General features: G+C 60.0%; 44 protein-coding genes and 1 pseudogene. 26 read left to right on the top strand and 19 right to left on the bottom strand.

Features of this window, described 5'->3' with window-relative positions; all coding sequences use genetic code 11:
• Positions 1-105: 105 nt before the first annotated feature.
• Together oadA and ACPZMI_RS10710 are read right to left on the bottom strand one after the other, a co-directional pair.
• Positions 106-1,914 (bottom strand): sodium-extruding oxaloacetate decarboxylase subunit alpha, encoded by a 1,809-nt coding sequence (oadA, locus tag ACPZMI_RS10715; protein WP_186670126.1) that lies wholly within the window; start codon positions 1,912-1,914, stop codon positions 106-108.
• Positions 1,915-1,925: 11 nt separating this feature from the next.
• On the bottom strand, positions 1,926-3,341 hold the full coding sequence (locus tag ACPZMI_RS10710; RefSeq protein ID WP_054892975.1) for an acetyl-CoA carboxylase biotin carboxylase subunit: 1,416 nt from the start codon (positions 3,339-3,341) through the stop codon (positions 1,926-1,928).
• 189 nt (positions 3,342-3,530) lie between these two features.
• On the opposite strand from ACPZMI_RS10710, the gene ACPZMI_RS10705 reads away from it, so the two are divergent.
• The gene (locus ACPZMI_RS10705) at positions 3,531-4,493 is read left to right on the top strand and encodes a LysR family transcriptional regulator (RefSeq protein ID WP_186710112.1); all 963 of its coding nucleotides are present in this window, start codon (positions 3,531-3,533) and stop codon (positions 4,491-4,493) included.
• On the opposite strand, the gene ACPZMI_RS10700 is transcribed toward ACPZMI_RS10705, so the two are convergent.
• The gene (locus tag ACPZMI_RS10700; protein WP_238348354.1) at positions 4,435-4,653 is read right to left on the bottom strand and encodes a PA3496 family putative envelope integrity protein; all 219 of its coding nucleotides are present in this window, start codon (positions 4,651-4,653) and stop codon (positions 4,435-4,437) included. The two genes, ACPZMI_RS10705 and ACPZMI_RS10700, sit on opposite strands and share 59 nt — an antisense overlap.
• A 157-nt stretch (positions 4,654-4,810) precedes the next feature.
• Positions 4,811-5,677: a transcriptional regulator HexR gene (gene hexR / locus ACPZMI_RS10695; RefSeq protein ID WP_003253273.1), complete on the bottom strand. Its 867-nt coding sequence runs from the start codon at positions 5,675-5,677 to the stop codon at positions 4,811-4,813.
• A 104-nt stretch (positions 5,678-5,781) separates the two neighbouring features.
• Here hexR and zwf point away from each other — a divergent pair, with 104 nt between their 5' ends.
• Positions 5,782-7,224, top strand: coding sequence for a glucose-6-phosphate dehydrogenase (gene zwf / locus ACPZMI_RS10690; protein ID WP_426352200.1), 1,443 nt, complete (start codon positions 5,782-5,784; stop codon positions 7,222-7,224).
• 37 nt (positions 7,225-7,261) lie between these two features.
• Here the strand turns inward: zwf and ACPZMI_RS10685 are convergent, their stop codons facing one another.
• Entirely contained in the window at positions 7,262-10,126 is a 2,865-nt protein-coding gene (locus tag ACPZMI_RS10685) for a putative bifunctional diguanylate cyclase/phosphodiesterase (protein WP_426352199.1), read from the bottom strand.
• Positions 10,127-10,268: 142 nt separating this feature from the next.
• On the opposite strand from ACPZMI_RS10685, the gene uvrD reads away from it, so the two are divergent.
• From uvrD to ACPZMI_RS10670, 3 genes are all read left to right on the top strand, one after another.
• Positions 10,269-12,452 carry a DNA helicase II gene (gene uvrD / locus ACPZMI_RS10680; protein ID WP_186670132.1) on the top strand — a complete coding sequence of 728 codons (2,184 nt, stop codon included), beginning with the start codon at positions 10,269-10,271 and terminating at the stop codon, positions 12,450-12,452.
• A 165-nt stretch (positions 12,453-12,617) separates the two neighbouring features.
• Positions 12,618-13,469 carry a Tim44 domain-containing protein gene (locus tag ACPZMI_RS10675; RefSeq protein WP_186710115.1) on the top strand — a complete coding sequence of 284 codons (852 nt, stop codon included), beginning with the start codon at positions 12,618-12,620 and terminating at the stop codon, positions 13,467-13,469.
• A gap of 115 nt (positions 13,470-13,584) precedes the next feature.
• A complete protein-coding gene (locus tag ACPZMI_RS10670) occupies positions 13,585-13,992 on the top strand; it encodes an SMI1/KNR4 family protein (RefSeq protein ID WP_186670143.1) in 408 nt (135 codons plus the stop codon).
• Positions 13,993-14,125: 133 nt separating this feature from the next.
• Here ACPZMI_RS10670 and ACPZMI_RS10665 read toward each other — a convergent pair whose 3' ends face one another.
• Complete coding sequence (locus tag ACPZMI_RS10665) at positions 14,126-15,886, bottom strand: cation:proton antiporter (RefSeq protein ID WP_426352198.1); 1,761 nt, start codon at positions 15,884-15,886, stop codon at positions 14,126-14,128.
• Positions 15,887-16,211: 325 nt separating this feature from the next.
• Here ACPZMI_RS10665 and ACPZMI_RS10660 point away from each other — a divergent pair, with 325 nt between their 5' ends.
• Positions 16,212-16,691, top strand: a complete 480-nt coding sequence (locus ACPZMI_RS10660; RefSeq protein WP_054892983.1) for an acyl-CoA thioesterase — start codon at positions 16,212-16,214, stop codon at positions 16,689-16,691.
• Here ACPZMI_RS10660 and pdxY read toward each other — a convergent pair.
• A complete protein-coding gene (gene pdxY / locus ACPZMI_RS10655; protein WP_186721154.1) occupies positions 16,670-17,557 on the bottom strand; it encodes a pyridoxal kinase PdxY in 888 nt (295 codons plus the stop codon). The two genes, ACPZMI_RS10660 and pdxY, sit on opposite strands and share 22 nt — an antisense overlap.
• 120 nt (positions 17,558-17,677) lie before the next feature.
• Between pdxY and ACPZMI_RS10650 the strand changes: the two genes are divergently transcribed.
• A complete protein-coding gene (locus tag ACPZMI_RS10650) occupies positions 17,678-18,070 on the top strand; it encodes a DUF3301 domain-containing protein (RefSeq protein WP_054892985.1) in 393 nt (130 codons plus the stop codon).
• Here ACPZMI_RS10650 and ACPZMI_RS10645 read toward each other — a convergent pair whose 3' ends face one another.
• The 3 genes from ACPZMI_RS10645 to zigA all read right to left on the bottom strand — a co-directional run bounded on the left by ACPZMI_RS10645 (position 18,071) and on the right by zigA (position 20,967).
• A complete protein-coding gene (locus ACPZMI_RS10645; protein ID WP_426352197.1) occupies positions 18,071-19,045 on the bottom strand; it encodes a CobW family GTP-binding protein in 975 nt (324 codons plus the stop codon). It abuts the gene before it with no gap.
• 84 nt (positions 19,046-19,129) lie between these two features.
• Entirely contained in the window at positions 19,130-19,762 is a 633-nt protein-coding gene (locus tag ACPZMI_RS10640; protein WP_426352196.1) for a DUF1826 domain-containing protein, read from the bottom strand.
• On the bottom strand, positions 19,759-20,967 hold the full coding sequence (zigA, locus tag ACPZMI_RS10635) for a zinc metallochaperone GTPase ZigA (protein WP_426352195.1): 1,209 nt from the start codon (positions 20,965-20,967) through the stop codon (positions 19,759-19,761). Before zigA ends, ACPZMI_RS10640 begins: the two co-directional genes overlap by 4 nt.
• A 113-nt stretch (positions 20,968-21,080) precedes the next feature.
• Here zigA and ACPZMI_RS10630 point away from each other — a divergent pair, with 113 nt between their 5' ends.
• Complete coding sequence (locus tag ACPZMI_RS10630) at positions 21,081-21,464, top strand: hypothetical protein (RefSeq protein ID WP_063541878.1); 384 nt, start codon at positions 21,081-21,083, stop codon at positions 21,462-21,464.
• 25 nt (positions 21,465-21,489) lie between these two features.
• Positions 21,490-22,377, top strand: a complete 888-nt coding sequence (gene folE2, locus ACPZMI_RS10625; protein WP_186670156.1) for a GTP cyclohydrolase FolE2 — start codon at positions 21,490-21,492, stop codon at positions 22,375-22,377.
• Positions 22,378-22,385: 8 nt separating this feature from the next.
• Here the strand turns inward: folE2 and ACPZMI_RS10620 are convergent, their stop codons facing one another.
• The gene (locus ACPZMI_RS10620; RefSeq protein WP_426352194.1) at positions 22,386-22,916 is read right to left on the bottom strand and encodes a DUF3617 domain-containing protein; all 531 of its coding nucleotides are present in this window, start codon (positions 22,914-22,916) and stop codon (positions 22,386-22,388) included.
• Between the two features lie 130 nt (positions 22,917-23,046).
• On the opposite strand from ACPZMI_RS10620, the gene cls reads away from it, so the two are divergent.
• The gene (cls, locus tag ACPZMI_RS10615) at positions 23,047-24,486 is read left to right on the top strand and encodes a cardiolipin synthase (protein ID WP_186670233.1); all 1,440 of its coding nucleotides are present in this window, start codon (positions 23,047-23,049) and stop codon (positions 24,484-24,486) included.
• 40 nt (positions 24,487-24,526) lie between these two features.
• On the opposite strand, the gene cfaB is transcribed toward cls, so the two are convergent.
• Positions 24,527-25,711, bottom strand: coding sequence for a C17 cyclopropane fatty acid synthase CfaB (cfaB, locus tag ACPZMI_RS10610; RefSeq protein WP_063541884.1), 1,185 nt, complete (start codon positions 25,709-25,711; stop codon positions 24,527-24,529).
• A gap of 204 nt (positions 25,712-25,915) precedes the next feature.
• On the opposite strand from cfaB, the gene lpdA reads away from it, so the two are divergent.
• Positions 25,916-27,316, top strand: a complete 1,401-nt coding sequence (gene lpdA, locus ACPZMI_RS10605) for a dihydrolipoyl dehydrogenase (protein WP_288377704.1) — start codon at positions 25,916-25,918, stop codon at positions 27,314-27,316.
• Positions 27,317-27,372: 56 nt separating this feature from the next.
• On the opposite strand, the gene hcnC is transcribed toward lpdA, so the two are convergent.
• From hcnC to ACPZMI_RS10585, 4 genes are all read right to left on the bottom strand, one after another.
• Positions 27,373-28,623: a cyanide-forming glycine dehydrogenase subunit HcnC gene (hcnC, locus tag ACPZMI_RS10600; RefSeq protein ID WP_426352193.1), complete on the bottom strand. Its 1,251-nt coding sequence runs from the start codon at positions 28,621-28,623 to the stop codon at positions 27,373-27,375.
• A 2-nt stretch (positions 28,624-28,625) separates the two neighbouring features.
• Positions 28,626-30,020 carry a cyanide-forming glycine dehydrogenase subunit HcnB gene (hcnB, locus tag ACPZMI_RS10595; RefSeq protein ID WP_186670162.1) on the bottom strand — a complete coding sequence of 465 codons (1,395 nt, stop codon included), beginning with the start codon at positions 30,018-30,020 and terminating at the stop codon, positions 28,626-28,628.
• Positions 30,017-30,331 carry a cyanide-forming glycine dehydrogenase subunit HcnA gene (gene hcnA, locus ACPZMI_RS10590; RefSeq protein ID WP_288377701.1) on the bottom strand — a complete coding sequence of 105 codons (315 nt, stop codon included), beginning with the start codon at positions 30,329-30,331 and terminating at the stop codon, positions 30,017-30,019. The genes hcnB and hcnA overlap by 4 nt, the downstream gene beginning before the upstream one ends.
• Before the next feature lie 91 nt (positions 30,332-30,422).
• A complete protein-coding gene (locus ACPZMI_RS10585) occupies positions 30,423-30,851 on the bottom strand; it encodes a DUF417 family protein (protein WP_426352192.1) in 429 nt (142 codons plus the stop codon).
• 268 nt (positions 30,852-31,119) lie between these two features.
• Between ACPZMI_RS10585 and ACPZMI_RS10580 the strand changes: the two genes are divergently transcribed.
• Entirely contained in the window at positions 31,120-32,496 is a 1,377-nt protein-coding gene (locus ACPZMI_RS10580; protein WP_288377699.1) for an amino acid permease, read from the top strand.
• Positions 32,497-32,610: 114 nt separating this feature from the next.
• On the opposite strand, the gene ACPZMI_RS10575 is transcribed toward ACPZMI_RS10580, so the two are convergent.
• Both ACPZMI_RS10575 and ACPZMI_RS10570 read right to left on the bottom strand, forming a co-directional pair.
• On the bottom strand, positions 32,611-32,850 hold the full coding sequence (locus ACPZMI_RS10575; protein ID WP_426352191.1) for a pyocin S6 family toxin immunity protein: 240 nt from the start codon (positions 32,848-32,850) through the stop codon (positions 32,611-32,613).
• 12 nt (positions 32,851-32,862) lie between these two features.
• Complete coding sequence (locus ACPZMI_RS10570) at positions 32,863-32,994, bottom strand: colicin E3/pyocin S6 family cytotoxin (RefSeq protein WP_288377697.1); 132 nt, start codon at positions 32,992-32,994, stop codon at positions 32,863-32,865.
• On the opposite strand from ACPZMI_RS10570, the gene ACPZMI_RS10565 reads away from it, so the two are divergent.
• The 14 genes and pseudogenes from ACPZMI_RS10565 to ACPZMI_RS10500 all read left to right on the top strand — a co-directional run bounded on the left by ACPZMI_RS10565 (position 32,978) and on the right by ACPZMI_RS10500 (position 45,683).
• Positions 32,978-33,469 (top strand): alpha/beta fold hydrolase, encoded by a 492-nt coding sequence (locus ACPZMI_RS10565; protein WP_288377696.1) that lies wholly within the window; start codon positions 32,978-32,980, stop codon positions 33,467-33,469. The two genes, ACPZMI_RS10570 and ACPZMI_RS10565, sit on opposite strands and share 17 nt — an antisense overlap.
• Positions 33,470-33,946: 477 nt before the next feature.
• Positions 33,947-34,438, top strand: a pseudogene (tnpC, locus tag ACPZMI_RS10560) (IS66 family transposase); the annotation flags it as partial.
• A gap of 694 nt (positions 34,439-35,132) precedes the next feature.
• Positions 35,133-36,023: an acetaldehyde dehydrogenase (acetylating) gene (locus tag ACPZMI_RS10555; RefSeq protein ID WP_426352190.1), complete on the top strand. Its 891-nt coding sequence runs from the start codon at positions 35,133-35,135 to the stop codon at positions 36,021-36,023.
• Complete coding sequence (gene dmpG / locus ACPZMI_RS10550) at positions 36,020-37,021, top strand: 4-hydroxy-2-oxovalerate aldolase (protein ID WP_426352189.1); 1,002 nt, start codon at positions 36,020-36,022, stop codon at positions 37,019-37,021. The genes ACPZMI_RS10555 and dmpG overlap by 4 nt, the downstream gene beginning before the upstream one ends.
• 21 nt (positions 37,022-37,042) lie before the next feature.
• Entirely contained in the window at positions 37,043-38,602 is a 1,560-nt protein-coding gene (locus tag ACPZMI_RS10545) for an amino acid adenylation domain-containing protein (protein WP_426352188.1), read from the top strand.
• Positions 38,603-38,639: 37 nt separating this feature from the next.
• Positions 38,640-39,608 (top strand): chlorinating enzyme, encoded by a 969-nt coding sequence (locus ACPZMI_RS10540; RefSeq protein ID WP_426352187.1) that lies wholly within the window; start codon positions 38,640-38,642, stop codon positions 39,606-39,608.
• Positions 39,608-39,835, top strand: coding sequence for an acyl carrier protein (locus ACPZMI_RS10535; protein WP_426352186.1), 228 nt, complete (start codon positions 39,608-39,610; stop codon positions 39,833-39,835). The genes ACPZMI_RS10540 and ACPZMI_RS10535 overlap by 1 nt, the downstream gene beginning before the upstream one ends.
• A 51-nt stretch (positions 39,836-39,886) precedes the next feature.
• Positions 39,887-41,323: a hypothetical protein gene (locus tag ACPZMI_RS10530; protein ID WP_426352185.1), complete on the top strand. Its 1,437-nt coding sequence runs from the start codon at positions 39,887-39,889 to the stop codon at positions 41,321-41,323.
• A 15-nt stretch (positions 41,324-41,338) separates the two neighbouring features.
• Complete coding sequence (locus ACPZMI_RS10525; protein ID WP_426352184.1) at positions 41,339-41,971, top strand: LysE family translocator; 633 nt, start codon at positions 41,339-41,341, stop codon at positions 41,969-41,971.
• On the top strand, positions 41,961-42,371 hold the full coding sequence (locus tag ACPZMI_RS10520; protein ID WP_426352183.1) for a cupin domain-containing protein: 411 nt from the start codon (positions 41,961-41,963) through the stop codon (positions 42,369-42,371). Before ACPZMI_RS10525 ends, ACPZMI_RS10520 begins: the two co-directional genes overlap by 11 nt.
• Positions 42,368-43,117 carry a thioesterase II family protein gene (locus ACPZMI_RS10515; RefSeq protein ID WP_426352182.1) on the top strand — a complete coding sequence of 250 codons (750 nt, stop codon included), beginning with the start codon at positions 42,368-42,370 and terminating at the stop codon, positions 43,115-43,117. The genes ACPZMI_RS10520 and ACPZMI_RS10515 overlap by 4 nt, the downstream gene beginning before the upstream one ends.
• A 12-nt stretch (positions 43,118-43,129) precedes the next feature.
• Positions 43,130-43,726, top strand: coding sequence for a LysE family translocator (locus tag ACPZMI_RS10510; protein WP_426352181.1), 597 nt, complete (start codon positions 43,130-43,132; stop codon positions 43,724-43,726).
• A gap of 10 nt (positions 43,727-43,736) precedes the next feature.
• Entirely contained in the window at positions 43,737-44,711 is a 975-nt protein-coding gene (locus ACPZMI_RS10505; protein ID WP_426352180.1) for a quinone oxidoreductase family protein, read from the top strand.
• A 153-nt stretch (positions 44,712-44,864) separates the two neighbouring features.
• Positions 44,865-45,683, top strand: a complete 819-nt coding sequence (locus ACPZMI_RS10500) for an AraC family transcriptional regulator (RefSeq protein WP_426352179.1) — start codon at positions 44,865-44,867, stop codon at positions 45,681-45,683.
• An 81-nt stretch (positions 45,684-45,764) separates the two neighbouring features.
• Here the strand turns inward: ACPZMI_RS10500 and ACPZMI_RS10495 are convergent.
• Positions 45,765-46,592, bottom strand: an 828-nt coding sequence (locus ACPZMI_RS10495; RefSeq protein WP_426352178.1) for an IS3 family transposase, incomplete at its 5' end; no start/stop codon positions are given.

The raw sequence follows: 46,592 nt of genomic DNA, 5'->3' as shown, positions 1-46,592 counted from the left end.
TGTGGGAGCGGGCTTGCCCCGCGATTGGGCCCTGAAACCCAACACAAAAAAAGGGGAGCAACCGCTCCCCATGAGGTAAACCGCTTGTCAGTCGAAGGCTGTCGCTCAGCCTTCGATCTCGATCAGGATCTCGCCAGGGGTTACCCGGTCGCCCTTGGCCACATGAATGGCAACGACCTTGCCGGCGATGGCCGCCTGGACTTCGGTCTCCATCTTCATCGCCTCGGTGATCAGCACCGCTTGCCCCGCCTTCACCACATCGCCCTCCTTGACCAGCACATCGACGATGTTGCCCGGCATAGTGGTGCTGACGTGACCTGGCGCACTGGCCTGCTTGCGCTTGCTGCTGCCACCGCCGACGAAATCGTTGAGCGGCTCGAACACCACTTCTTCCGGCATGCCGTCGATGGACAGGTAGAAGTGACGCTTGCCTTCGGCCTTGACGCCCACGCCGGTGATGTCGACGCGGTAGGTCTCGCCGTGCACGTCGATGACGAACTCGGTCGGTACTCCCTCGCCGCCTACGGAGGTTGCAGCGCCGGCTTCCGGGATCGGCAGCAGGGCTTCGGGCTTGAGGGTTCCGGCTTCACGCTCTTCGAGGAACTTGCGCCCGATGTCCGGGAACATGGCGAAGGTCAGCACGTCTTCCTCGCTGTGCGCCAGGCTGCCGATCTCGGCACGCAGCTTGGCCATCTCCGGCTTGAGCAGGTCGGCCGGACGCACATCGATGACTTCTTCGCTGCCGATCGCCTGGCGGCGCAGCTTCTCGTCGACCACACCTGGCGCCTTGCCGTAGCCCCCCTGCAGGTACAGCTTCACCTCGTTGGTGATGGTCTTGTAGCGCTCACCGGCCAGTACGTTGAAGAACGCCTGGGTGCCGACGATCTGCGAAGTCGGGGTCACCAGCGGCGGGAAGCCGAGGTCTTCACGTACCCGCGGGATCTCCGCCAGCACTTCGTTCATGCGGTTGAGGGCGCCCTGCTCCTTGAGCTGGTTGGCCAGGTTGGAAATCATCCCGCCCGGCACCTGGTTGACCTGCACGCGGGTATCCACGGCGGTGAACTCGCTCTCGAACTGATGGTACTTCTTGCGCACGGCGTAGAAGTACAGGCCGATCTCCTGCAGCAGCTCCAGGTCCAGCCCGGTGTCGAACTCGCTGCCCTTGAGCGCGGCGACCATCGACTCGGTGCCCGGGTGGCTGGTGCCCCAGGCGAAGCTGGAGATGGCGGTGTCGATGTGGTCGGCACCGTTTTCCACCGCCTTGAGCTGGCACATGGCGGCCAGGCCTGCGGTGTCGTGGGAGTGGATGAACACCGGCAGCGATTGCTCGGCCTTCAGCGCCTTGACCAGCTCGCCTGTGGCGTATGGCGTCAGCAGGCCGGCCATGTCCTTGATCGCCACCGAGTCGCAACCCATGGCTTCCATCTGCTTGGCCTGGTTCACGAAGGCCTCGATGGTGTGCACGGGGCTGGTGGTGTAGGCAATGGTGCCCTGGGCGTGCTTGCCGGCGGCCTTCACCGCTTCGATGGCCACGCGCAGGTTACGCACATCGTTCATGGCGTCGAAGATGCGGAATACGTCGATACCATTGACCGCAGCCTTGGCCACGAAAGCCTTGACCACATCATCGCTGTAATGGCGGTAGCCCAGCAGGTTCTGGCCGCGCAGCAGCATCTGCAGACGGGTGTTGGGCAGTGCCGCACGCAGTTGGCGCAGGCGCTCCCACGGGTCTTCCTTGAGGAAGCGCACGCAGGCGTCGAAGGTCGCACCGCCCCATACTTCGAGCGACCAGTAGCCGACCTTGTCGAGCTTTTCGCAGATCGGCAGCATGTCTTCGGTGCGCATGCGGGTGGCCAGCAGGGACTGGTGGGCGTCGCGCAGGATCGTGTCGGTTACATGGATTTTCTTGGACATTGTTGAATTCCTCACAGGCCTGCGTGGGCGGCGATGGCGGCGGCGATGGCCAGGGCCAGCTCTTCGGGTTTGCGCTTGATCGAGTAGTTGGTCAGTTCCGGATGGCTTTCCACGAAGCTGGTATTGAACTGGCCGCTACGGAATTCCGGGTTGCGCAGGATTTCCTGGTAGTACGCCGCGGTGGTCTTGACCCCCTGCAGGCGCATGTCATCCAGGGCTCGCAGGCCGCGGTCCATGGCTTCTTCCCAGGTCAGCGCCCAGACCACCAGTTTCAGGCACATGGAGTCGTAGAACGGCGGAATGGTGTAGCCGGTATAGATTGCCGTGTCGGTACGTACGCCCGGACCCCCGGGGGCGTAGTAGCGGGTGATCTTGCCGAAGCTGGGCAGGAAATTGTTCTTCGGGTCTTCGGCGTTGATCCGGAACTGCAACGCGTAGCCGCGATGCTGGATGTCTTCCTGTTTGACCGACAGCGGCAGGCCCGAGGCGATGCGAATCTGCTCACGCACGATATCGATGCCGGTGATTTCCTCGGTGATGGTGTGTTCCACCTGCACCCGGGTGTTCATCTCCATGAAGTACACCTCGCCATCGGCGAGCAGGAACTCCACGGTACCGGCGTTCTCGTAGTTGACCGCCTTGGCGGCGCGTACGGCCAGGTCGCCGATGTAGGCGCGCTGTTCCGGCGTCAGCTGCGGGCTCGGGGCGATTTCGATGAGCTTCTGGTTGCGGCGCTGGATCGAGCAGTCGCGCTCGAACAGATGCACCACGTTGCCGAAGCTGTCACCGAGAATCTGCGCCTCGATGTGTTTGGGGTTGACGATGCATTTCTCGAGAAACACCTCGGCGGAACCGAACGCCTTGGTGGCTTCGGAAATCACCCGGGGGAAGTTCTGTTCCAGCTCCTCGCGGCTGTTGCAGCGGCGAATACCACGCCCACCGCCACCGGAGGTGGCCTTGAGCATCACCGGATAACCGATGCGCTCGCCTTCGCTCAGGGCCTCGTGGATGTCGGCCACGTTGCCTTCGGTTCCTGGGGTCACCGGGACACCGGCCTGGATCATGGTGCGGCGCGCTTCGGTCTTGTCGCCCATGCGGCGAATGACCTCGGCAGCAGGACCGATGAACTTGATGCCACGTTCGGCGCAGATTTCTGCAAGTTCTGCGTTTTCCGACAGGAAACCGTAGCCCGGATGCAGGGCGTCACAGCCGGTTTCCACAGCAAGGTTCACCAGCTTGCGCGGGTTCAGGTAACCGGCCAGAGGCTCGGCACCAATGCTGTAGGCCTCGTCGGCGCGCTTGACGTGCAAGGCGTGACGGTCGGCGTCGGAAAAGATCGCGACAGAGCGAATGCCCATTTCGGCGCAGGCACGCACGATCCGAACTGCGATTTCACCCCGGTTGGCGATCAGGATTTTTTTTATCACTGGAGTCTTCCCAAAGCCGTAGGAACAGACGATCCGGTTACACCGGTCGGCGCGTGACCAGACGTCGCTGGCCAGTCGCACATTCAAACTAGCGCTACCGGTTGATAAACAAAAATCAATATTTGTTAGGGGCTGTATTAGCAAAAGCTTATAGTGAGGTAACAAGGTTTTGCCGGAGCCTGGGGATAAATGCGTAAGTCCTTGATGCGTATGACTTTGCGTCAATTGCAGATCTTTAACGAAGTGTGTGATTTGCGCTCGTACAGCCGCGCAGCGGAAGAGATGGCGCTTACGCAACCCGCAGTAAGTCTACAGATCCGCCAGCTCGAAGAGCTGGTCGGCCAGCCGCTGTTCGAGTACGTCGGCAAAAAGCTCTACCTGACCGAAGCGGCCGAGGCACTGCAACGTGCCAGCCGCGACATCTTCGGGCGCCTGGAAAACCTCGACATGCAGCTGTCGGACATGCAGGGCTCACTGCAGGGGCAATTGAAGCTGGCGATCGAATCCAGTGCGAAGTACTTCGTGCCACACCTGTTCGCCGCCTTCAAGCAACGACACCCGGAGGTCAACCTCACCCTCACGGTGGTCAATCGCGCCCAGGCGATTCGACGCCTGTCCGACAACCGCGACGACCTGATCATCATGTCGATGGTGCCGCAGGACATGGGGCTGGAGTTCCTGCCATTCCTGAATAACCCGATCATCGCGGTGGCGCCACCGGAACACCCGTTGTGCAAGCTCGAACGCTTGCGCCTGCAGGACCTGGAGCCTCATACCCTGCTCATCCGCGAACAAGGCTCGGGCACGCGCAAAGCCTGCGAGGAGTACTTCAAGGACAAGCGCGTGCACTTCACCCAGACCCTGGAAGTGGCCTCGGCCGACGCCCAGCGCGAGTGCGTGATCGCAGGCTTGGGCATCGCCCTGCTGACTCGCCATGCAGTGAACATGGAACTGGCCACCGGGATGCTCAGGGAGTTGCCTGTCGAGGAGCTGCCGCTGTACCGCAGCTGGTGCGTGGTGCAGTCCAAGGCCAAGCGGCAATCGCCGGTGGCCTTGGCGTTTCTGGCATTCATTCGCAGCGAACGTGCGAAGATCAGCGGGCTTGTGGAGCGATTTTCTGGGAAGCTGCCGACGCCACCTGCCACACCGTGATGTCTTGCAGCTCCGGGTAGTCGGCGAGATCGCGCAAGAGTTGGCGCTGGTCGCAGTAGCTTTCGATCGCGCGACGATATTCCATGCGTCGCTGATCCTTTTCAGCCTGCTTGCGAGCTTTGGCGCTGGGTTGGTACGAACCGAAGTGATCGTTTGCCATTGCCTGTCTCCCAGATCGAGTGCGGGAGTTTCAGGGTGGCTTCGGGGTTTTACGGTTTGGCTGAGAAATGGTGACAGAATCGTGAATTTTCATTGCCCGTACCGGCCCTTTCGCGGGTAAACCCGCTCCCAAAGAGGCCGGTGCGGTAGCAGTGCAATCAGTCGTCGGTAGCCTTGATCGACTTGGGCGACAAACGCAGGCTGCGCAAGCTGCGCTTGACGCTCTTGAGGTGGTTGACCAGGCTCGGCCCACGCGCCATGGCCACACCCATGGCCAGCACGTCGATCACCACCAGGTGGGCGATCCGCGAGGTCAGCGGGGTGTAGATCTCGGTGTCCTCGTGCACGTCGATCGCCAGGTTGACGGTCGACAGCTCCGCCAGCGGCGTCTGGCTCGGGCACAGGGTGATGAGGTTGGCGCCGCTTTCACGCACCAGGTTGGCGGTGATCAGCAAATCTTTCGAGCGCCCCGACTGCGAGATGCACACGGCGACATCACCCGGCTTGAGGGTCACCGCCGACATCGCCTGCATGTGCGGGTCGGAATAGGCCGCGGCACTGAGCAGCAGGCGGAAGAACTTGTGCTGGGCATCGGCGGCGACCGCGCCGGAAGCCCCGAAGCCGTAGAATTCCACGCGCTGCGCCTGGGCCATGGCACTCACCGCCTGCTGCAGCGCCTGCGGGTCGAGGTGCTCGCGCACTTCCATCAGCGTGTGCAAGGTGGTGTCGAAAATCTTCAGGCTGTAGTCGGCGACCGAATCGTCTTCATGGATGGCGAACTGGCCGAAGCTGGCGCCCGCCGCCAGGCTTTGCGCCAGCTTGAGCTTGAGGTCCTGGAAGCCCGAACAACCGATGGCGCGGCAGAAACGCACGATGGTCGGCTCGCTGATACCAACACTGTGGGCAAGATCGGCCATCGAGCTGTGCATGACGGCAGCCGGATCGAGCAGCACGTGGTCGGCCACTTTCAGTTCCGATTTGCGCAGCAGGTGGCGCGATTGAGCGATATGTTGCAACAGATTCACAGGCTGGACTCGGTTATGATCGGCTGGCCGGGATGTAGCTATCTTGTAGTTATACTACATGACCGGCTGACCGCCCAGCTAAACGAACATGGGAGAGTGGTGGCTTGAGTATCCCTTGCGACATTCTGGTTTTCGGCGGCACGGGCGACCTGGCCCTGCACAAGCTGCTGCCCGCGCTCTATCAGCTCTACCGCGAGGGTCGCCTGCACAACGCCGTGCGGATCATCGCCCTGGCCCGCCGCCCCCTGCCGCGCAACGACTACCTCAAGCTCACCGAGCGTCATTGCCGGGCGCAGATTGCCCGCAACGACTTCGACGAGGAGGTCTGGCAGCGCTTCTCGGCACGCCTGGACTACTTCGCCATGGACGCCTCCCAGGGCGCGGATTTCGGGCGCCTGGCCCGCTACCTTGGCGAGCCCGGTGGCCTGACCCGGATCTTCTACCTCGCCACCGCCCCCAACCTGTTCGTGTCCATCGCCAACAACCTGCGCCTGGCCGGCCTTGCCGACAGCGAAGCGCGCATCGTGCTGGAGAAACCCATCGGCCATTCGCTGGAGTCGGCCACGGCGATCAACGAAGCCATCGGCGCGGTATTCGACGAGTCCCAGGTCTTTCGCATCGATCACTACCTGGGCAAGGAGACAGTGCAGAACCTCATGGCCCTGCGCTTCGCCAATGCCTTGCTGGAGCCTGTATGGCGCAACAGCCAGGTCGATCATGTGCAGATCAGCGTCTGCGAAACCCTCGGGGTCGAGAACCGCGGCGCCTACTACGAGCGCGCCGGCGCTACCCGCGACATGCTGCAGAACCATCTGCTGCAACTGCTCTGCCTGGTGGCGATGGAGCCGCCGGCGCAGTTCGAGGCCGAGGCGGTCCGCGACGAGAAGGTGAAGATCCTTCGTGCGCTGCGCCCGATCACCGGCCAGGACGTGCAGGACAAGACCGTGCGCGGCCAGTACAGCGCCGGCAAGATCGGCGGCCAGGAAGTGCCGGCCTACTACTTCGAGAAAGATGTCGACAACGACAGCGACACCGAAACCTTCGTCGCCGTGCAGGCCCATATCGAGAACTGGCGCTGGGCCGGCGTGCCGTTCTACCTGCGCACCGGCAAGCGCATGGCACGGCGCTCGTCGCAGATCGTCATCCAGTTCAAACCGGTGCCCCACGAGTTGTTCGCGGGCGGCCAGGTCAACCAGTTGCTGATCCAGTTGCAGCCCGACGAGCACATCAGCCTGCGCATGATGACCAAGAGCCCCGGCCGCGGCATGCGCCTGGCGCCAGTCGAACTGGACCTGAACCTGGCCCAGGCCTTCGCCCAAACCCGCCGCTGGGAAGCCTACGAGCGCCTGCTGCTGGATGTACTGGATGGTGACTCGACACTGTTCATGCGCCGCGACGAAGTGGAGGCCGCGTGGGCCTGGATCGACCCTATCCTCAAGGGCTGGGAAGAACATTTCCAGGCACCGCGGACCTATCCGGCAGGCAGCAATGGGCCAGAGCAGGCCAACAGCCTCCTGGCGCATCAGGGCCGACACTGGCACCTCTGACCATCCCCTGCCCCGGCACTTGCCGCCGGGGCGCAGGTCATCCCCGCGAGCGCTCCAGCAACGCCTTGAACGCTGCGGCATCGATCGGTCGACTGATCAGGTAACCCTGAGCCTCGTCGCACCCCTGTTCACGCAGGAATGCCAGCTGCTCCTGGGTTTCCACGCCCTCTGCCACCACCTCCAGCCCCAGGCTCTTGGCCATGGCGATGATCGCCCGGATGATCGCGGCATCCTGGCTGCCCTCCTGCAGACCCCGAATGAACGCCTGGTCGATCTTCACGTAGTCCACCGGAAAGCGCTTGAGGTAACTCAGCGATGAGTAGCCGGTCCCGAAATCATCGATCGCCAGCTTCACGCCCAATGCGTGCAGTTGCTGGAAGGTGGCGATGATGTGCTCGACATTGTCGAGCAACTGGCTCTCGGTCAGTTCCAGCTCCAGCAGGTGCGGTGCCAGCCCGGTCTCCTGCAGCATCTGGCGCACCAGGCTGACCACCTTGCCCTGGCGCAACTGGTAGACCGACAGGTTGACCGAAACACGGATCTCTCTGCCCTGGCGCAGCCATTCGCAGGCCTGCCAGCACGCCTGACGCAGGACGAACTCACCCATCGGCGCGATCAACCCGGTTTCTTCGGCCAGCCCGATGAACTCGCCCGGCGGCACCATGCCCCATTGCGGATGCTGCCAGCGCACCAGCGCCTCGGCGGCATGCAGACGGCCGGAACGCAGGCACAGCTTGGGCTGGTAATAGACCCGCAACTGGTTCTCGTCGAGAGCCTTGCGCAGATCGTTCTCCAGTTGCAGGCGCTCCAGGGTGCTGGCACGCAGGCTTTCGGTATAGAACTGGAAACTGTCGCCCCCCAGGTGCTTGGCATGCTGCTTGGCCATGTCGGCCTGGCTGACCAGGGCGTTGAGGTCGAAAGTGGCCTCCGACAACACACTGATGCCCACCGATGCACTGATCACCACCTCATGACCGCCCACCCGCTGCGGCACCCGCAGCTTGTCGAGCAGCCGTGTGGTGACCCGCACCAGGCTGGAAAGATTGCTGTAGCCATCGAACAGCACGGCGAACTCGTCGCCGGAGATTCGCGCCACGGTGTCGGCCTCCGGCACCGCATTGGCCAGGCGCTGGGCCATTTTCTTCAGTAACTGGTCGGCCAGCTCATGCCCCAGGCTTTCATTGAGCAGCTTGAAACGGTCCAGGTCGACATGCAGCAGCGCCAGGCTACGGCCGTTCAGGCGCACACGCTGCACCGCCTCGTGCAGGCGCAGGCGGAACAGTGCGCGGTTGGCAAGGCCTGTGAGGTCATCGTAGTGGGCCAGGTAGCGCAGGCGCTCCTCCGACTCGCGGCGCGCCGACAGGTCAGTGAAGAACGCCACGATATTGCTGATATTGCCCCGCCCATCGCGCACGCCATTGAGCTGCAGCCATTGCGGGTAAAGCTCGCCATTGCTGCGCGCCTCGACCAGCTCGCCCTGCCAGCGCCCCTGCTGCTCAAGGGCCTGGAGAATCGACTGGCTGTGCCGGCGGGCGTCGCGGCTGCACGGCAGCTCCAGCAGGTCACGCAGGATCAGGTCTTCGCGCCCGTAACCGGTGAGATCGCAGAACCGCTGGTTGACCGCCAGCAACTGGTAGTGCGCATCGAGGATGGCGATGCCTTCACTCGCCGCTTCGAACACGGTGGCAGCCAGCCGTTGCTGCTCTTCCTGCTCCTTCTGTGCGGTGATGTCGCGGCGGGTGCCCAGCATGCGCAGGACCTTGCCGTCGGCATCACGCTCGACCGCCCGCCCCCGATCCTCGATCCAGCACCAGCGGCCTTGCGTGTGGCGTACCCGGTATTCGACGCGATAGTCGCCGCTGCGGCCCTTGAGGTGCTCGACCAGTGTGCGCCGCAGTAGCGGCAGATCGTCGGGATGCAGGCGCGGCTTGAGGTCGGCAAGCACCGAGCGCACTTGTCCAGGCTCCAGGCCGAACAAGGCATGCAACTGAGTGTGATGGACTTCGTCGGTTTGCAGGTCCCAGTCCCACAGCCCCAGCTCGCTGGCCTCCAGCGCCAGGGCCAGGCGCTGCTCGCTGGCGCCCAGGGCCTGGGTGGCAAGCGCCAGCTCACGGCTTCGCTCGTTCACCCGCAGCTCAAGGCCGGCCTGAGCCTGGCGCAATTGCTCTTCGGCATGACGACGGTGGCGGATCTCTGCACTCAGGGCCTGGTTCAGTTGCTCGCCATGGCGTTGCGCACCCTGCAGATGCTCGATCAGTGCCTGGTTCTGGAAGCGTCGGAGCAGACCGCGCTCGATCAGACGATTGACCTGCCAGGCCACTACCATCAGGGCGCCGAGCAGGATCAGGCCAAGCCAGCCCCAGCCGCGCTGCAATCCGTCCTGATAGAAGAACAGAAATCCGATCGGCGGCAACAGGCCGGGTAACACGAAGCTGAGAAAGGCCGGCAGGCTGACCGCATAGGCGACGCTCGCCGACAGCGCCGCTGCGCCCAGCAGGCCGAATACCCAGGCCTGCTGGACGAAACTGTCCACCGGCACCAGCGCGAGTGCAGCACAGGCAAGCGTCAGGCCACTGAAGGCCGACCCACCCAGGAACATCCGCCACCAGGTCGGCTTGGCCTGGCGCGCCGGCGTGGCCGCATCGAAAGCCGCCACCTGGATCACCCGCAAGGCCACCAGCGCCAGCAACCAGACCATCCACACGCCGACCAGCAGGTAGCGGGCAGGACTCCACAGCAGCCAGGCGCAAAGCAGGCCGTTGAGCAACATGAACAGGGTGGGCAGCAACGAGCCCTGGTAAAGCAGGCGGGTCCGCTCGATGGAGAGCTGGGTTGCGAATTGCCTGCGAACGCTCCTTGTCGATTCGGGTGATGCGTCGATCACCATGCAATTCTGGGTCATATGGCAGTGTTCTTATAATGGTCAGCCGCGAACGTGCACGGAGCATACACAAGCGCAAGGCCAGGCCAAACTGCTGTATGTCATGATTTCACAAATGCCCGAGCATTTGCCCGCAGCCCCCGCGCCAACCTAGAATGGCCGAATGCACACTGATGACCTCTCCCTACTGCTCAACTCCCTCAACGATGCCCAACGCCAGGCCGTAGCAGCCCCGCGTGGGCGTCAACTGGTGCTCGCTGGCGCCGGCTCCGGCAAGACCCGCGTGCTGGTGCACCGCATCGCCTGGCTGATCCAGGTCGAGCAGGCCTCGCCGCATTCGATTCTGTCGGTGACCTTCACCAACAAGGCCGCCGCGGAGATGCGTCACCGTATCGAACAGTTGCTGGGCATCAACCCGGCTGGCATGTGGGTCGGCACCTTCCACGGCCTGGCCCACCGCCTGCTGCGCGCCCACTGGCAGGAAGCGCGCCTGGCGCAGAATTTCCAGATCCTCGACGGCGACGATCAGCAGCGGCTGATCAAGCGTGTCATCCGCGAGATGGGGCTGGATGAGCAGCGCTGGCCGGCACGCCAGGCCCAGTGGTTCATCAACGGGCAAAAAGACGAAGGCCTGCGCCCGCAGCACATCCAGGCCAGCGGCGACCTGTTCCTGGCCACCATGCGCGGCATCTACGAAGCCTACGAACAGGCCTGCGAGCGCGCCGGGGTCATCGACTTCTCCGAACTGCTGCTGCGCGCCCTCGACCTGTGGCGCGACCACCCCGGCCTGCTCGAGCACTATCAGCGCCGCTTCCGCCACCTGTTGGTGGACGAATTCCAGGACACCAACGCCGTGCAGTACGCCTGGCTGCGCCTGCTGGCCGGCGGTGGCGAAAGCCTGATGGCGGTGGGCGACGACGACCAGTCGATCTATGGCTGGCGCGGCGCGAAGATCGAGAACATCCATCAATACACCGCCGACTTCCCCGACGCCGAGCTGATCCGCCTGGAGCAGAACTACCGCTCCACCAGTGGCATCCTCAAGGCTGCCAACGCCCTGATCGCCAATAACAGCGGGCGCCTGGGCAAGGAGCTGTGGACCGACCTGGGCGAAGGCGAACCCCTCACCCTGTACGCGGCATACAACGAGCACGACGAAGCACGCTACGTGGTCGAAAGCATCGAGCGCATCATCAAGGACGGCAATTCGCGCAGCGACATCGCCATCCTTTATCGCTCCAACGCCCAGTCGCGAGTGCTCGAAGAAGCCCTGCTGCGTGAGCGCATCCCCTACCGCATCTATGGTGGCCAGCGCTTCTTCGAACGCGCCGAAATCAAGAACGCCATGGCCTACCTGCGTCTGCTCGAAGGCCGCGGCAACGATGCTGCACTCGAGCGGGTGATCAACGTGCCGCCGCGCGGCATCGGCGAGAAGACGGTCGAAGCCATCCGCGAACATGCCCGCCACAGCCAGCTGTCGATGTGGGATGCGATGTGCCAGCTGCTCGCCGCCAAAGCGCTCAAAGGCCGTGCTGCCAGCGCCCTGGGCGGCTTCATCGAGTTGATGGAGAACCTTGCGACCAAGGTCACGGAGATGCCGCTGCACACCATGACCCAGACCGTCATCGAGCAGTCCGGGCTGATCATCTACCACCAGGAAGAAAAGGGTGAAAAAGGCCAGGCCCGGGTAGAGAACCTTGAGGAACTGGTCAGCGCTGCGCGCAACTTCGAATCCAGTGAAGAAGACGCCGACCTTTCGCCGCTGTCGGCATTCCTCGGCCACGCCTCGCTGGAAGCCGGCGACGCCCAGGCAGACGAGCACGAAGACAGTGTGCAGCTGATGACCCTGCACAGCGCCAAGGGCCTGGAATTCCCCTACGTGTTCCTGGTCGGCATGGAAGAAGGCCTGTTCCCGCACAAGATGAGCCTGGAAGAGCCTGGTCGTCTTGAAGAGGAGCGCCGCCTGGCCTATGTCGGGATCACCCGCGCGATGCGCCAGCTGATCATGACCTACGCCGAGACCCGGCGCCTCTATGGCAGCGAGACGTACAACAAGGTGTCGCGTTTCGTACGGGAAATCCCGGCAGGCCTGGTTCAGGAAGTGCGCTTGTCCAATTCGGTCAGCCGTCCTTTCGGCGGTGCGCAGACCCAGGCCAGCAGCCTGTTCGCCAACGCCAGCATCCCGCAGACCGCCTTCAGCCTCGGCCAACGCGTGCAGCACTCGGTGTTCGGTGAAGGGGTCATCCTCAACTTTGAAGGATCCGGAGCACAGGCACGCGTGCAGGTGAACTTCGACGAAGGCAGCAAGTGGCTGATGCTGGGGTATGCCAAGCTGGAAGCGCTCTGAGGACGAGTCGCTCGTGACTCGTCCCGCGATGCTCTTTCAGACGCCAGATTCAGACGCTGCCTACACGCTCAGGCAAAAGCTCGAAACATTCTTGCGCTAGCCATGTCTCCTAGATCATGTGCACCATGACGCGCGTGCAATCCACAAAACGGGAAATCCCATCTTATGCAACGTTTTCTTAGCATCGCACTGGCGCTCTGCGTCGGCCTGACGCTGAGCCTCGACGCCAACGCCAAGCGCTTCGGCGGCGGCAAGAGCTCGGGCGCTGCGCCTATGCACCAGACCCGCCAGGCCTCCCCTACCACGCCTGCCGCCGCGCCGACCGCTCCAGGCCGCGCTCCGGCCGCTGCCAGCGGTGCTTCGCGCTGGCTGGGCCCACTGGCCGGCCTCGCCGCCGGTGGCCTGCTCGCCTCCATGTTCATGGGCGATGGCTTCCAGGGCATGCAGATCCTCGACTTCCTGATCATGGGCCTGATCGCCTTCCTGGTCTTCCGTTTCATCGCTGCGCGCCGTCGCCAGCAGCAGCCGCAAGCTGCCGCAGCCGCCGGTCACGCCCCTTACCAGCGTGAAGTGCCGCAACAGCCTGCGCAATCGATCTTCGGTGGTTCGGCCGCACCTGTCGCCGCTGCGCCGGTCATCAACGCCCCGGCCTGGTTCAACGAGCAGAGCTTCCTGGCCGCTGCCCGCAACCACTTCCAGACGCTTCAGCAGCACTGGGATGCGAACGAGATGGACAAGATCGCCGAGTTCGTCACCCCGCAAATGCTCGAGTTCCTCAAGCGTGAGCGTGCCGAGCAAGGTGATGGCTTCCAGTCCACCTACATCGACGACCTCGATGTGCAACTGGAAGGCGTCGACGACCGTGCCGACAAGACCATCGCTACCCTGACCTTCCGTGGCGTATCGAAGAACTCGCGCTTCGATCAGGGCGAGGCCTTCAGCGAAAGCTGGCACATGGAGCGTGCACAGGGCGAGAACCAGCCTTGGATGCTCGCCGGTATCCGCCAGAACGGCTGATTCTGACGCGCTTCACAGAAAAACCCCGGGCCTGTCCCGGGGTTTTTGCTTTTGCCATACTGGGCTACTAGGGTATAACGCGCAGCGTTGTCATCAAGGTAAGAGGAAGTGAACTGTGGAAGAAGTGATCGAACAACTCCGTGAAGCCAATGAGCCAGTACCGGTGCCCCTGGAGCTTCCCGACGAAGACCAACTGGTCGAAATCGAAGAACAGCTGTTCATCAACATTCCGTTCGTTTTCAAAGAATTCCTGCTGACCGTCAGCGACGTGGTCTATGGATCCCTCGAACCGGTCACTGTCACCGACCCGCAGTCGCACACCTACCTGCCTGATGTTGCCGCCAATGCCTGGGATGCCGGCGTACCACGCGACCTGATCCCCCTTTGCCAGGACGGCGACAATTACTACTGCGTCGAGGAAGACGGGACGGTGGTGCTGTGGGATGGCGATGACGAGATCGTTGCCGAGGAAAGCTGGGAGTCGGTGTGGCACTGGGCGCGGGACGTCTGGCTGGAAAGCTGAACCCGAACACGAAAAAATGGCATATAGCCATTAAGTACTCGTAGAATCGCCAGGCTTTCTGCGCCTGGCGACATCGTTACCGCCTGATCCCCTCGGACTACCATGAAGTCTTGCGCAGGGAGCGATCACCTCCTCAATGCGAGTGATCGCGGCTGTTCTCCAACGTTTCCAGCAGGGCGATCTGCATGCGCGTATGCACGCGCACGAACCAACGCCACAACAGCGCAACCACCACGGCCGCGACCACGGCGATGACCAGCAACAGCTCGTTGGTCGGCAGGATGCTCGCCGACAGTGCCGACAGCAGCAGGAAGATCACCAGCAGCGACAACAGCGGAATCACTTCGGCAATCACGCGGCGCACGCGCTGGGTGTGACGCCCGGCCATCTCCGGCTTGACGCCCATCTCCGCCAACAGCATCGACAGCGCCTTGAGCTTGCGATAAGCGGCGATCAGGAACGGCAGAGACAACAGCAATGCCGCGCCCCAGATCACTGCCTTCTGCTGCCCCACATCACCGATCCATTCGCTCAGCCAGGTGCCGATGCGTACCGCGAAGTAACCACCACTGAAGAAGATCGCGATCACCAGTGCCAGGTTCACCCCCACTTGCAGCAGGATGCGCCGGATCATCGCCGCCAGCATCGCACCCTCGCCTTGAGGCTGAATGTTGCGCAACCACTCGCCATACAACGACAGCACCCGCGACAGGCGTTGCGGCACCACCTTGCCCAGGCGAATCGACAGGGGGTCCGCGGCGCGGATCAGGTAAGGCGTGAGCAAGGTGGTGATGGCCGAGACCGCCACTGCGACCGGGTAGAGGAAGTCGCTGGTGACCTGCAAGGTCATGCCCAACGCAGCGATGATGAAGGAGAATTCGCCAATCTGTGAAAGCCCCATCCCCACACGCAGTGAGGTGCGCCCATCGTTACCCGCAATGAAGGCGCCCATGCCGCAGGAGAGCATCTTGCCCAACACTACAGCCAGGGTGATCACCACGATCGGCCAGGCGTAGTCGATCAACACCTGCGGATCGATCATCAGGCCAATGGCGACGAAGAAGATGGCGCTGAACAGGTCGCGAACCGGCTCGATCAGGCGCTCGATCTTCAGCAACTGGCGCGATTCGGCCATGATCGCACCGATCAGGAAGGCGCCCAGCACCATGCTGTACTCGAGCTTCACCACCAGCAGGCAGAAGCCGAAGCACAGCCCCAGCACCGTAATCAGCAACATCTCGTTGCTCTCGAACTTCGCCACGTAGGCCAGCAGCCGCGGCACCAGCAGGATGCCGATGACCAACGCCACGATCATGAACAGCGACAGCTTGCCGACGGTGGAGAACACCTCGCCGGAACTGACCGAACCGCTGACCGCGATGCCTGAAAGCAGCGCAATGATGCCGATGCCAAGGATGTCCTCGACGATCAGCACGCCGAAGATCAGTTGCGCGAACCGCTCGTTCTTCATCTTCAGGTCGTTGAGCGCCTTGACGATGATCGTCGTCGAGGAAATCGCCAGGATGGCGCCGAGGAACAACGAGTCCATGGTGCTCCAGCCGAACCAGCGGCCGATCTCGAAGCCGATCCAGATCATCAGCACGATTTCGAGGAAGGCAGCGATGAAGGCGGTCGCCCCCACCTTGAACAGCTTGCGCAGACTGAACTCCAGGCCCAGGCAGAACATCAGGAAGATCACCCCGAGCTCGGCCAGGGTCTTGATCGTGTCTTCGTCGTGGATAAGGCCGAACGGCGGCGTGTGCGGGCCGATGATGAAACCGGCGACGATGTAGCCCAGCACCACCGGTTGGCGCAGCCTGTGGAAAAGAATGGTTACCACCCCTGCGACCAGCATGATCACGGCCAGATCCTGGATGAAGCTTATGGCATGCATGGCGTGGCACTCCTTTTCTCTACGCACGGGGGGCAGACCGCTCCTCTGCCAGGCATCCCCGATCGAGCAGCTAGTACAGATTGTGTTGAAGGGTGGAACACCCATGTTGCATGGGCGTACTCAGGGTAACATCGCGTCCGCTCGTCAAACGCCGGTGCAATATGTAGAAACAGATCGGCAAAAGCGCGCGGGGTAATGGCATGATCGGCGTGACGACGGACCGTCGAGCGACGTCCGTTTCCAGGATGGGAAACCTCAACAGAGGGGAACAGAAGTGTCTGCAGATACCCGCCCCGTTTCAGCGCAACCTCACCGTGAGCACACTATGGAACCTGGAAACGCCCAGCTGAGCATGACTGTCCTGATGACACCGGACATGGCCAACTTCTCGGGCAACGTACATGGCGGCACCCTGCTCAAGTACCTCGACGAAGTGGCTTATGCCTGCGCCAGCCGCTATGCCGGCACCTACGTCGTGACCCTGTCGGTGGATCAGGTGATCTTCCGCGAGCCGGTGCATGTCGGCGAACTGGTGACCTTCCTCGCCTCGGTCAACTACACCGGCAACACCTCCATGGAAGTGGGCATCAAGGTGGTGACCGAGAACATTCGCGAGCGCTCCGTTCGCCACTCCAACAGCTGCTTCTTCACCATGGTCGCGGTCGACGACAATCGCCGTCCGGTTGCGGTGCCGCCACGTCAGCCACAGAACAGCGAAGAGAAGCGCCGTTTCCTGCAAGGCCAGCAGCGCCGCCAGATCCGCCAGGAGCTGGAGAAGCGCTATCAGGACCTGAAGACCGAGTGATCTAGGCTCTGTGCCTCGAAGCGCACCCGCGGATGGGCGATACGGTCCTGCGCCCGCACCAGCTGCAACTCGTAGCTGGCGCAGGCCTGGGTTTCCAGCAGCACTTCGTGCACCGCCGCCGCGGTGAACTCGAAGGCCCGCAGCCACGAATCCCCCAGCAGTACCCGCGCCAGGAACAGCCCCGAGGTCAGGTCACCGACCCCCACTGGCTGGCGCGGAAACGCCAGCAGCGGACGGCGCAGGTGCCAGTTCTGTTCGCGGGTCACCAACAGCATCTCGAAAGCATCCTCGCCGCGCCCCGGGTACGCCAGGTGCTTGACCAGCACCACCTGCGGCCCGTGCTCCAGCAGGCTGCGCGCCATGACCACGCAATCCTCCAGCGACTGCGCATGCCGACCACAGAAACTGTCGAGCTCAAGCTGGTTGGGGCAGAGGATGTCGGCCACCGACGCCGCCTCCTTGAGCAGGAAGTCGCTGACCTCCTGGGGCACGATGCAGCCCTTCTCGGCATGGCCCATCACCGGGTCGCACAGGTACAACGCTCGCGGGTTGACCGCCTTGATCCGCTCGACGCCGGCCAGGATCGACCGCCCCTGTTCGGCACTGCCCAAGTAGCCCGACAGCACTGCATCGCAGTGGCCCAGCTCGCCGATATTGGAAATGCCTTCCACCAACGCAGGAATTTGCGCCGGAGCAAGCACTTCGCCAGCCCACTGGCCATACTGAGTGTGATTGGAGAACTGCACGGTGTTGAGCGGCCAGACATTGACGCCGATGCGCTGCATGGGAAACACCGCGGCGCTGTTTCCGGCATGGCCAAAGACCACATGGGACTGGATCGCGAGCAAGTGCGGTGTACGTTTCATGCAGGAGATTTCCGAAGCTGTGTGGATAACTGAAAGTCGAGCAGTATGAACCCGAAAGCCACCTGTACGACAGGCCAGGGACGCAGTTAAGCTGAAGCCACCTGTCTGGAGCATATGCAAATGTTGACCCTGGAGAACCTGTTCGTCCTGATGCTGTTGGCGACGGCTGGCGCCTGGCTGTGGCACAACCATGGCTTGCGTGAGAAGGCGCTGGAACGGGTCAAGCAGCATTGCGCGAAACTCGACCTGGAGCTGCTCGACGACGCCGTGGCCCTCAAGCGTATCGCCTTCGTGCGCGATGCCAATGGCCGCAAGCGCCTGGCACGGGTCTATGCCTTCGAGTTCACCGTCACCGGTGAACAGCGTCACCCTGGCACCGTGACCCAGTTCGGTGCCCATACCGTACAGATCGAACTGGCGCCCTACCCGTTCGAGATAAAGACCCCGCCGCGCACCGACAACGTCATCGAAATGCAGCAATGGCGCCAGGAGCACAACCGCTGGCGCAACTGATCAGCCGTTTACGCGGCAGTGCTCGATGGCGGCCTGAAGGGGCTGCAACGGCTGAGGCTGATCGAAGATCAGCTCGATGCGCGAGTCCCTGCGCCATTCGCTCGAACGCCACTCAGGCACACCGCCCTCCAGGCCGTTGAAAGATTGCCAACCCCGAGCGCTGTGGATAACCCCTTTGGCCCGCCGCCACGCCCATTGCGCGAGCACGCCACGCAATGCAGCCTCATCGAAGCGCTGGCTCGGGTGCCAGCGCCAGCCAACACTCCACCCGCCCTCACCTTGCTGCGCCTGGCAGATGGGCTCGCGCGGATCTGTCCACAGGGTAGCCAAGCTGACTGGAGTCTTGTACACAGGCAGGCTGGAAAGACTCGCCGGGGGGAAAACCTCTGTGGGCAGAATGGGCAGCTTGTCCAGGGCGAGAACTGCATGATCCGTCCAGACCGCCCTGCTTCCGCCAAATTGCGCAGTTATCAACAGCCGCTGAGCGTCATCCACAGCCCCTGACTTGTTGAAAATCAACAACCCCGCCTGCGCCACTGCCTGCTGTTGCGCGTCGGGCAGCGGTTCTCCCCGCGCCAGCGCCACAGCATCCAGCACCATCAGCAGTGGCTGTACATCCAGCACACCGATCCAGGGTGCTTGCTTCAACTGCTCCAGCAATTGCACGGGATGACCGAGGCCGGAGGGCTCGATGAACAGCCGGTCGGGCCTGGCCTTGCGCAGAAGACGCCCCAGGCCGACCTGAAACGGCGCCCCGTTGATACAACACAGGCAACCGCCCGCGACTTCACCGATGGCGACGCCGTCCTCGTCTGTGCTGAGCAGGGCAGCGTCGAGGCCGATCTGGCCGAACTCATTGACCAGCACCGCCCAGCGCTGTTTTTCCGGGCGCTGGCCGAGCAGGTGGCGAATCAGGCTGGTCTTGCCTGCGCCCAGTGGGCCGGCGATGACGTAGGTGGGAATGTGCTGCAACATGGTTCGAGGTCTAGGTGGACGTGAAGCCAGTCTATCTTGGATGCAGGTATCTTGCCTTTGCTAGTCTCTTCGCGGGCAAAACCCTCACCCCAACCAATCAAGGCTCAACAACAAACGTTTCTCACCGCGCGGCGTCGGCGGCGAGCGGTGCACCAGGCCCGCGCCCTCATTACCCAGCCACTTCTCCCCCTTGAGCAAGGCCACATCGCCCACCTGCAAGCGCCGGATGTTATCCACAGGTGCTTCCGCCAGTTGCAAGCAATTGCGGTCAATGTCGCGTTCTTCCAGCCACTCACTGCCGGCGCCCACATAGGTGGTCAGCAGCCGCAGCGGGACATGATCCACATGAAAGCGCGGACACATCGCCCCGTCGAGCACCTTCAGCCGCAAGCCGACGCGGCGTGCGCCCAGCAGGCAGGTATAGGCCGCCACCAGCCACGACACGTCAGCCACGAAGCCTTCGTAACCGTGCAGGTCCGCCGCCTCGGGCAGCAAGCGATGCAACACCGGTGCCTCCCGCTCATCCACCTCCATCACACGCTCATCCGACATCGACTGGCCAAGGTTGACCACCAGGGCCGCGAAGTCCTCGACCTGTGCAGGCAAGCGTCGCTGCCACACGGCCAGGTTGACGCCATCCTGAAGGATTTCGGTCATCACCTGCGGCGACTCACCGAACGCCTGGCGGATATCCACAAGCCGCGATGCCACCCTCATGCTGCCGCCTCTTCATACCAGGGGCCGAACGGGTCCTCCAGGCGCAACCAGGCCATCGGCCCTAGTTCCATCTCCTCATCCGTCAGCAAGCACGCTTCAAGCTCTGTGGATAACCGTGCGAAGTCGATGTTCTGACCGATGAACACCAGCTCCTGGCGGCAGTCGCCAGCCTCGACCGTCCACTGCTTGAGGATCGCTTCGAGGTTCTCTTCATCTTGCGGCCACTGCTCACGCGGCACGAAACGCCACCAGCGACCCGCCAAACCATGGCGCATCATGCCGCCTGCCTGCGACCAGCTGCCGGCTTCCTGGTACTTGCTGGCCAACCAGAAAAAGCCTTTCGAACGCAGCAGCCGGCCATTGCTCCAGCTGTTGTGGATAAAGTCGAAAAAGCGCTGTGGATGAAACGGCCTGCGCGCCTGCCAGGTGGTCGAGGCGATTCCGTACTCTTCGGTTTCCGGCACATGCTCGCCGCGCAGTTCCTGCAACCAGCCCGGCGCCTGGGACGCTTGCTCGAAGTCGAACAGCCCGGTATTCAGAATACGCTCCAGCGCCACCTGGCCCATCACCATCGGCACAATCTGGGCGCGAGCGTTGAGGCTGCGCAGGATTGCGCTCAGTTCCTCGCGTTCGTGCTGGCTGATCAGGTCGATCTTGCTCAGCAGCAACACGTCAGCGAACTCGATCTGCTCGATCAGCAAGTCGCTGATCGAGCGTTCGTCCTGCTCCCCCAGTGTTTCGCCACGACTGGCCAGGCTATCTGCCGCCTGGTAATCCCGCAGGAAGTTGAGGCCGTCCACCACAGTGACCATGGTATCCAGGCGCGCCATATCGGAGAGGCTACGGCCCTGTTCGTCACGGAAGGTGAAGGTCTCGGCCACCGGCAACGGTTCGGAAATGCCGGTGGATTCGATCAACAGGTAATCGAAGCGGCCTTCGTCGGCGAGCCGTGCCACTTCCTCGAGCAGGTCTTCGCGCAGGGTGCAGCAGATGCAGCCATTGCTCATCTCGACGAGCTTTTCTTCGGCGCGATTGAGGCTCACATTACGCTGTACCTCGCTGGCATCGATGTTGATTTCACTCATGTCGTTGACGATCACCGCAACCCGCAGGTTTTCACGGTTGCGCAGGACATGGTTGAGCAGCGTGCTCTTGCCGGCCCCGAGGAAGCCGGACAGCACGGTGACGGGAAGGCGGTTGGTCATGGTGAACCTCATCGGGCAAAGCGCATTCGAAACGATGCATTGCACAACGTTATAATATAACAATACAATTTCGCCAAGCCGCGTCTGTCGAACGGCTGCCCGAGAGGATGGACATGAAGCACTCGAACCTCGCCCTATTGCTGCTGGCACTTGCCGTGCCCATCCCGCTCTACGCTGCGATCCCACAGCCCGGCCTGGCGCTGTGCACCCGCAGCGCCACGCTGTTGGCCTGCGAAGACGGCAAAGGCAGTTACTACAGTGTGCGAACCGAAGGCCGAGACTTTCATCTGCGCGGGTATGACAGCAACAGTCGAAGACTCTGGGCGCAGACCAACAGCCGCTATGGACAGATGACCTTTTTCACCGGCCTGGCCAGCGACGGCGAAGCCTGGGTGGGCTACAGCCGGCGCGTCGGCTGGACCACCCTGAACCGCGTATCCAGCTCAAGCGGCCAACGTTTCAACCTGCATTGCAGCTTGATCGGAGGTTGCCGCTGAAGCCCCTTTTTCATGGACTCTATCGATGACCAGCCTGACGCTTCCCGACATCGCCGCGCAAACCAGCCACAAGCTCCAACCCCTGGACTGGGTCGGGATGCGCGGTATCGCCCTGCCTGTGCAATTGAATGGGCATCGCCTCAGCGCCTGGGCTGACGCCGGCGTGAGCCTGGATGATGGCGAATCGCGCGGTATCCATATGTCGCGCCTGTACCTCGCCCTGGAAGCACTGGAGCACACCGAGCTGACCCCCTTGGCACTGCGCCAGCTCCTGGCTCGCTTTCTCGACAGCCACGAAGGGCTTTCGTCCAGCGCCTACCTGCGATTGAAGTTCGACTATCTGCTGAAACGTCCTGCGCTTGTGAGCCCACTGGAAGGCTGGAAACGCTACCCGATCATCCTTGACGCACGCATCGAGAATGAGATGTTCCACGTGGAACAACACGTGGAAGTCCCCTATTCGTCGACCTGCCCATGCTCCGCTGCGCTGGCCCGCCAGCTGATTCAACAGCAATTCCTCAAGGACTTCGCCAACCAGACACTCGACCCACAGGCCATCCTGCAATGGCTTGGCAGCAGCGCAGGTATCGTCGCGACGCCCCACAGTCAGCGTAGTCAGGCCATCGTCAAGGTGCGCCTGCAGCACAACCTGCAGACGCTACCGCTCGACGCGCTGATCGATACCGTGGAAAGCGCATTGGGCACAGCAGTGCAGACGGCCGTGAAAAGAGCCGACGAACAGGCGTTCGCCTTGGCCAATGGTCAGAACCTGATGTTCTGCGAAGATGCTGCACGTCGCCTGCACCGAGCGTTGCGCGAACTGGAATGGGCCACCGGCTTCGACCTGCGCGTGGAACATGCAGAAAGCCTGCATGCCCACGACGCAGTGGCTGCCAGCCAATGGCAATGGTGAGGCGCTAGCTAGCTGCGCGGACGTACGTTTCCGCAGTCATTACCCAGCCACACCGCCCGGGTGTTCATGCTGCCCTGCTGCTGAACACCCGAGGCATTGAAGGTGCCGCTGACCTGGGTGGTGAATTCGCGAGCACTGAGGAAGGTTGCCTGACCGGTGCCTTGGGCCTTGGGGCAACTGAACTGGAACTTCCAGACATTGCCTTGGCGGTCGGTGATCTTCTGCGTGCAACCTGACTGCGGATCCTGCAGCGGAATATCGTTGGTAGCGACCTGCTCTGGTGTCAGGCACGAGCGCACGCCATTGCCACCCACGGTGATGCCTTGCTTGGCCAGGGCGCCCTCCATCATGGCGCGCTGCTCCGGCGGCAGGTTCTTCAGTTGGCCGAGCATGAACGCCATGTCGGGCAGTGGCTTGCCGTCGACCTGCATGTTGCTGGTGGTCAACTCCCACAGACCGGGTTGCAGCATCTGCGCTTGCGCCAGCAGCGGGCTGCCCAGGCCCAATGCCAGGGCAATCAGTGGCAGACGAATCTTCATGGATCAGTGCTCCTCGAAATACCGGCTCCAGGCCGGACAGAGCCTTAGACGTCTTTTTCGCCCGCGGGTTGCAAGCGGCCCCGGGAACATGCTCTGTTAGGCGGCAGTGCTCTTGGAATGCAGGATGCGTATGGATTACCACAGCCCCTACTTCTTCGGTTACCTGCTCGGACTGATTCACTTCCTGGGCATCGTCGCTGCGCTGCATGCGGTGTTCACCGTGCGTACCGCCCAGGGCGCAATCGCCTGGGCAATGTCACTGTTCTTCATTCCCTACCTGACCCTGGTGCCCTATCTGGTCTTTGGCGCCCGCTCCTTCTACGCCTATATCCAGGCGCGGCGCCAGGCCAACCAGGAGATGCACGTGGCGATGGCCGACCTCAACTGGCGCCCCTGGGTGGAGGAAGCTCTGACCGCGCGGGAGTCGGAAAGCTACGCGGCACTGCGTGCCATGCCCAAGCTTGGCCGCATGCCCTGCCTGGCCAACAACCAGGTGAAATTGCTGATCGATGGCACTGCGACCTTCGACGCGATCTTCGCTGCCATCAGCGAGGCGCGGGACACTGTGCTGGTGCAGTTCTTCATCATCCACGACGATGCCATCGGCCAGGAGCTGCAACAACTGCTCCTGCGCAAGGCCGCTGAAGGGGTAAGGGTTTACGTATTGTTCGATCAGGTCGGCAGCCATGCCTTGCCGGCGCGTTACAGCCAGGTGCTGCGCGAGGGTGGCGTACAGATCCAGGCCTTTTCCTCGCGCCGTGGCTGGTTCAACCGCTTCCAGGTCAACTTCCGTAACCACCGCAAGATCGTCGTGGTCGATGGCCTGCTCGGCTTCGTTGGCGGGCACAATGTCGGCGATGAGTACATGGGTGGGCATCCGCGGCTGTCGCCCTGGCGTGACACCCATGTCCAGGTCAGCGGCCCGGTGCTGGCCTGTCTACAGGAGTCGTTCGCCGAAGACTGGTACTGGGCCACCCGTGCCTTGCCGCCGCTGATCCTGCCGGATGCCTATCCGGAGAACGGCGTGTTGTGCCAGGCCCTCGCCACTGGCCCGGCCGACCCCCAGGAAACCTGCCAACTGTTCTTCGTCGAAGCCATCCACTCGGCGACCCGGCGCATCTGGATCACCAGCCCCTATTTCATTCCCGACGAGGCAGTGTTCGCAGCCCTGCGCCTGGCGGTGCTGCGTGGCGTCGATGTGCGAATCCTGATCCCGTCGAGGCCAGACCACCGCATCGTCTATGCCGCGTCCAGTCTGTTCGCCTTCGAGGCGGTGCGGGCAGGTGTGCGGATGTTCCGTTATCAGCCAGGGTTCCTGCACCAGAAGGTGGTGCTGGTGGACGACGATGTCAGCGCCATCGGCAGTGCCAACCTCGACAACCGCTCGTTCCGTTTGAATTTCGAGATCACCTTGCTGACCATCGACCGCGCCTTTGCCGATCAGGTCGAGGCCATGCTGCTGTGCGACTTCGAGCAGTCGCGGGAGATAACCGCCGAAGACAGCCGCGACACTCATCGGCTGCAGCAGCTGGGAATGCGCATCGCGCGCCTGATTTCACCGATTCTGTAGCCAGAAAAGAAGCGGGGCCGCAAAGGCGGCCCCGTCTTGATCAACGATAGAGATCTTCTCGCGTCCACGGCAGGTCGTGGTGGCCATCCGCATACGGCTTCACTGCAAGAATCTGGTGCAGGTTGATCCAGCCCTTGGTGAAGGCATAGGCGCATCCGGCCAGGTACAGGCGCCAGATCCGCAGCGTCTTCTCCGGCACCAGCGCCGCAGCGCGATGCAGCTGGTTCTCGAGGTTCTCACTCCAGTGATTGAGGGTCTTGGCGTAGTGCAGGCGCAGGCTTTCCACGTCCACCACTTCCAGCCCTGCCTCACAGATACGCGCGGTAATCATCGAGATGTGCGGCAGCTCGCCGTGCGGGAATACATAACGATCGATGAAATCCCCAGCACCTCGCCCAACCGGCCGACCATCCACATGCTTGGCGGTGATGCCATGGTTCATCACCAAGCCGCCTTCACGTACGGCGCCGAACAGTCGCTGGCAGTACAGTTCGAGGTTGGCATGGCCGACGTGTTCGAACATGCCGACGCTGACCGCCTTGTCGAAACGGCCATCCTGGGGCAGGTCGCGGTAGTCGAGGATCTGCAGGTCGACCTTGTCGGCCAGTCCTTCATCCTTGACCCGCTGGCGCCCCAGCGTCAGTTGCTCCTTGCTCAGGGTGATGCCGAACACCTTGGCGCCATATTCGCGTGCGGCAAAACGCGCCAGGCCGCCCCAACCGCAGCCGACATCCAGCAAGTAATCGCCGGCCTGCAGCCGCAGCTTGCGACACAGATGGTCGAACTTGTCTTGCTGGGCCTGGGCGAGGGTGTTGTCCGGCTCCTTGAAGTAGGCGCAGGAATAAGCCATGTCCGGATCGAGCCACAGTTGGTAGAACTCGTTGGACAGGTCGTAATGGTAGGAAATGGCTTCGGCGTCGGTTTTCTTGTCGTGCGAGGTGCGCACCGGGACTACATCTTCATCGTCTTTGAGCAAAGCCTCGCTGAGCTCGTCGCAAACGCGGATGACTTCGCCAATGTTCCCTTCGAGTTCAAGCTTGCCCTCGACAAAGGCTGTGCCCAGTTCATCCATGCTCGGGTGCGTCAGCTGACTGATCAGTTGAGGCTCCTTGACCAGGATGGTGACCTGCGGGCTAGGCCCTAGATCGAACTGGTTGCCGTCCCACAGCTTTAGACGTAAAGGCAAGTGCAGGCTCTGCAACGCAGGTGGAAGTTGCGCAAGCATGAAAGACCCCCTTTCAATTACGGACGCCGTACAAGGATTCGAGCGTCACCGGATCAGGGTAGTTCATTCGTCGGAAGTTTCCTTTTATAGCGACCATAGTCCAATGCTAACGGCCATACCGCGACCAACAGATTGTATACAATCATCCATTCAGCGACTAACCTTGTGGCCCTCTCGCGCATCTTCTTCCCTGGAGTGAATCCCATGAAATCCTATGATGTGGTGATCATCGGTGGCGGCCCTGGCGGCTACAACGCGGCCATCCGTGCCGGTCAGCTGGGCCTGAGCGTGGCCTGCGTCGAAGGACGTTCGACCCTCGGCGGCACCTGCCTGAACGTCGGCTGCATGCCCTCCAAGGCGCTGCTGCATGCCTCCGAATTGTACGAAGCCGCCAGCGGCAGCGAGTTCGCGCACCTGGGCATCGAGGTCAAGCCGACCCTGAACCTGGCGCAGATGATGAAACAGAAAGATGAAAGCGTGAGCGGCCTGACCAAGGGTATCGAGTATCTGTTCCGCAAGAACAAGGTCGACTGGGTCAAGGGCTGGGGCCGCCTCGACGGCGTCGGCAAGGTCATCGTCAAGGCCGAGGATGGCAGCGAAACCACGCTTCAGGCCAAAGATGTCGTGATCGCCACCGGCTCCGAGCCAACCCCTCTGCCGGGGGTGAATATCGACAACCAACGCATCATCGACTCCACCGGCGCCTTGTCGCTGCCCCAGGTTCCCAAGCACCTGGTGGTCATCGGCGCGGGCGTGATCGGCCTTGAACTGGGCTCGGTCTGGCGTCGCCTGGGGGCCGAAGTGACCGTGATCGAATACCTCGACCGCATCTGCCCCGGCACCGACGAGGAAACCGCCAGGACCCTGCAAAAAGCCCTGGCCAAGCAGGGCATGAGCTTCAAGCTCGGCAGCAAGGTGACCCAGGCCACGCCTTCGGCGAGCAGCGTCAGTCTGACGCTTGAACCTGCCGCTGGCGGCGATGCGCAAACCCTGGAGGCCGACTATGTACTGGTGGCCATCGGTCGCCGCCCGTACACCCAAGGCCTGAACCTGGAAAGCGTCGGCCTGCAGACCGACAAACGCGGCATGCTCGCCAATGACCACCACCGCTCCCAGGTCCCCGGCATCTGGGTGATCGGCGACGTCACCTCTGGGCCGATGCTCGCGCACAAGGCCGAAGACGAAGCGGTGTCGTGCATCGAGCGCATTGCCGGCAAGGCGCATGAGGTCAACTACAACCTGATCCCCGGCGTTATCTACACACGACCGGAACTGGCGAGCGTCGGCAAGACCGAAGAACAGCTCAAGGCCGAGGGCCGTGCCTACAAGGTCGGCAAGTTCCCCTTCACCGCCAACAGCCGCGCCAAGATCAACCATGAGACCGAAGGCTTCGCCAAGGTGCTGGCCGATGCCGAGACCGACGAGGTGCTGGGTGTGCATCTGGTCGGGCCGAGCGTCAGCGAGATGATTGGCGAGTTCTGCGTGGCCATGGAGTTCAGCGCTTCGGCCGAGGATATCGCCCTGACTTGCCACCCGCATCCGACCCGCTCCGAAGCCTTGCGCCAGGCAGCGATGAACGTGGAAGGGATGGCGATGCAGATCTGAGCACAAGGCCGCTCCTGCAGCGACCACGAAGCCTGCAGGAGCGCCCGCCCGAGCCCCTACCCCACCGCCCAGTTCTTATCCACAGCCCGCCCGAAACGCCTCGCCAGGAAAGGCGTAAGGTCCAGCGGCAGTGGCTCGCTGTGGATAACCTTGTCCAGCAGCACGCCGGTAATGGCCGAGGTGAGAATCCCGGTGCGGAAGTGTCCACAGGCGTTGAAGTAGCCGGGCACGTCATCCACAGGACCGAGAATCGGCAGTTCATCAGGCGACCCGGGCCGCAATCCTGCCCAGGTGCGCTTCAGGCTCACCTGCGCCAGTTCCGGCACACAACGCACTGCCCCCTGCACCAACCCGGCAATTTCGGGGAAGGTAGTGCTGACATCGAAGCCCTTGTCTTCCGTAGTGCTGCCAATCAGGACCTCGCCATTATCCTTTTGAGCCATGTAGCAATCACTGGTGGTCAGGCAGCCATCGAGCAGCTTGGGCAGACGTTCGGTGAGAACGATCTGGCCTTTCACCGGCTTGACCGGGATCGAAGTGCCGGTGGCCCACTCACTGAGCTCGCCCGCCCAGGCCCCCGCAGCATTGAGCAAGGTGTGGCAATGGAAACCCCCCGCCTCGGCAGTACGCACACCCTTGATCTGCGAGTTCCCATGCAGCACATCGGTGATGTTTGTGTTCAGGTACAGATCGACGCCGTTCTGCCGCGCGGCTTCCAGGTAGGCATCGCCCAGACGGAACGGGCTGACCTGGTGATCGCAGAGGAACTCCAGCGCCCCCTTGGCCTGCAGGTTCACCGCCGGCTCCCTCTCGCGCAGTGCCTGGCGATCCAGCCAGCGCACCTGGTCCGCCAGGTGCGGGATCTGCGCGACGATGTGCTCGGCGTACAGTTGGTCCTCATCGTCCTGGATGATGTACTTCAATCCGGTGCGCTCGAACTTGAAGTCCATGCCATGGCGCTCGATCAGCTCCTGGTGCAGCTGTGGATAAAGTGCGTTGGATTGCAGTGCCAGGTCGAAAAAGCACTGCGGCAGGATATGCGGCGTGCTCGCATCCACTGCCACTGCTGCGCCATGGGCCTCGCGTTTGCTGCGCGAGGACATCATGCGAAAGAAGATCACTCCGCACCCAAGGCCCACGGACTCGCCGATGGCCCACAGGCCGCCCGCCGATGCACGTGTCGCATTACCTGGACGCTTGCTGTCGATCAGGGCGATTTTCAGCCCCTTGCGCTTGGACAACTGATAGGCACACGAAGCGCCGATCACCCCGCCACCGGCGATGACGATGTCATAGGTCTTGTTCATGCTCAGGCCTCCGTGGCCAGGTGCTGGAATGCGGAAAATGGGATGGGATCGATCGGGAAACGCGGTCGCAGCCAGCCGACATCCGCCCGCCCGGTACTGGCGCGCAGGCGATCGCTGCAGTAGCCCACACACATGCGCCCCTGGCAGTCGCCCATGCTCACCCGGGTGCGCATCTTCAGGCTGGCCATGTCCTGCACGCCTTGCTCGAGCGCCAGGTCGATATCGCTGCGGGTGACGTGCTCGCAGCGGCAGATCACCGTGTCGGCCTGCGGCAGCTCGATCTGCGCTGCGCCACGTTGGGTATAGCGCTCGACACCCGCTCTGAAGCGCGTGATCGCAGCCAGCTTGCCCAGGTATCGCTCGCGCCGCTCGATGGCCTGGTTAGCGTCGAGCACTCCACGCTGCTGCAGGATCGACACCGCAGCGATGCGCCCGGTCAGCATCGCTGCCTCGCCACCACGGATACCACCCATGTCGCCGGCCAGGTGGATATGCGCCTGGCTGCTCTGCTGCCAGACATTGCATACCGCGCGCAGGTAGCCGTCGTCGCTGAACCCATGCGTTAGCCCCAACTGCTGGCTGAGCTGGGTGCGCGGGATGAAGCCATAGCCGACTGCCAAGGTGTCCACCGGCTCGCGCCGCACGCGGCTCATGTCGGCTTTCCAATCCTGGCCATAGGGCGCAAGGCTGACTTCGCGCAGTTCACCTTCACCACTGGCGCTGACCAAGCCCCAGCCATAGTGCATCGCAATGCCGTTGAGCTTCATGTACGCCAGCATGCTGAGGCCGTCGAGAAACAGCTGCGGTTTATTCAGCAGCGCCAGGCTTTCCTTGGCGATACGGTTGAAGGCGCAGGCCTCATAGACTCCGGCAACCTTGGCGCCAGCCGCATGCAGTTGGCAGGCCACCAGCGGCAGCAGTGGACCGGTCCCTGCGATCAAAGTGCTGCCCAGTGGCTTGACCGCACCGCTCTTGATCTGCAACTGCAGCCCGCCCAGCAGCATCACGCCAGGCAGCGTCCAGCCGGGGAACGGCACATTGCGCTCATGGCAGCCGGCCGACAGCAGCAGATGGGAATAGTCGATCTCGTGCAGTTGCTCGTCGGCATCGAGCACCATAAGGCGCTCGGTATCACCGCCAACCACACGATGGTTGAGGCGCAGGTCGATGTGCTCGGCGTTGGCGGCGAAATCCTCATGCAATGTCTGTAGCGCCTTGCTGTAGCGCGCCCCCAGGTAACCCAGGTCGACACCGGCGCGCAGCGGCCCGCGATAGACCACGCCACCCGGACGCGACGCTTCATCGAACAGTAGGCAATCGACACCCTGCTCGGCCAGTTCGATGGCCGCCGCCATGCCGGCCGAGCCACCGCCGACGATCACTGGGCGCAAGCTCATGACTGCGCCCCCTCGACAACGCGGTTGACCTCGGTCTCTACCCGCATTCCATGGCGGACTACCGTCTGACAGGCACGGCGCTTGGGCCGTCCGTCGATCGCCACCAGACAGCAATGGCACACGCCCATGCCGCAGAAGGCGCCAGCTGGCTGGCCATGATCGTTCTGCGCCAGACGGCGCAGGCCAACGGCGTTGAGTACGCTGAGTACCGTCTCGCCTTCGGCGGCCTGCACCGCCTGGCCATTGAGTTGAAGGGTGATTTCAGCCGCCTCGAGCGGCTGTATGTCGAGCACGCGTTCCAGTGTTTGCATGAGCTTCGTCCTTGTTGAAAAAACAACCGACGATACGACAAAGCTCTGTAGGGAAACATTGACACAATCCGTAGGAAATGAAGGATTTATCCTAAGAATTTGTGAGCCTATTTCTCGCGGCGACTTGGTACAAAACCTGGCGGGCCGAATCGGCGACCATCACCACAACTCCCGACAGCATCAGCACATCCTTGAGCACCAGGCGCCCGCCCCCCGACAGGTAGGGAAACCCGAACCGCGCATCGCCCAGGTTCGCCACCCAGGCCTCGGGCGTGGTCACCAGGAACGACAAGGTCACCACGGGTGTCAGGCAGGTCAGGACCGAGCCCAGCACCAACAGGCCGATGGTGATCTCTACCACACCCAGCCCGGTGGAGAATGCGTACGGATGGTTGGCCGCCTGCCTGGCGCGCTGCAGCATGGATCTTCGCTGCCAGTTCAGCGGGCGCTGGGCGGTCAACCACGAACCGGACGCCCCGGTACCGCGCGCTATCACATCGTGCTGGCCGGCCACTGCCATGTGCGCCTGCCCAACCGGCAGGCCATCGTGAGGAGCACCTCGCCCCTGAACAGCCGTGCCTCAGGAAAAATCCGCAGGATGTTGTGCCCAGAATTCGTTTGAGATGAAACGCCACTTTGCCCATGGTGGCGGATCGGATCGCCATTGCCTGAAGGGAGCTTCACGGCAAGACCTCGATTAATGGCATCGCCCCGTGCAGGTAGGTCCTCGAGCGGTTGCCGCTCGAAGGACGTTGCCGGTTCCTTCCAATAATAAGAGACGTCTGGACATGCAAGAAAACGGATTGAAGCAAAGCCTCAAGCAGCGGCATATCACCATGATCGCGCTTGGCGGTGTGATCGGCGCCGGGTTGTTCGTCGGCTCCGGCAGCCTGATCGCCTCGGCCGGCCCGGCCGCGATCCTGTCTTACGTGATCGGCGGCATCATCGTCACTCTGGTGATGTTCATGCTCGGCGAGATGGCCTCGCGCAATCCTGATGCCGGCTCCTTCTCGACCTACGCCAACACCTACCTCGGCAACTGGGCCGGGTTCACCGTGGGCTGGTTGTACTGGCTCAAGTCGATGATGACCATCACCCTCGAAGCGGTGCTGCTGGGCGCGATCCTCAACGATTTCATGCCCTGGCTGCCGATCTGGGTCGGCGCCTTCATCATGCTGGTGACGCTGATCGCCAGCAACGCCTACTCGGTGCGTTCGTTCGCCGAAGTGGAGTACTGGCTGGCGGCGCTGAAGGTGGTCACCATCCTTATCTTCATGCTGCTCGGCGCCTCCATCCTGCTGGGCTGGCAGGAAAACATCCCCGCCCCTGGCCTGGTCAATCTCACCGACCATGGCGGCTTCATGCCCAATGGCCTGTCGCCAGTGATGGCTGGTGTGATCGTGGCGATCTTCTCGCTGGGCGGCAGTGAAATCGCCGCTGTGGCAGCCGGCGAATCGGAGAACCCGCGCCGCAACGTGATCCGGGCGATCAAGAGCGTGATCGTGCGCGTCATGCTCTTCTACGTCGGCTCAGTGTCGATTCTCGTCCTGTGCCTGCCCTGGACCGACAAGGCCAACCTCGCATCGCCCTATGTCGCACTGTTCACCCTCGCCGGTTTCAAAGGTGCAGCCGTGGCCATGAAACTGGTGCTGTTCGTGTCGTTCATGTCGGTGATGAACTCGTTCATGTTCTCTAACTCGCGCATGATGTTCTCGCTCAGCCAACGCGGACACGCCCCAGCGCTGTTCTCCCGGACCAACGCCAAGGGCGTGCCGATCAATGCACTGGCGCTGGCGTTTTGCATTTGCGTGACGATTCTGGCGGTGCACTTCATCAGCGGCGGTGACCTCTTCCTGACCCTGGCCAGGAGCACCGGTGCGTTCATCATCTTCGTCTGGATCTTCATCATTTTCGCCCACGTCGGTATGCGTCTGAAAACTCGGCATGAAGCAGTGGACCCAACGTCATTCAGGGCTTGGGGATTCCCGCTGACCAACGTTATTGCGCTGCTGGCGCTGGTATCGGTGCTGGCAACCCAAGCGATCGATCCGGCGACACGTTTTCAGTTCTGGCTGGTAGCGGTGACCTTGCTGGTGATCGTGGCGGCGTACTTCATGGTGCGCAGGCGTCGGGGTGGCGATGTTCGGGAGCTGGCGCGGACTTGATATAAATCGAGCACTTAAATCTCAAATAAAAACATAGGAGGCAATTACCCATGCCTCCTATGTTTTTAAGTTAAAACTCGCGCAAACGTCAAAAGGTATTACTTCTTCTTACCACTAAGCTCGGACTCCAACAAAAAAGTCCAATCCTTCAGGCTTCGGATTGCCAAGTAAAGAAAATATTTTTTCTGCTTGTTCATCAGACAGAGGAAGCTCACCGTCCGACTCAGCCTCAAGAGACTGCCAATTCAAGAGCTTCATAACATCTTTTTCATTCAGAGATGGAATGCGCAAGCGGAACTTTAATGAATCATAAAGACTATCGTCTTTCAGAAAACCTGTCAAAGAAATATACATTATAACGACTCCTCACTTTGGGGTAGTTCGACCAGGAACAGCGGGTCTTGTTTGATTACCAGATACAGAGTCAAACTCTCCTAAATGCTTACCTTGTTTATTATATAACTCAACTCTTCCGACCGGGATGATCACGCAACGCATTGCTGCTGATACGCCATCGCGCGTCACGAGCGCGATCGCGGTGTGTCCCATTTCCGCCGCTGGCAATCGCTTGAGTCCGGACGCTCTAGCTTTCTTTGCAAGCACGATAGAAGACGACGATGCGCTTCGGCGCTTGTTCAAATTCGTCACTGGAGGTCTTTCCGATGGTTGGGCTAATCGCAAGGTCCGACAAAGTCGCGACACGGTCGCACCTGCTTGCCGGGCGCGATACCTCGAAATGCTGATCACGGCGAACTTCGTCGATGACGTTCGGGGCCTTGAAACACCCTATTTGGTCATCATCGGTGATAAGGATCCCGGACTGGATTCGGAGGCAATGACGCGTACTTTTCTCGCATGGCATCCGAACGCAGAGCTGCACGTGATTCCTAACTGCGGTCATTATCCGATGCAGGAGTGCCCGCCACATTTCGCAAGCATTATCGAGGCGTTCTTGAAACGCAGCGCCATTTGACCTGAATGACTGGAGGAAGGCTGCAAGCGGACATATTCGGGTGAGGCCGGATTGTCCGCAATGGGCCCAGGCTTTGTGAAAACGCAGTAATCACATCGAACGGATTACCTGTGGAATCAGCAGGCAAGAGCGTGGATAGACATTGGTAGTGCTATATGGGCCGTGTCAGCGGCCCATATAGCTTCGCAAAACCTGAATTTAGAGAATTAAAACTGTCGCTGACAGGCCACGTGTTTCAGGGCCTGCAGCGCTTTTTGGGAGAAAGCGCAAAACTGTCGCAACCACCCCAAACAGCTAGTCGGACTGATGCCACAGAGAATTAAAACTGTCGCCGCCAGCATCGACGCGGCCTGGAGGCCTATCGACGCAGCGCGCTCCCGCCTTGGTCGGTCAGTCCTATTCCGCTGGATGAATCCAGCATCCCGGACTTTCACTGTCAAAGAACTCGACTTTTACAGGACCAAGATCATCCTGGATATGTTTACTGTCGAGCAACATGTGCGTGGCAAATGGGCCTGCCGTCAGTGCGAAACACTGATCCAGGCGCCGGTGCCGGCGCAGGTTATCGACAAAGGTATCCCGACCGCAGGCCTGCTGGCCCACGTCATGGTGGCCAAGTTTGCCGATCACTTGCCGCTGTACCGGCAGGAGAAAATCTTTGGTCGCGCCGGGCCGGCCATCGCTCGCTCGACCTTGGCCCAGTGGGTCGGACAAACCGGTGTGCGGCTCCAGCCGCTGGTCGATGCACTGCGTGAAGCCGTGCTGAACCAAGGCGTGATTCACGCTGATGAAACACCGGTGCAAATGCTTACGCCGGGCGAGAAGAAAACCCATCGAGCCTATGTCTGGGCCCACAGCACGACGCCGTTTTCGGCGCTCAAAGCTGTGGTTTACGATTTCAGCCCAAGCCGTGCCGGCGAACATGCGCGCAACTTCCTGGACACCCGGAACGGCAAGTTGGTCTGCGATGGGGGGTGAGCGTCCATCAAAAAATGCATTGAAATTCTTCAGCCTGGGAAAGCCCTGAACATTCTCTTGGTAGCTAAAGGTCGCCCGTGGCTGGCCATGAATGCCGAGCACCAATCCATTTGTGCACGAGGTTAGTATTGAGGCTGTAACCCAAGGCGATGTTGGCGATGGAGGCATCGGGCCCGGAACACTCCTGAATGACTTGGGCTTTGAAGGATTTGCTGTAGGTGCGGCGCTGAGGGTGCATGGAAAATCCGCTTGATAGGCCAGAAATGGTGTCCACTTAAATTAGGTGGACACCATGGCCTTCGGCGGTTACGTCAGGAAGGTGTGTTGGCCGGACGCATACATTCGCTCCTGCTGGTCTGCGTCAAGTCGTGCGCCACAAGCTACCCCTCGTGATGCTCGGCGGAAGGTAGAGGGCGAAATTCGACGGATCTTGCACACTTGGCCGCCCGGAAGAAAGCCCGCCTCTCGTCTACCTCCCACAGCCGATAGAAGCAATCGCCCAAGGTTGCAGAGGATGGCGATAAGCCATTTTTTTTGACGCTCAACCACAAACGTACAAGCGATGCAGAAAACGCTTCGGTAACGTCTAGACAAGATCTTTTCTGAGGCGAAAGGTTTCAGTCGCACGCAACCAAGCCCGCCTCGAAGAAAGGATGCCAAGGACGTTTTCCTGCGCATTAACTGCATGAGGCTACCAATGCATCGCAAAAGAGCTGCCATCATAGGGTCGGGGAGTATCGGGATAGACCTGATGTACAAGGCTATCCGCTCCCCTCATCTGGATCTGTCAGTCGTGGTCGGTCGTAATAAAGACAGCAGTGGCTTGGCCAGGGCCAAAGAGGCGGGTATCGAGACTTCTGACGAAGGAATCGATTACCTCGCACGCCATATTAATGAATTCGACATTGTCTTCGACGCTACCTCTGCGAAAGGACACCTAGCCAACAATGAGGTGTTCAAAAAGGCGGACTTGCTTGCCATCGACATGACACCCGCGAAGATCGGTCAATTGTGTGTGCCATCAATAAACCTGAATCAGATGACCTCCGCAAGCAATGTGAACCTCGTGACATGCGGTGGGCAAGCGAGCATTCCGCTGGCCTACGCCCTGTCACGCGCCTTCACATCGCTGGATTACATAGAAGTGGCATCCACAATTGCTGCAAACAGCGCAGGCATGGCGACCCGCGAAAACATCAACGAGTACATGGTCACAACAGAACATGCTCTAGCGAAATTCACGGGAGCTCGCCAAGTCAAAGCGATCCTGAATATCAACCCCGCCAAACCAGGCATTACCATGCAAACCACGGTTTTCGCCAAGGGTGAATACGGCGACCTGCAAGCCGTGCGCGATAGTGTTAACGAGATGGTTGAGCGCGTCCGCACTTACGTGCCTGGTTACGAGTTGGTGCTAGAACCGGTTCAGACTAAAGGCTGCCTTGCATTGAGCGTGACCGTGCAAGGCAGTGGGGACTACCTCCCACCGTATGCCGGTAATTTGGACATTATCAATTGCGCGGCCATCGCTGTGGCAGAGCATCGCGTAATTAATCCGCAGAGGAGTGTGGCATGATTCTCATCAGTGACGCCACCCTTCGTGACGGAAACCATAGCGTTCGCCATCAGCTTAGCGAAGAGCAGATTGCCCGCTATGCCGCAGACGCGGACGCAGCCGGCATTGACATCATTGAGGTTGGCCACGGTAATGGTCTGGGCGGATCGTCCGCACTTCTCGGGCATAGCAAGGTTAGCGATGCACAGGTGCTGGAGATCGCGCGCGCATCGGTGAAGCAAGCGCAATTGGGTGTGCACTTCATCCCTGGGTTCGGCAAAGCAACCGACCTGCGTGAGGCGATTAGTAAAGGTGTAGACGTATTCCGCATCGCCTGTCACTGCACTGAGGCGAATATCACCGCTCCCTACATCGAGATGGTGAAAAATAACGACCGGACCGCTTACGGCGTTCTAATGATGTCACACATGGCCAGTTACCAAGACCTGACTGCTCAGGTCCGACTGCTCGACAGCTACGGTGCCGACGCCATCATTCTTATGGATAGTGCAGGCTATATGACGCCTGACGAGGTTCGTCGAAAGATTGATGCAATGCTACAGGTAACATCGCTCCCGTTAGGCTTTCACGCCCATAACAACCTGAGCCTTGCAGTCGCAAACTCGCTGGCAGCCGTGGAAGAAGGCGTGTCGATTATCGACGCCTGTATTAAAGGATTCGGTGCCGGGGCAGGCAACACACAGCTTGAACCGCTGATTGCGGTGTTGGCACGGTACGGTATGCAGACCCGCTGCACGTTTGAAAATGCAGCACGATTGTCTGCGCTAGCCGACGCTTACCTGGATTGCACTACACCACATATACCCAGCGCCAATATCGCGAGTGGACTGCATGGTTTGTTCTCCGGTTTCGTACCTCACGTACGACGCGCTGCAGCACAGTTCAATGTAAATGAATTCGAACTCTACGAGCAGCTGAGCCTAAGAGAATTGGTCGCTGGCCAAGAGGATATTATCGTCGAAGTTGCTGCCGGTATGGCGAAGACTGTTAACGCTTAATTAAAAACGGACATTGTGTAAATGACTGCATTATTGTCGCAGGGCCCACGCACGCCCCTGATTCATGAGATGGTCGAACAGTGGGCCGTCAAATCACCTTCTGCTATCGCAGTTCGCTGCGCAGATCAGGCACTCAGCTATGCTCAGCTCAACGAGGAATCAGCCCGACTAGCTGCTTACCTCAATGCCAACGGCATCGGTCGCGGCGACCTAGTGGGTATTTGCTTCCAACCGTCGATTGCCACTGTAGTTTGCCTGCTGGGCATTCTGAAATCAGGTGCCGCATACGTGCCGCTGGATAAAGCCAATCCTCCGGCTCGCCTGGCGTTGATGCTGAGCCAGTTGGTAAACCTCAAACTGGTCTTCGCATCAACTGAAACAGAAGCGCAGCTGCAGGGAACTGACGTAAATGTCATGGAGATCGGAGGGCTGCGCGAGCGCTTAAAAAGCGTAGACCTGGTTCCGTTCAACCATCAGGCGAAAGCAAACGACCTCTGTTACACCGTCTTCACCTCAGGCACGACCGGTACGCCCAAGGCTGTCGCTATCACTCACGGTAGCTGGGCCAATCTCGCGCAATGGCTGGTCAGTGAATATGGTCTCGGGCCTGACTCAAACAACCTGCTGGTGTCGGCATTCGGTTTCGATATTTCTCAGCGCAGCCTAGTCACTCCACTCTATAGCGGCGCCACGTTGTCGATTCTTCCTGGATCCATTTTCGATCCTTACGAAGCCGCTGCCACAATTGCCGAACACCAGATCCAGACGTTGCATCTGGCTCCCAGCTCGCTTTACCTCATCCTCGCCGCAGGGGGGACCAGCATACAGCTCGACAGCCTGCGCTACCTTTTCATTGGCGGTGAAGCCTTATCAACACGGCGGATCATGGCCTGGGCGCAGAACGAAGGACGCAAGTGCAACTTCATTCACCAATATGGCGTGGCAGAGTGCACCGATGTCGCTACGTCGTACCGGATGAATGATTTCGATAGCTATCTGGAACATGGCATTCCCATGGGCGAGCCCGTGGGTAACTGCTGCGTCGAAATCCTGGACGATCACGGGCATCCCGTTGCGCCAGGTGAGACCGGTCAAATCGTCATCGGTGGTAGCGGCGTTGGTCCAGGATACCTGAACAACCCCGGGTTGCAGGCCGAGCGATTCAAACCCGTCACCATCGATGGCCAGCTCCAACCGGCCTATTTCACCGGCGATTACGCTCGCCGCCTAGAGGACGGACGGGTGGTCTGCATCGGCAGGAAAGACAGTCAGGTGAAAGTGCGCGGCATGCTGGTCAACTTGGCGGATGTCGAAAATGGCCTTCGCTCGGTGCTGGCGCCTTCCGACGAAGTCATCGTCCTGGCCGTGACCGACCAAGCCGCCAATGATGCCGTGCTGACTGCATTCGTGGCGACCGAGAGCCAACAACCCAACTCCCGGGAGATGGGCCTGGCCCTTAACCAAGTGCTGCCCCGGTATATGCATCCACAAAAGTATGTCCACGTACGGGATTTTCCGCTGACGCAAAATGGAAAAGTAGACCGTACCGCTCTATTGGCATCGATTGAACAACGCGCCTGACCATCCCAACCATCGCTTAATTAGCAAGGAGAGCATAATGAGCTCAGCAAACAATGCCATAGAGGCAACCACTGGCCTGCCGGCCAATGCTGTAATCACCGACGATATCAAATCGGATATCGAAAAATTTGAGCGCGACGGATTTATCGGCCCAATCAAATTGTACGAGCCGGAAGAAGCTGCAGAGATCCTGCGTTCGCTTCGCGCCAACAACCAGAACCGCTCGCACATTCTGTACGACAACAATATGAACTATGACCGCCACTTCGACATCCCCGAACTGAGCAGCCATATTATGCACCCGACCATCATTAAATACCTGAAAGGCATTCTTGGTCCAGACTTGCTGTGCTGGCGTTCAGAGTGGTTCTCGAAATTCCCCGGAGGTCGTGCGACCGAATGGCATCAGGTTCGTGACTACAGCTATACCGATGGCAATCCGCTGATCGTACCAAGCCAAAGCGACTGGAACGCCTACATCGACCTCACCGTTTGGACGGCGTTCACGCCAGCCACTATCAAAACTGCCTGCATGCGATTCCTTCCTGGCTCGCACAAGAAGTTTTATTACGACGAGAAGAAGAGCGTCGCTACGGGTCGTAACGGCGAGTACAAGCACGACGCAACCAATACCGGTTTCTTTGGCTATGACTTCTCCGAGTTCAAGGTCGACCCGGATTGGGATCCAGAGAGCGCCAATCCAGTTGAGATGGAACTCAAGCCAGGCGAATGTGTGATCTTTACCGCATCCTGTGCACATGCCTCGCACCCCAACACCACTGAGCGGGAAACCCGACTGGCCATTACCAGCCGTTATGTACCGACTCATGTACGAGTCTACCCAAATCTGAACTCATATAACGCCCATGGCGAGACGTTCGACCTGCAAAACTATGCCGCAGTGCTAGTTTCCGGGGAAGACACATTTGGCCACAACAAGCTACGCGACAAAAACAACCGAGAACAAGCATTCGCTTTTAACAAGTCCGTCAAGGAGCTTGCATAATGAACGCCATTCACCGCCTTTGTGCAGAAGTTCTGAACTACCCGGAACTTACAGCTGACCAGGACTTTTTCGATGTAGGTGGTCATTCCATGATGATGGCCGAGATCCAAGAGCGCCTGCACCGCGAACACAACCTAAATATTAGCATGGAGGCCCTGTTCAGAAACGCGAATGTCTCTGCTTTGAATAATCTGGCAAGTGCGTCCAAAGCCGAAGTTGTAAATTAAAGAAAAGCGGCCGGCCCGCCCGGCCACTTTCCTGTACTAGGAGATATTGAAATGGTCACCTTCGCCGTTCTGAACAACGAGGACACTCAGGCGCCTGAGAACTTGAGTCAGAAGCGCAACAGGTTATATGCGCAGTTTGTCAGTCGTGCGACACAATCGCAGATCATCGCCGCTGACATGGCTGCATTGTCGCTACAACTCAACCATTTGGTTGAAAATGGCCACGTGTATTTTACTCAGACAGAAAATGGTGTCTTCGAAGCATTTTATGGCCCCTCGTGCGAAGCAAGTGTCTGTGTTTCGAACGCTATTCCCTACTGGCCCGACAACCTTACAACGAGGATCAAGAAAACCGCTCGACAGTCCAGTGGCGCCCTGTGCACACTGCAAGTAGACAATCGCAGTGACACACTCGACGTATTCGTCACCGACTGGTCTTCCTGCACGGCGGCCTGTGCCGTCGCCATCCACAAGTACCACCCGTTTGCACGTAATCTTGAGCAGACGGCAAACACAGAAAACTACTTCACCGGTCACTATGTACGTCATCCGCTCACCGGAGACCTCATGTCTGTGTGGGTAGCCGACTGGGTCAAACCTGACTTTGGCACCGGTGCCGTTCTTGTCAATCCAGCGCATAACTTGACCGACCTGGAGTTTGCTCGCCGAGTGGGATTACCTATCCGATTCGCACTTAATCTAGATCCCGCTGCCGACGAAAACGCATTGCCCCAGGCGCCGTTGCTCAAGACAGGTTACGCCGTCCGCTCGGGATTCCTGGACGGCAAGCAAGCCCAAGTGGTTCACAACGAAACGGTAAACGTATTGCTCCGCAAAGGCGTGGCTCGGCTTCACGAAGACAAGCGTATCCCAGGCGAAGTTATAGCCCGTATCAATATCAGCGAAACCCAAGGCGCCGGCGGACCACAACTGTACTGGAACAAGCGACAAGGCACGCTGTCGCTGGACGCACAAAAAGGCGTTGCAGTTAACGTCGAGTTTCTGCCGTGCTTCTCAGCGGCAGTGACTACCGTGCAGGAGAAACCACGACACCTGCAGGTAAATGCCGCGGAATACAAGAAGCGCATTGGCGTACTGGGCGCACTGATCTACGACCTGGGCGGCAAAGAAGCTTTCACCCCCCTGACACTGCTCGAATCGGTCGAGTATTCCGGCACACAACAAGACTCCGAGGCACTCGAACTGGCTCTACTGGTTGGCGAGGCGCCTGAAAAAGTGCTGGTAATCAGGAAAGCACTCATAGATCAGGTCGCAAGCTTCCTGCGATCTACTCGGCAACTCTGCACCCGCCTTGACCAAGGTGGCGCAGTACCGCCAGCGACGATCCTGGATTATTTGCACCGCGGCGACCCGGTCAGCGCTTTCAAAGGCTTGCACCAGTGGCAGAAGTCAGTGGCTTCAAATGATGAGTCCGTTTGCGCCAACAACTACCCAAAACTTTTGGCAATGCTCGGCGTTGCGCACTAATAAAAGGTAAAAACCATGGAAATCTTCTTGTACGCGTTCAGTGTGATGTACAGCCCGGGGCCAGTAAATGTCATGGGGTTGAATGCCGGCCTGACCGGGCAGTTCCGTAAAACCGTGAGTTTTTTTATCGGTGTTGGCTGCGCCATGTTCGTGTTGTTCATTCTGTTCGGTTATACCGGAGAGGCCATCATTTCCAAAGAAGTGCTGCCGTATGTCGCAGTCGTGGGCGGCCTGTACACTGCGTACTTGGCATACAAGGTCTACACCTCCAAGGTGAAGCTCTCGGAGTCCAGCGCAGAACAACCCGATCAGCAAGCAAAACCGCTGTCCTTCTGGAATGGGTTTCTGATCCAAGCCCTTAATCCTAAGGGGATGATGGTCGTTTTACCCATCACTACTGTCATGTTCCCAGCCGCGCACATCACCGGAGCCAGCATTGCTGCGGTTTCGGCATTGATCGCCCTAGGTGGCGCTGGTGCACCAAGCGTGTATTCGTTCTTGGGCGCAGTGCTCGGAAGGCGAATCACCAAGGACTCGTACTTTGAGCTGTTCAACCGCCTGATGGGCGTCGCGTTGGCCGTATGCGCAGCGTTCATGTTCTATGACTTCTACATCCACATGCAGACAGGGAACGTGTATGCAGGGTAAACCACCAGTGGGCGCGATCAATTGGGATGAGGTGTCGACACAACGCGTCACCGAAGGAATCGATAGACAAATTGTCTGGGGCGACAACGTCATGATGGTGCGCTTGACCATGGCCAAGGGCGCAAGTGTCCAGGCTCATGCTCATCCCAACGAACAGATGACTTACATAATCAAAGGTAAAATCACGTTCACCTATGGCCATCAAATGGAAAACACTGCTGTGTTGTCGGCGGGCGATATCCTTCATCTACCCGCCAATGTCCCTCACACCGCAGTGTGCCTAGAAGACACCATTGACGTGGACGTATTCAGTCCTCCACGACGGGACTGGCTGGAGGCGGGTGGTGATGCCTATTTCTCAGCGCCATTGACGCAGCTGGGAACTGAGGCATCGATATGAGTACCGCGAACACCTGGGTTCAATGTACACCCCAGCCATCGCCGCGCGCCCGGCTCCTGTGCTTCCCCTATGGTGGTGGAGGGGCCTCTTACTTCAGACCTTGGCAAGAATTACTGGGTGAAGAGATCGAAGTGTGCGCCATTCAGTTGCCGGGCCGCGAAGGACGCTATTCGGAGCCCCGGCTGCGGCGGATCGAGCCCTTGCTGCAAATGTTGAACGATGAACTGGCGCCCTTGCTGCAAGGCCCTCCAGTTCACCTCTTCGGCTACAGCCTCGGGGCAGGAGTAGCTCACGCATTCGCCGCGCAGTGCCTACGAGATGATACCCAGGCAAATATCCGCAGCCTCATCGCCTGTGCTTGTTCGGCATCCGTAAATGACCGCCGCAATACCGAGACCTACACGGATGAATCATTCCTGGCATTTATCGACAGCCTAGGCGGCTTGCCCGCCACGGTCATGGCCAACCCAGGGCTGCGCGCTATTGCACTAGGGATTCTACGCGACGATTTCACCCTGGCAGAAAGCATCAACCTGGCAGATGCGGACCCGATCTCAATTCCAGTCATTGCGCTAGGCGGCGACTGCGATCCATCGGTCTCGGTAGTTGGTCTAGAGGCATGGCGCCACAAAACAACAGCATCTTTCGAAAGACAACTGTATTCCGGAGATCATTTTTTCTTCAATCAACATGCGCCGTCAGTACTCGCTCATATCAAAGAATACGTTTTGCGCATTGCCGACTAGGAAAGCAAGGAAATGGACTTCTACGTAATTTTCTCCACGATTTTCGCGGCGACTTCCCTTGTGCTACTCATGCCGGGCCCAACCAATACTCTATTGATGTCCTCCGGCTACTCGGTGGGGGCGATTCGCACCGCACCTTTGCTCCTGGCTGAAGCAGCCGGTTACAGTGTAGCAATTACAATCTGGGGGTTCGTACTGCTGTCAGTAGCAACGCGCATGCCGGGTGTGTTGGTTGCAGTCAAGTTGCTATGTTCCGTCTATCTGGCGTGCCTCGCATTCAAGCTGTGGTCGACCCCTGTGGCATCGGCTACGCACGCGCGCCGCCCCGTAGGTATTAGCGCGCTCTTTCTGGCAACACTCATGAACCCGAAAGCGTTGCTGTTCGCATCGGCCATTTTTCCCAAAGAAGTGTTTTCGACAGCGCATCTCTATGCATACGCGCTTTGTTCCTTCCTTTTGATTCTGGCACCGATCGGGTTCGGCTGGGTGATGTTCGGCAGCATGGTCACGACCGTGAAGTCGCGCACCCTGAACACCTGTATGCCTAAAGTGTTTTCAATGACGCTCGGCGCTTTCGCCACTTACCTGTTGTATTCGACACTGCGCTAGGAATTTGTGTATGAAGACGCTAAAGGTCTATATAAATCACCACGGTGGGCCTGAGGCATTGCGCCTCGGTGACACAGCCATTGACGCGATCACAGGTACCGAGGTCCTGGTGCGCAACCACGCCATCGGCGTTAACTACATCGATACGTACTTCCGCTCAGGCCTTTATCCGCCTCCCGCCCTACCCAGCGGTCTAGGTACGGAGGGGGCCGGTGTCGTCATTGCCGTAGGTGCAGACGTACATGACTTCGTTGTAGGTGATCGCGTTGCCTATGTACAGTCGGCACTGGGTGCATACTCGACTTACCACGTGGTGGACCAGGCAAAGCTGGTACCTCTTCCAGCCGACATTTCGTTCGATATCGCCGCAGGCGGCTTGCTCAAGGGGCTGACAGCGGTTGCGCTGTTGACTCGGGTTGCGGCACCGACGCGCGATGATACCGTCTTGTTCTATGCAGCAGCGGGCGGTGTGGGATCGCTGGCGTGCCAACTTGCGGCTCGTCGGGATATCAAGTTGATCGGAGTAGTCTCCTCAACGGCAAAGGCCGATCTCATCTGCAACCTGGGCGCTGCCCATGCAGTGCTCGCTGACAGCGACTTCACTTCCACGGTGCGCGTGCTGACCCACGGCAAAGGGGCAAATGTTGTCTATGACTCGGTGGGGAGGACGACGTGGTCGAAATCCCTAGCATCCGTATCCCGCCTTGGCCACATTGTCAGTTTTGGCAACGCATCAGGGCCGGTGGAAGGCGTAAATCTTGCGGACTTGGCCAAAGCGGGCTCGGTGACGGTGAGCCGGCCAATACTGTTTGACTATATCGCTGACGCACGCTCACTGCGCAGCCTGGCCGCTGAACTGTTCGACGAAATCCGCCATGGCCTCCAGGTACGCATCGGTGCCTGCTTACCACTCGAACAAGCGGCAGATGCCCATCGACTGCTGGAAAGCCGATCCAGCACCGGGTCGGTCATCTTGCGGCCGTAGACGCTAGGCTTTACTTGAAAGTTTCATACTAGGGACAGTCTGAGACTCTTATACTAGCTCAAGTTTGGATCTGAAAGCATGGACGCGAGCGTCAGACACTTCTGGTTTCGAGAATTGTCCTGTCGATCGTTTGTTTTATTGAATGGTGGACTCATGACAGAACTTCCTTCTTCCATGGACTGGGTGAAGCATGCACCACAGTCCTCCAAAATAGAGCGATTGGAAGCTTATTTCAGTGCCCACGGCTTCGACCCGCATCGTCACGACACCTATGCCATAGGCCGAACGCTTTCAGGCGTGCAAAGCTTCAAATACCGCGGTGCCAACAGAAACAGCCTTCCCGGGGAGACACTCGTCCTGCATCCGGACGAAGAGCATGATGGTCACGCAGGTTCATCTTCCGGTTTTCGGTACAGGATGCTTTACATCACACCAGCGCTGGTTCAGGAGATCCTGAACGGGAAACCTTTACCTTTCTTACAGGGCGGCATTTCACAAGACCCACGGTTGGCGGCAGCCACGGATGCCATCTTGTCGGCCATGGACCACCACTTGGACCCGCTCGAAGAGGACGACTCACTGTTCGGCCTGGTCAGCGTTCTGCAGACAGTCTGCAAATGCCCGGTGCCCAAAATGCTCCACGACTACGGTGCAGCGCGTCGCGCGCGAGAGTTCATGGACGATTGCGTGGAGCAGAGCATTACTCTGGATGACCTTGCCGCCTGCGCAAACAGGGATCGCTGGAGCTTGTCCAAGGACTTCCGAGCCTACTTTGGCACCAGTCCTCACCGTTACCTGACCATGCGGCGCCTGGATCGCGTCAAGACATTCATCCTTGGCGGCATGAATCTCACGGACGCCGCGGTTGCAGCGGGCTTCTTCGATCAGAGTCACATGTCCAAGCATTTCAAGAAGGCGTACGGCATTTCTCCTTCACGCTGGTCCAGGTCCTTGCGCGGATTAAGCTTCTGAATCCACGAGGCTGCTCCTTATTAGAAGTAGCTGGCCTCAGATCAAACTTGTGATGGTGATGCGTGAATCGCCCCTGGTTCACTAGACACTCTCCAAGCTCAGAAAATAGCGTTTCTCATACTCTACTGGCGACAGCTGCATAGCACTGCTGTGTCGACGCTTGGGGTTATAGAACATCTCGATGTAATCGAAAATATCACTTCGGGCTTCGTCACGCGTCGCGTAGATCTTTCGTCGGATTCGCTCCCGCTTCAAAAGCTGGAAAAAGCTCTCGGCTACGGCATTGTCGTGGCAGTTTCCCCTTCGGCTCATGCTACTGATCACATTGTTGGCTTTCAGGAAGCTTTGCCAATCTGAGCTACTGAACTGACTGCCTTGGTCTGAGTGAATCATCACTTGCTGCTGTGGCTTGCGTCGCCACACGGCCATCAGCATGGCGTCGATGGCTAGGTCGCTGCTCATCCTGGGCTTCATTGACCAACCAATGACTTGGCGAGAGAACAGAACCAGCACTACCGCCAGATACAGCCACCCTTCGTAGGTGCGGATGTAGGTGATATCGGTCACCCAGACCTTATTCGGCTCACTGACCTTGAACTGCCTGGCCAGATGGTTGGGCGATGCCGCTTTTGGTTTTCCGCCATAAAACCCAGTACGACGGCGATAGCCCGTTTGCGAACGCAGCCCCTCTGCCTGCATCAAGCGACCGACTCGATTTCGCCCACAGATCTCTCCTAGCTCTCGCAGGTCATCGTGAATCTTGCGATAGCCATACACGCCGCCGCTTTCTAACCAGGCCTGCTTGATCAAGCCAAGCAGGCGCTGATCTTCTTTGGCTCGGGCAGATTGAGGCTCGGCCAGCCAAGCGTAGTAGCCGCTGGGATGCACCTTGAGGGTTTGGCAAAGGCG

The sequence above is a fragment of the Pseudomonas wayambapalatensis genome, from assembly GCF_049942315.1.
GTDB classification, from domain to species: domain Bacteria; phylum Pseudomonadota; class Gammaproteobacteria; order Pseudomonadales; family Pseudomonadaceae; genus Aquipseudomonas; species Aquipseudomonas wayambapalatensis.
Note: the sequence above shows the minus strand (reverse complement) of the source record. Positions and strands in the feature narration are given on the sequence as shown.

Coding starts and splice junctions, on each gene's coding strand:
- ACPZMI_RS10620 (WP_426352194.1), bottom strand. CDS start 22,916: ATGAAGATTCGTCTGCCACTGATTGCCCTGGCATTGGGCCTGGGCAGC.
- hcnC (WP_426352193.1), bottom strand. CDS start 28,623: ATGAACAAGACCTATGACATCGTCATCGCCGGTGGCGGGGTGATCGGC.
- ACPZMI_RS10515 (WP_426352182.1), top strand. CDS start 42,368: ATGAGTACCGCGAACACCTGGGTTCAATGTACACCCCAGCCATCGCCG.
- folE2 (WP_186670156.1), top strand. CDS start 21,490: ATGACCAGCCTGACGCTTCCCGACATCGCCGCGCAAACCAGCCACAAG.
- ACPZMI_RS10500 (WP_426352179.1), top strand. CDS start 44,865: ATGACAGAACTTCCTTCTTCCATGGACTGGGTGAAGCATGCACCACAG.
- lpdA (WP_288377704.1), top strand. CDS start 25,916: ATGAAATCCTATGATGTGGTGATCATCGGTGGCGGCCCTGGCGGCTAC.
- ACPZMI_RS10525 (WP_426352184.1), top strand. CDS start 41,339: ATGGAAATCTTCTTGTACGCGTTCAGTGTGATGTACAGCCCGGGGCCA.
- ACPZMI_RS10575 (WP_426352191.1), bottom strand. CDS start 32,850: ATGTATATTTCTTTGACAGGTTTTCTGAAAGACGATAGTCTTTATGAT.
- ACPZMI_RS10675 (WP_186710115.1), top strand. CDS start 12,618: ATGCAACGTTTTCTTAGCATCGCACTGGCGCTCTGCGTCGGCCTGACG.
- dmpG (WP_426352189.1), top strand. CDS start 36,020: ATGATTCTCATCAGTGACGCCACCCTTCGTGACGGAAACCATAGCGTT.
- ACPZMI_RS10505 (WP_426352180.1), top strand. CDS start 43,737: ATGAAGACGCTAAAGGTCTATATAAATCACCACGGTGGGCCTGAGGCA.
- ACPZMI_RS10520 (WP_426352183.1), top strand. CDS start 41,961: ATGCAGGGTAAACCACCAGTGGGCGCGATCAATTGGGATGAGGTGTCG.
- ACPZMI_RS10565 (WP_288377696.1), top strand. CDS start 32,978: ATGATCACGCAACGCATTGCTGCTGATACGCCATCGCGCGTCACGAGC.
- pdxY (WP_186721154.1), bottom strand. CDS start 17,557: ATGAAACGTACACCGCACTTGCTCGCGATCCAGTCCCATGTGGTCTTT.
- ACPZMI_RS10630 (WP_063541878.1), top strand. CDS start 21,081: ATGAAGCACTCGAACCTCGCCCTATTGCTGCTGGCACTTGCCGTGCCC.
- ACPZMI_RS10535 (WP_426352186.1), top strand. CDS start 39,608: ATGAACGCCATTCACCGCCTTTGTGCAGAAGTTCTGAACTACCCGGAA.
- cls (WP_186670233.1), top strand. CDS start 23,047: ATGGATTACCACAGCCCCTACTTCTTCGGTTACCTGCTCGGACTGATT.
- hcnA (WP_288377701.1), bottom strand. CDS start 30,331: ATGCAAACACTGGAACGCGTGCTCGACATACAGCCGCTCGAGGCGGCT.
- ACPZMI_RS10645 (WP_426352197.1), bottom strand. CDS start 19,045: ATGTTGCAGCACATTCCCACCTACGTCATCGCCGGCCCACTGGGCGCA.
- ACPZMI_RS10555 (WP_426352190.1), top strand. CDS start 35,133: ATGAGGCTACCAATGCATCGCAAAAGAGCTGCCATCATAGGGTCGGGG.
- ACPZMI_RS10685 (WP_426352199.1), bottom strand. CDS start 10,126: ATGACCCAGAATTGCATGGTGATCGACGCATCACCCGAATCGACAAGG.
- ACPZMI_RS10545 (WP_426352188.1), top strand. CDS start 37,043: ATGACTGCATTATTGTCGCAGGGCCCACGCACGCCCCTGATTCATGAG.
- cfaB (WP_063541884.1), bottom strand. CDS start 25,711: ATGCTTGCGCAACTTCCACCTGCGTTGCAGAGCCTGCACTTGCCTTTA.
- oadA (WP_186670126.1), bottom strand. CDS start 1,914: ATGTCCAAGAAAATCCATGTAACCGACACGATCCTGCGCGACGCCCAC.
- ACPZMI_RS10665 (WP_426352198.1), bottom strand. CDS start 15,886: ATGCATGCCATAAGCTTCATCCAGGATCTGGCCGTGATCATGCTGGTC.
- ACPZMI_RS10650 (WP_054892985.1), top strand. CDS start 17,678: ATGTTGACCCTGGAGAACCTGTTCGTCCTGATGCTGTTGGCGACGGCT.
- ACPZMI_RS10580 (WP_288377699.1), top strand. CDS start 31,120: ATGCAAGAAAACGGATTGAAGCAAAGCCTCAAGCAGCGGCATATCACC.
- zigA (WP_426352195.1), bottom strand. CDS start 20,967: ATGACCAACCGCCTTCCCGTCACCGTGCTGTCCGGCTTCCTCGGGGCC.
- ACPZMI_RS10640 (WP_426352196.1), bottom strand. CDS start 19,762: ATGAGGGTGGCATCGCGGCTTGTGGATATCCGCCAGGCGTTCGGTGAG.
- ACPZMI_RS10530 (WP_426352185.1), top strand. CDS start 39,887: ATGGTCACCTTCGCCGTTCTGAACAACGAGGACACTCAGGCGCCTGAG.
- ACPZMI_RS10510 (WP_426352181.1), top strand. CDS start 43,130: ATGGACTTCTACGTAATTTTCTCCACGATTTTCGCGGCGACTTCCCTT.
- ACPZMI_RS10700 (WP_238348354.1), bottom strand. CDS start 4,653: ATGGCAAACGATCACTTCGGTTCGTACCAACCCAGCGCCAAAGCTCGC.
- ACPZMI_RS10570 (WP_288377697.1), bottom strand. CDS start 32,994: ATGCGTTGCGTGATCATCCCGGTCGGAAGAGTTGAGTTATATAATAAA.
- ACPZMI_RS10660 (WP_054892983.1), top strand. CDS start 16,212: ATGGAACCTGGAAACGCCCAGCTGAGCATGACTGTCCTGATGACACCG.
- uvrD (WP_186670132.1), top strand. CDS start 10,269: ATGCACACTGATGACCTCTCCCTACTGCTCAACTCCCTCAACGATGCC.
- ACPZMI_RS10705 (WP_186710112.1), top strand. CDS start 3,531: ATGCGTAAGTCCTTGATGCGTATGACTTTGCGTCAATTGCAGATCTTT.
- ACPZMI_RS10585 (WP_426352192.1), bottom strand. CDS start 30,851: ATGGCAGTGGCCGGCCAGCACGATGTGATAGCGCGCGGTACCGGGGCG.
- hcnB (WP_186670162.1), bottom strand. CDS start 30,020: ATGAGCTTGCGCCCAGTGATCGTCGGCGGTGGCTCGGCCGGCATGGCG.
- ACPZMI_RS10540 (WP_426352187.1), top strand. CDS start 38,640: ATGAGCTCAGCAAACAATGCCATAGAGGCAACCACTGGCCTGCCGGCC.